A 56,699-nucleotide genomic window follows, 5' to 3' on the forward strand; every position below is an offset into this window, starting at 1 on the left:
GACGCGATCCTCGGCGAGTACTTTGCCCTTTCCGACGAGCTGGGCCAGAGCGGCCATCTCCTGGGTGGCGAGGCCCTGATGCCTGTGAGCAGCGCGACCGTCGTGCGCGTCCGCCACGGCCGCACCTCCACCACCGATGGCCCGTACGTGGAGACCAAGGAGCAGCTGGGCGGCTTCTTCCTGATCGAGGCGCGCGACCTCGACGAGGCGATACGCATCGCTGCGCGCATCCCGTCGGCCCGCTTCGGCAGCGTCGAGGTGCGGCCAGTGATGGAGTTCGAACGGTAGCCAGCTGGTGAGCGACCTCGGCGACCGCAGTGGCGATCCGGTCCGCGACCGGCTGGACGCGGTCTACCGCCTTGAATCGCGCCGCGTCCTGGCCACGCTGATCCGCCTCCTCGGCGACTTCGACCTCGCCGAGGAGGCGCTGCACGACGCCTTCCGCGCCGCGATCGAGCAATGGCCGCAGCAGGGCATACCGGAGCAGCCACGCGCCTGGCTGGTGTCGGCCGGGCGCTTCAAGGCGATCGACAGCCTGCGCAGGCGCTCGCGCTTCGACGCATCGCTGACGCAGATCGCCGAGCGACTCTACAGCGACCTCGGCGACGGTGCCGCCCTCGACGAGGACGTGGAGGACGACCGCCTGCGCCTGATCTTCACTTGCTGCCACCCGGCCCTGTCCGCCGATGCGCAGGTCGCCCTCACGCTGCGCGAAGTCTGCGACCTGACCACGGAGGAGATCGCGCGGGCGTTCCTGATCCCGGCGCCGACCGTGGCCCAGCGCATCGTCCGTGCGAAGTCGAAGATCCGCCAGGCGCGGATCCCCTACCAGGTGCCGTCCCGCGAAGAACTGCCGCAGCGCATCGACAACGTGCTGCAGGTGATCTATCTCGTTTTCAACGAGGGCTACGTGGCGACGTCGGGCGAGTCGCTGACGCGCCACGATCTTTGCTGCGAAGCGACCCGGCTTGGCCGCTTGCTGGTGGAACTGCTGCCCGACCCGGAGACACTCGGCCTGCTGGCGCTGATGCTGCTGCACGAGTCGCGGCGGCCGGCGCGCGCTACTACGGGTGGTGACCTCGTGCTGCTCGCCGAGCAGGACCGCAGCCTGTGGGACCGCCGTCTGATCGCCGAAGGACTGGCGCTGGTGCAGCGGATCCGTGCATCGCGCCGCTTCGGCCCGTACAGCCTGCAGGCCTCGATCGCCGCGGTGCATGCCGCCTCCGCCAGCGCCGCGCAAACGGACTGGGCGCAGATCGTTGCGATCTACGAACTGCTGCTGCGCGCCGACCCCTCGCCGGTGGTCGAGCTGAACCGCGCAGCGGCGGTGGCGATGCGCGACGGCCCTGCCGCGGGGCTGGCCCTCGTCGAAGCCCTGCTCGCGCGGGGCGAACTGCTTCAATACCCGCTGGCGCATTCGGCACATGCCGATTTGTGCCGGCGGTTGGGGAGAACCGAACAGGCACGCGCATCCTACCTGCGGGCACTGGAACTGACGCAGCAGGCGCCGCAACGGCGCTTCATCGAGCGCAGGCTGGGCGAGCTGGAGGGATGACGGCGGGCCTGCACATCGACACTGCCGGTCGATGGAGGACGGCGCCAATGCTAGAGTCGCCGGGGTCCGGAAGGAGAAGGATTTTTTCATGGAGACCACAGGCATGACGATGCAATTGCGCTGTCGCTGCGGAGCGGTGAGGGGCGAAATGGACACCCGCCGCGCCTACACACGGGCGACCTGTTACTGCAAGGACTGCCGTGCCTACGGACGCTTCATCGGGCAGCCTGGCGTGCTGGATGCCGGCGGTGGCACCGACATCGTCGCGATGGCACCGGTCGCCGTGCGTTTCACTTCCGGCTCCGAGCACATTGCCTGCATGTCGCTCAGTCCCAACGGACTGCTGCGCTGGTACGCGTCGTGCTGTCGCACGCCCTTGGGCAATACGCCGCGCAATCCGAAGGTGCCCTACGCGGGCCTGGTGACAGTCTGCTTCGATGCAGCGCCGGAAGCGGTGGACACGGCGTTCGGTCCGCAGGGTCGCATCGTGCTGAGCGCCAAGACGGCCACCGCGCCGGTCAGCGCCACGCCGCTTACTTTCATCACGGGCGGGTTGCGCATCTTCGCCGGCATCATCGGCGCTCGACTGCGTCGCGAGCGCGCAACGCCGTTCTTCGACGCCAGCGGTCGTCCGTTGCGCGAGCCGGAGGTGATCAGTCGTGACCAGCGCGCCGCGCTGGAGCAGCTCGATGCCCGGCAAGAGGACGGCGGAGACCGGCTGTAGGAGAGGCAAGTTCCGGCCTCATACTGCGAAGCATCCCCAGGCAACAGTCCGGAGACTCCATGCGTCGTCGCGACTTTCTCAGTGCAGCCGTTGCCGCCGCCGGCGCCGCGTCTGCCACTTTCACGGTGGTCGGCCGGGCCGCCCACGCCGCACCGGCCGGTGTGCCTGGCCTGACCTCGTTGACCGTCGGCGCCAAGCCGATTTCGGCCGACGAACGCCTGGCACGGATCGCCAAGCTGCAACGCTTGATGGTCGACCAGAAGATCGGCGCCCTGATCCTCGAGTCAGGCTCGAGCCTGGATTACTTCACCGGGATCCAGTGGCATCGCTCGGAGCGCACGACCGCCGCCGTGATCCCGGCCCGGGGCGAGATCGTCGTCGTGACGCCGGCCTTCGAAGTGCCCTCGGTCCGCGAGACCCTAGCAGTCGGCGGCGACGTGCGGCCTTGGAATGAGCACGAGAGCCCGTTCGCCCTCCTGGTGGGCGCCCTCCGCGACCGCGGTGTCACTTCAGGCCCGATAGCGTTCGAATCCACCACGCGACTCTTCATCGTCGACGGCGTGCGCGATGCAAGCGCAGGGGCCTACCAGGTGGTGTCCGGCGACGCCCTGGTGAAAGCCGTCCGGCTGATCAAGTCGCCGGCCGAACTTGCACTGATGCAAGTCGCCAACAACGTCACGCTGGCAGCACTGCGCCACGTCCATGACAACGTCCGACCCGGCATGCGCCCCGACGAGATCGCCGCCATGACCGATGCCGCCACGGCGGCACTGGGTGGCGTGCCGGGGTTCGCCCTCGTGTTGTTGAACGAGGCCAGCGCCTATCCGCACGGATCCAAGCAGCCGCAGACGCTGCGCGAGGGCTCGGTCATCCTGATGGACGTGGGTTGCACCGTGCACGGCTACCAATCGGACATCTCGCGCACCTGGGTGATGGGGAAGCCGACCGCGAAGCAGCGAAACGTCTGGGATACCGTCAAGCGCGGCCAGGAGCTGGCGTTGGCGACCGCCAAGCTGGGTACGCCGGTGGGCGCCATCGATGACGCCGTACGCGCCTACTACGAAAAGGAAGGCTGGGGTCCCGGCTACCGGCTGCCCGGTCTTTCGCACCGCACCGGCCACGGCATCGGCCTGGACGGCCACGAGCCGCCCTACCTCGTGCATGGCGACACCACGCCGCTGGCACCGGGCATGTGCTTTTCCGACGAACCGGGACTCTACATTCCAGGCGAGTTCGGAGTCCGGATGGAGGACTGCTGGTACATGACCGAGGCGGGGCCGAAACTTTTCACCGAACTGGCCAGGTCGATCGACGATCCGATCTGATCGGTTCCGCGGCAAGCAACATCCAAGTTCAAGGCGTTCGGTAGGTCGGTGATGATGGGCCTGGCAGTCACTACCATTTTGGAGGGATCATGAGACTACGCACAGCCTTAAGTCTGATGTTCTGCCTTGTCGCTGCGGGTTGCGCTACCGGATCGGCAACGATTCACTCGGCCAATGCCAGCCCGACCTCAAACCAGAGCGAGCAGAATCTGGCCGAGAAGCGCCGACTACGGCGCCTGGAGACGATGGCGGCTCCTATTCCCCAGCGAAGTGGACTCATCCGGGGGAAGTAGGTGCCGGCAGTGTCCGCAGCGAGTTGGCTGGCCTGCGTCCTGAACCACGGTCTGGATCTGGCGCCGTCATAGCAGGTGGCGCAGCGTCGGCAGGTACTTCTCGCTGGAGCCGGTGTTGACCGCGACCACCCGCTCACCGCGCCGGACGAGGCCGCGGTCGAGCAGCTGTGGCAGGGCAGCGAGGCAGGCTGCGCCCTCCGGCGAGATCCAGTCGCGCGTGCGGCGCCACCCCGCTGCGAGTTCGGTTTCGATCTCAGCTTCATCGACCGCGATCGCCGCGCCACCGCTCGCCCGGATGATGTCCAGCACGCGGAAATGACCGACGCCGCCGGGCACGTTGAGACCCACCGCGAGGGTCTGGCCCGCCTCGACGACTGTCGTGTCCCCCGCGCCGTCGTCGAACGCACGCACGAGCGGGGCGGTTCGTGCGCTTTGCACGCACAGCATGCGCGGGCGTCGCGCACCGATCATGCCGATTGCCTCGAGCTCGTCCCACGCCTTCCACATGCCCAGCACGCCGGTGCCGCCGCCGGTGGGATAGATCACCGCATCGGGCAACGACCAGCGTGTTTCGCCCGGCACCGGCTCAGCGAGTTCGAGGCCGAGCGATTTCTTCCCCTCGATCCGCCACCCAGGTTCCTGAAACGTCGCGACGGAAAACCAGCCATTTGGGATGTAGCGCTCCTTGAGGAACGCGCCGGCCTCGCGGATGGTCGGGCCGACCAGCTCAAGCATCACCCGATCGGGATAGCGCTTGGCGGCCGCGGCGACGCCGCCGAGAATTGGCATGGGCGTGTCGTCCGGCATTGCGACAACGACGCTCAGCCCCCCTTCGAGCGCGTAACGCACCAGCGAATCGCCGGCGTTGCCCTGCGTCGGCACCGCGAGCCTGGTCAGCCCCAGTCGTCGCGCCTGCGCGGCGACCATCGCCATACCGCGATCCTTGAAGCTCTGCGTCGGGTTCGCGCCGTGGCCGGGATGCGCCTTGCCTTCGTCCTTGAGCTGGAGCGCAAGGCCCGCCTTTGCCGCGACCGGATGCGTCGAGTAATCGAGCAGCGGCGTCGCGCCTTCGCCGAGCGGGACGAGATGCGCGGCGTCGACCGGATCGTCGGCATCGAGCGCCATCAACGCGCCAAAGCGCCACAGGTCTCGACGCTGCGGGCGATACCACGCCGCATCTGGTTTCTCGCCCGCCAGTCGCTCGAGGTCGAGCACCATCTCGACCGGCCGGCCGTCGACCGGATCGAGGTTCATCGGTACGTCGGCGGAATACTCGACGCCGGAGGCGATACCTCGAACGCAGCGTACGTAGGACATGGGCGGACCCGATCGGAGGTCCGTCGTTTGTCGCAGTCCCGCGCCCGGATTGCAACCGCGCGCGGCTCTCCCTGTTCGTTGACCGTGGTGGGCGTTGGCCGAGTGAGGCATTGACCGGGGGCACCCGTGGGCGCTCGGCTATACGCCGGCTTGTTGGCCGGACCCAGCTTGCATAAGCTCAAGTGCAATCAGGGGGTTACAGCCCATTCGCCGGGGTGTGGCGTCAGACGTATAACCGGACCCACGGGTCCGTCTATTAGGTAGCTGGGCGTCATGGATGGTTTCGAGAAGGTCATTGAGATGGTCGACTTCTACGATGGCCCTAGAGAAGGGGTCGCCCTCTTTGGTGGGAAGCCGCACACCTTCAAGTCACGAATGCTGGACATCCACGGCCCAGACGATGCCATGGATTTGTTTGATCTCACTCCGTTGGGATCCGATGTGCCAGTAGCGGTCGCCAGCGCAGAGTTCCGTCGTGCTGCCGATTGCCGCGCTGGGCCAGGGGAGTGGTCAAGTCTTGAGGTGCGCTGGTCGCAGGTGGGCGCAGATGGCACCTGACAATTCATTCAAGTGGAAGCCGCTTCGCGGCTCCCCTTGATTCAGGCGTTAGGCCTTATGGAAAGGCATCAGCAGTTGAAAGACCTGGAAGATCACTTGGATCAGCTCGTAGCCATGCTATCCCTTGATCCAATGTGCGGCTGGTGGAAGCATTTCGAGAGTTGCCTCTGTGCAACCAGGGAGCTTCTCAGGCTTGGCTTCTCGCAGCAGCAGCTCAACGAACTTTCGGGTTCAGTCATGTGCGTGTATGGCGGATCTGGCAGCTTCAACGACTATGCGCCCGTGACCCGAGTTGGGCCTGACGGTGCCCTGGAGCTGGTTGCTGGCATGGACGCTGTTGATAGGCTGGCAGGCAAGGTCTATCGGTCAGCACTCGCGCTGCGGGTAGTCGGCTAAGGCATAACAGTTCGTTCAAGCCGAACACAAATCGCTTCGCGCAAGCCGAAGCCGCTTCGCGGCTCGGCTTAGTTCAGGCGTTGGCGAATGGCCGCTTATGGCCGATAGCGGGCATCGGTGCTACCTAAGCGTCGGGAACTGGTGCTAACTTCCGCTTCCGATCCAAAGCGGACACGCTCCCTCACACCAGCTAAACGCGACCAGAACAAGACTGCCGCTCTTCGTCGAGGCATGGTACTTCCCGACATGGAGAAGGTGGTGGTCTTATGAATGCCAGAAGCTATACAGCCCGCGTGCACGCTGCCTTCGTCGTCTGCGTCGTCTGCGTCGTCGTGGCGGCTGCAGGGTGCCAGAAGCCGACCAGTTCCGCGGCTCCTTCTGAGCCGGCGGCGTCGGCCGCGTCTCAACCGCCGGATTCCGCGGCATCGACGACGGCCGCTGCGTCGCAGCCGACACTGGTGACCGAAGAGAACTTCGTCCGCGCAGAGAGCGACAAGTATTTCAACAGCCGGGTCGAGGGGAGTGGGATCGGCAAGCTCGGGATCCTCCGCGAGTTGATGCCGATCGACAAGCAGGCGGTTATCCGATCGAATCGTGACACGCTGTACTCGCCTGGGGTTTTCGATCTCGAAGCAGGCCCGGTAACCGTCACGCTGCCAGATCCGGGCAAGCGCTTCATGTCGGCCCTCGTGATCGATCAGGATGAGTACGCTCTGAAGACGGTGTACGCGCCGGCGACATTCACCATTTCGAAGAACGACGCCGAAACACGGTACGTGCTGATCGGCGTTCGGACGTTTGCCAATCCGAACGATCCGGCGGACATGAAGGCAGCCCACGCGTTGCAGGACCATGTCAAGGTGGAGCAGGCCGGCACGGGATCCTGGGAAGTCCCCAGGTGGGATGCGGCGAGCCAGGATAATGTCCGTGCACGGCTGATCCAGCGTGCTGCGACATTGACCGACAGCCGCGGCATGTTTGGTCCGAGGGGACAAGTGGACCCGGAGAAACACCTGATTGGTGCCGCCAGCGGCTGGGGCGGAAACAACGAGAAGGATGCGATCTACCTGATCGTGGTGCCGCCGAAGAACGACGGGAAGACAGTCCACACGATGAGGGTCGAGCCTGGTGTTCCAGTCGACGCCTTCTGGTCGGTCAGCGTGTACGGGCAGGATGGCTACTTCCACAAGAACGACCTGGACGCATACTCGGTCAACGACGTCACGGCAAAGAAAGCGGCCGACGGTTCGGTCACCATCCAGTTCGGTGGTTGTGACGGCAAGGTGCAAAACTGCCTGCCGATCATGGCTGGCTGGAACTACTGGGTGCGGCTCTACCGCCCGAAGCAGGCCATTCTCGACGGCACCTGGAAATTCCCGGAAGCCAAGCCTGCGTCCTGAGTACTGTTCCGTGCCCGACGCAAATGTCCGCTTGTGGCCGAAACGGTCATTGGGGCAGGGCGGTCGCCTCGTCCAGTGTTAACGTCCGCTTTCGACCCATAGCGATCATTCGCAAAGGGTAGTGCCGGGTGCGGCCTCTGTCCTTACCCGGGCTACACCCGCTGGCGACCAGCGCACGGGGCCCGTCCGCAGGTTACTGGTTATGACGGCATCGCTGGCGGGACGATCGTCCACGTCGCGTAATCCGCGGGTGGTGCGCTTCGCTTACCCGGACTACGTTTGTTAAGGCGCGGACCGGCAGGCCGCCTCTGGCCGAAGGCGCAAGCGATGATCGCAAAGATCATTGGCGGTTCCTTGGCTACTATCTAGGGACGGTCTCGTCGGACACTTGGGGGAGTTGATGGCTGTCAATCAGGAAGAGCGTGCTTACCGGGCTTGGAATGTACTAGCCGCGGTAGCGTCGAAGGCCAGTGGGCTGATCACCTACGGGGAGTTGGGTGCGGCAATCAATGTCCACCCACGCGCGCTTCGTTATGTGCTGGGGGTCATCCAGGCGTATTGCCTCGACCAGAAGCTTCCGCCTTTGACGATCCTGGTGGTGAATGCGCAGGATCAGACGCCAAGCTCGGGGTTCATCGCTTGGGATGTGGATGACCTGCCCGAAGGATTGCGGAAGGTCCGCAACTACGCATGGAACGAGAGCGAGAACCCGTTCCTCTATGCATCTCAAGGCGAAACCGAAGAAGCGCTCGCCGCGGAGCTGGATTCCGACCCCGGGAAGGCCGCCGACATCTACGCGCAGGTCAAGGTGCGTGGCACGGCGCAATCGATCTTCAGAAAGGCGCTGTTGCTCGCGTATCAGGGGCGGTGCGCAATCTGTGGGCTGACCTTCGAGGATGCCCTTCAGGCGGCCCACCTGATCGAATGGAACGCCTGCAGCCCTGCGCAGCGGATGGCCACGTGCAACGGCCTGCTGCTTTGCGCAACGCATCATCGCTTGTTCGATTGGGGTTACATAACCATCGCGCCAGATCACACCGTGTACTACATCGATCCGATGGGCAGGGATGGGAAGTACTCCAGCGCGGACAGCCAGGTCTCAACGGCCCTTCATGGAAAAAAAGCTTTCATGCCAAAGGACCGCCGCCACTGGCCTTCGGCGGAGTGTCTTGGATGGCACTACAAGACGCACGAGTGGAAGCTCCATGCCATGTAGCTGCATTGCAAAACAATCGTGTGTGGCTGCCGTCGGCCGGGACAGGTGTTAGTGTCCGCTTTGGGTCCCAAAGCGGACGTTAGACCCTTGTCCCGTCGGGCTTGGCATCGGCTCGTTAGCGGGCCAAAAATCTCTTGAGGCTGTAGCGGCTGCCATGATGCGAAACTGCGCTGTCCTGCTTTTCATTGTGGGATGCGTGCCGACACAGGCGTCTGCATGCGTGTGTAGCCCTGGAGAAGGAAAGCAGCAGCCCCTGGAGAAGGCGGAGATGGTCTTCGTTGGTCGCCCGGTCAAGATTGAAGTAGTGCCTCCGGCTCAGGCGTCGGGCGGCGGCGCTTGGCAGAGCATCATGGACGCAGTTTCAAGACTGTCCGGAGGCACTCCAACGAGCGCCACGCCTATCCGCCCAAGATTCCTCGATTCCGTGCGCGTCACGTTCGAAGTTTCGGACTACATCAAGGGTAAGGGTCCCAAGACCATTTCGTTGATGACTGGTTATGGGGACTCTGATTGTGGGCTGCCTGTGTCGATCTCGAAGAAGTACACGATCTACGCAAGGCGCCGCGATGGTGCGCTTCGGACATCGTATTGCTTTGGGAGTACCGAGTATGTGCGCGCCCGCGTCGCACCGGCATGCAGCGGCTGACAGTTCGCTTGCATCGGAGGACTCGTGGCTGAACTGAGTCAGGACGAACGTCCGCTCCTGGCCGGTAGCGGACATCGCTGGCGGCCAGGCCTCGCCGCAGGGTACCTTTCGCGTGCCCAGTTCGAGGACCGGCCATGCCCGAGGTATCCCGTCGTCAGTTCCTGGCTTCCACGGCCGCCGCGATGGCGGCGCCTTTCATCAGCACCAGTTCCACCCGTGCCCGGGCGCAGGAGTCGGGCAAGCTCGGCGTCGCCATCTGCGGGCTGGGCAAGCTCAGCACCGACCAGATCGCGCCTGCGCTGATGAAGACGCGGCATTGCCGCCTCGCGGGCATCGTCACCGGCACGCCGGCCAAGGCCGAGGCATGGAAGGCGAAGTACGGCATTCCTGCCGGCAACGTCTATTCGTACGACACCATGGACCGGATGGCGGACAACCCCGACATCGACCTGGTCTACGTCGTCACGCCCAACGCGCTGCATGCGCAGCACACGATCCAGGCCGCGCAGGCGGGCAAGCACGTGTTCTGCGAGAAGCCGCTGGAAATATCCGTCGAGCGCTGCCAGCAGATGATCGATGCCTGCCGCAACGCCGGCCGCCTGCTCGGCACCGCATACCGCTGCCAGTACGATCCGCACCATCTCGAGTGCATCCGGCTGGTGCGCGAGGAAGTGTTCGGCAAGCCGACGATCCTCCAGGCCGGCTTCGCCATCGACGTCGGAGTCGCCGATCAATGGCGCCTGAAGCGCGCGCTGGCCGGCGGTGGCGCGCTGATGGACGTCGGCATCTACGCATTGCAGGCCACGCGCTACCTGACGGGCGAGGAGCCCATCGCCGTGTCCGCGCAGCAGACCTCGACCGACCCGGTGAAGTTCGCCGAGGTCGACGAGAGCGTCGTCTGGACCACCCGGTTCCCCAGTGGCGTGGTCGCGTACTGCAGCACCAGCTACAAGGCCGGCCGCATCCAGAACCTGCGCGTCAACGCCGAACGTGGCTGGTTCGAGCTTGATCCGGCATTTTTCTACGGCGGCAACCATGGCCGGCGCAGTGACGGCAAGGAGATCCGATATCCCGAGATCGACCTGTTCGCCGCCGAGATGGACGACTTCGCGCGTTGCATCATCGAGCGCAAGCCCACCAGGGTTCCCGGCGAGGAAGGCCTGCGCGATGTGCGCATCATGCAGGCCATCTACGAGTCTGTGCGGACCGGGAAGACGGTGTCGTTGGCTTGAACGGTTTCGATCACGCCCAGGAGGTTCAGATGAAGCGAGTCACAGGTATCGGCGGGATCTTCTTCAATGCGAAGGACCCGGTCGCATTGCGCGCCTGGTACCAGCAGCATCTGGGGATCGATGTGCAGCCATGGGGTGGCGCGGCATTCACGTGGACCGACGCATCGGGAACTCCCACGGGCGGAACGACCATCTGGTCGATCGGCTCTTCCGATGGCGGGCACTTCGCACCGAGCCAGTCGACCTTCATGGTCAATTACCGCGTCGATGACCTTGCGGCGCTGCTCCAGGCCCTGCGCGACGAAGGATGCGACGTCCTCGAAAAGACCGACGATTCCGAATACGGCAAGTTCGGTTGGGTGATGGACCCGGAAGGCAACAAGATCGAACTCTGGCAGCCCCCCGCGGGGCAGTGAGCAGGAGATCGCGCATGGACCGGTTTGCTGGCGGTTGCCTGTGCGGTGACGTCAGGATCGTGGCAACGGGTCGCCCGTACCGGGTCGGCCTTTGTCATTGCCTCGACTGTCGCAAGCATCACGGGGCCCTGTTCCACGCGTCCGCGATATTTCCCGAGGACGCGGTGACGATCGAGGGCGAGACGCGCCAGTACGCCGGGCGTCATTTCTGTCCCCGCTGCGGTTCGACCGTCTTCGGGCGCAGCGCGGACGAGGTTGAAGTGAACCTGGGTTCGCTGGATGCCACGGACCAGCTGATGCCGACCTACGAGAGCTGGATCGTGCGTCGCGAATCCTGGTTGCCGCCGTTCCCGCTGACGAGACATTACGAGCGCGACCGTCAAGGCACGGGTCGCTTCGAGGAGTAGCGGGCTCGCACGGCGCGAGGTCCGTTACAAGGCGACAGACGATCGCCCAGTGTTCCGGCAGTGGGACTGGAGGTGCCGTCGGCACAGTCGTACCCTGCGCCTGCGGCCAACCCCCCACGGTCGCAGGACTCCGACATGCGCGCTGCCGCCTATTCCCGCACCGGCCCCGCCCGGGACGTACTTGCCATCATCGACAAGGACCGGCCCGAGCCGGGACCCGGTGAAGTCCGTGTCCGCGTCGCCTGGTCCGGAGTCAATCCGTCCGACGTGAAGGCGCGGGCAGGCACGCGATCGAGCACGCTGCCTTACCCCAGCGTCGTCCCTCACAGCGACGGCGCCGGCGTCGTCGACGCGCTGGGCGAGGGCGTACCGGCCCAGCGCCTGGGCGAGCGCGTGTGGATCTGGAACGGCGCATGGGGCCGCGCCGACGGCACGGCTGCCGAATGGATCGTGCTGCCTTCCGCGCAGGCGGTGGCGTTGCCTGACGCGGTCGCTCTGGACGTCGGCGCCAACTTCGGCATTCCGGCACTCACGGCCTGCCATGCGGTGATGGTCGATGGCGGCGTCGCCGGAAAACGCGTGCTCGTCGCTGGTGGCGCGGGGGCCGTCGGGCACTACGCCGTGCAGATGGCGCGCCTGTCGGGTGCAAGCCAGGTGATCGCCACCGTCAGTTCCGCCGAGAAGGCGGAGCGGGCGCGAGCGGCTGGCGCGGATGCGGTGATCGATTACCGCAGCGAGGACGTGGTCGCACGCGTCGGCGAGGAAACCGGCGGCCATGGCGTCGACTGCATCATCGAGGTCGATTTCGCCGCCAATGCCGAACAGGACTTCGCCATGCTCGCGCCGGAAGGGCGCATCGTCGTCTATGGCAGTGGCGCCAGCGAGATCAAGGTGCCGTTCGTGCCGGCGATCCTGAAGAACGTGCGCCTGTCGTTTTTCATCGTCTACAACCTGTCCGGCGCCGATCGTGCCGCGGCCATCGAACGCCTGCACGAGTGGGCGGCCACCGGCGCGCTGCAGCATGCCATTGCACTGCGGCTGCCGCTGGAGGAGATCGCGCAGGCGCACGAAGCGGTCGAGTCCGGACGCGTGATGGGCAACGTCCTGCTGTCCATCGGCGATGCAACGCCGTGATCTGACGCGTCACCTGCCTGACGGAGTTCACCATGAAAGACTCCCTCGTCCCTGGCATCCAGTACGTTCACACCTTCACCGTCCCGCTTTCCAAGACGGTGCCGGCGCTGTATCCCGAATCCGAAGAGTTCGTCGCCATGCCCGAAGTGTTCGCCACCGGGTTCCTGGTCGGCCTGCTCGAATGGGCCTGCATCCTCGCGCTCAAGCCGCACCTGGACTGGCCGCGGGAGCAGACCGTGGGCACGCATATCGATGTCAGTCACTCGGCAGCGACGCCGCCGGGCCTTACGGTCACGGTCACCGTCGAGCTGCTGGCCATTGAAGGCCGCAAGTTGCGATTCGCGGTGAAGGCCCATGACGGCGTGGAGCTGGTCTCCGAGGGCAAGCACGAGCGCTTCGTGATCGACCGCGAGCGCTTCGATGCGAAGCTCGCGGGCAAGCGCAGTGGATAGCTATGCCGGCGCCCGCCGCGGCGACACCCACATCGCGATGCGGGCGCGGAACACGACGTCGCCGCCATCGTCGCTGACGACGACGCTGACCGGCAGCTCGTAGCCGCTTGCCGCTTCGACCACCGGGATGTCCGGCGTGGCCACGCCGTGCATGGTGCCCGTCGCCTTCTTCAGATACTCGACGGTCATGCCCTTGGGGATCCAGCGCATGCTGGCCGGGATCGTCGCGTCGGTCATCACGCCGGCGCTGAGCTCGGCCAGGTTGCACAGCGCGATCGCATGCACGGTGCCGATGTGGTTGTGGACACGGCGGCGGTCGTGGATGCGGACTTCGCAGCGACCTGTGGCTCGAGCGTGACGAAGCGCGGTGCGATGGTGGCGAAGTAGGGCGCCTTGAAGCAGACCGCGCGCGAGAACAGCCAATGGCCGGCTGGCCAGCGGGTGATGCGGCGGTACATCGAGAGGATGGGTGCGGACATGGGATCAGCTTCCTTGTGTCAGATATGACAACGGCGGGACATGCCCGCCGTTGTCATTACCCGCAATCGCCTCAGGCGGCTGCGCGGCTGTCGTGCTGCAGGTCGCGATAGCCCGCCGAACGCAGCTCCTCGCTGTCGAAGTCATCGACGCTGATGGTGTCGATGGTCATCTCGCGCAGCTCTTCGAGCTGGCGACGCTCGTCGGCGGTGATCCAGCCTTCGCGCACGCCCTCGTCCAGCTGCGAGGCGAAATCATGGGCCTCGATGTCGCTGTTCTTGAGCGCCTTGAGGAACTTGCGCTCCACCGGCTCGGCCAGGATCGCCTTCTGCAGGTAGCTGTTGATGCGGCCGGCCGGATTGTTCTCGCCCGGCGTCATGAAGATGCCGGCGGCGAGGCGGTCACGCGCTTCGTTCGGCGACATCAGCAAGGACGCGGTCTTGTGGCCGAGGCGATCGCTCGGTGCCTGCGCGCGGCGGCCCCACGGGAACACCAGCATCCACAGCAGCCAGCCGACCGGACGGATCGGGAAGTTGCGCAGCGCCGCCGAGAAGGCGATCTCGATCTTGTGCACGCTGTTGTGCACCGACCACGCCAGCAGCGGCTGGTCGGAGACCGGACGGCCCTGGTCCTCGTAGCGCTTGAGCATCGCGCTGACGATGTAGAGGTGGCTGAGCACGTCGCCCAGGCGGCCCGACAGCGATTCCTTGAACTTGAGCTTGCCGCCGAGCAGCAGCATCGAGGTGTCGGCCATCAGCGCCAGTGCGGCCGAATAGCGGTTGAGCTTGCGGTAGTAGCGACGGGTGTAGGCATCGCCCGGGGCTGCGCCGAACCTGGCGTTGACCAGGCCGTACCACCAGCTGCGCACGGCGTTGGAGATGGCGAATCCGATGTGGCCGAACAGGTTCTTGTCGAACTCGCGCAGGCGCTCGTCCGGATCGGGCAGCGTGGCCGCCTTCATTTCCTTGAGCACCCACGGATGGCACAGGATCGCGCCCTGGCCGAAGATCATCAGCGAGCGCGTCATGATGTTGGCGCCCTCCACCGTGATCGCGATGGGCGAGGCCTGCCAGCCACGGCCGAGGTAGTTCTTCGGTCCGAGGATGATGCCCTTGCCGCCATGGATGTCCATCGCATCCTGCGCGGCCTCGCGGCCCATCTCGGTGCAGTGGTACTTGGAGATCGTCGACGGCACGGCCGGCAGTTCGCCACGCGCGACCGCCGCGGCCGATGCCTCGGCCAGCGCACTGGCGGCGTAGGCGTTGCCGGCGATGCGCGCAAGCGCTTCCTCGACACCCTCGAAGCGGCCGACCGAGAGGCCGAACTGCTTGCGGATGCGCGCGTAGGCACCGGTGACCACCGCAGCCATCTTGGCGCCGCCGCTGGCGGTGGAGGGCAGGGTGATCGAGCGGCCGATCGACAGGCACTCCACCAGCATCTGCCAGCCCTTGCCGGCGTAGGCTTCGCCGCCGATCAGCTGGCTCAGCGGGATGAACACCTCGCGGCCATGGATCGGGCCGTTCTGGAACGGCGAGTTGAGCGGGAAGTGGCGGCGACCGATCTCGACACCGGCGGTGTCGCGCGGCAGCAGCGCCAGGGTGATGCCGATGTCCTTCTGGTCGCCGATCAGGCCGTCCGGGTCGTACATGCGGAACGCCAGGCCGATGAGCGTGGCCACCGGCGCCAGGGTGATGTAGCGCTTGTCGAAGGTCAGCTTGACGCCGACCACGCGCGCGCCGTTCCACTCACCGGTGGTGACGATGCCGTAGTCGGGAATCGAGGTTGCGTCGGAACCGGCCCACGGACCGGTCAGGCCGAAGCAGGGCACTTCGCGGCCATCGGCCAGGCGCGGCAGGTAGTAGTCCTTCTGCTCCTGGGTGCCGTAGTGCAGCAGCAGCTCGGCCGGGCCGAGCGAATTGGGCACGCCGACGGTGGAGCTGACCACCGAGGAGATCGACGCCAGCTTCTGGATGACCTTGTGGTTGCCCAGCGCCGAAAAGCCCAGGCCGCCGTATTCCTTCGGCACGATCATGCCGAAGAACTTGTTCTTCTTGATGAACTCCCACACCGGCGGAGTCAGGTCGGCATGGACGTGGGTGATCTCCCAGTCGTTGATCATCCGGCACAGCTCTTCGGTCGGTCCGTCGAGGAAGGCCTGCTCGTCCGCGCTCAGGGTCGGCTTGGCCTGGTTCAACAGCACGTTCCAGTCCGGCTTGCCGGAGAACAGCTCGCCCTCGAAGCCGACCGTGCCGGCTTCCAGTGCGACGCGTTCGGTTTCCGACAGCGGCGGCAGGATCTTGGTGTAGAAGCCCAGCAGCGGCTTGGTGATGAAGGGCAGGCGGAACTGCGGCAGCAGCAGCGGCAGCGCGATCAGCGCGGTGACGAAGGCGGCAACCAGAGTGGCCGTGCCGTTGGCGCCCAGCAGCCAGCAGGCCACCAGCGCCGTCGCGGTCAGCGCCGCCCAGACCGGCAGGCGCAGCCGGTGATAGGCGGCAATGGCCCCGACCAGCAGGAAGGCAATGAAAGGAATCGCAATACTCATGACAACGCTCCAGCGGCGATGACGAAGTCTGCACAAGGCAGGCTGACCATATGAGTTGAGGCGAAGCGGCGGTGGCGGAAGGGCCGGCCTCCGATAGAGAGGGGGCCGGCCATTCAAGCAACTGCATCAAACGCTCAACATACGGCCGAGTATGGTAATGTTCGCCCGTCGCTGTCAAGGAAGTGGAAGCGGAGTCGGGATGCCGGACCAGCCCGGAGCGGGCTGGAGGACATCGGACCCGGCTCAAAAGGCAGCGTAACGCGCCTGTTCCGCCCGTCTGAGGGCCCTGCGGGCACCACGATGTTTCCTGATTCGCCCCGGCGTTCCGGTTCTGTTGCAGCTACATACTGTCCCCGCCGGTGCCGTATGGTTAAACTTGTCACCTATGAGCTCGACCGCGCACCCCAAGCAAGACCGACCCGGACAGGCCCGTAACGGCGGCTCCGGAACCGAACGCACCGGTCGCCTCAGCGCAGACGACTGGGCCCAGGCCGCGCTCGACCTGATCGCCGAACAGGGAGTCGCCGCGGTTGCGGTCGAACCGCTGGCACGCCGGCTGGGCGTGACCAAGGGCAGCTTCTACTGGCACTTCCCCTCGCGCGACGCCCTGCTGGTGGCGGCGCTGGAGCGCTGGGAGAAGGTCGAGCAGGAGACCGTCTTCGGCCAGCTCGAACCCATCTCCGACCCGCGTGAGCGCCTGCGCGCGCTGTTCACCCTGGTCGCGCACGAGTTCAAGTCGCACGTCATCTATTCCGAGCTGCTCAAGGCGCTCGACCATCCGGCCGTGCAGCCGGTGATCGGTCGCGTGTCCGAGCGCCGCCTGGACTACCTCACCGCATCGTTCCGCCAGGCCGGCCTGGCCCGGACCGATGCCCAGCATCGCGCCCGCCTGCTCTACGCCGCCTATGTCGGCTTCCTGCAGCTGAACCTGCAGCTGCACCAGGCGCGCATGCAGCACGACGAATTCGAGGCCTATGTCGAGCACATGATGGCCACGCTGATCCCTTCTTCTTGATAGACCAGCCCCCCGCTGGAGGATGTTTGCAAATGAATGCGATTTCCCATGACGTCTCGAAACCTGCCATTGCGCCGGGGAGCGAAGGCAGCAAGCTGGCGGCACTCAATGCCTGGGTCGCCCAGGTCGCCGCACTGACCCAGCCCGATGCGATTGTCTGGTGCGACGGCAGCGATGCCGAGAACGCCGCGCTGATCAAGCAGATGCAGGCCGACGGCACCCTTGGTCAAGCTCAACGAGCAGACCCATCCGGACAGCTGGCTGCACCGCTCGCATCCCGATGACGTCGCCCGCGTCGAGCACCTGACCTTCGTCTGCACCAGCGAGCAGGAAGACGCCGGCCCGAACAACCACTGGATGTCGCCGGCCGACGGCCACAAGCAGATGGATGCGCTGTTCGAAGGCTGCATGCAGGGCCGCACCATGTACGTGATCCCGTACTGCATGGGCCCGATCGACTCGCCGCTGTCGCGTTGCGGCGTGGAGATCACCGACAGCCCATACGTGGTCGCCAACATGCGCATCATGACCCGCATGGGCGCACCGGCGCTGGCGCGCATCGAGCGCGAAGGCACCTTCGTGCGCGGCCTGCATTCGATCGGCGAGCTCGATCCGGAGCGTCGCTTCATCATGCATTTCCCGGAAGAGCTGACGATCAAGTCGTTCGGTTCCGGCTACGGCGGCAACGCGCTGCTTGGCAAGAAGTGCCATGCCCTGCGCATCGCCTCGCACCAGGCCCGTTCGGAAGGCTGGCTGGCCGAGCACATGCTGATCCTCGGCCTGGAGAATCCGCAGGGCGAGACGCATTACGTCGCCGCGGCATTCCCGTCGGCCTGTGGCAAGACCAACCTGGCCATGCTGATTCCGCCGGAGGGCTACCGCGCCCAGGGCTGGAAGGTGTGGACGGTCGGCGACGACATCTGCTGGATGCGCCCCGGCGCGGACGGCCGCCTGTATGCGATCAACCCGGAGGCCGGTTTCTTCGGCGTCGCGCCGGGCACTTCGGACAAGTCCAACCCGAACGCACTGGCCTCGATCCAGCACCACACGATCTTCACCAACGTCGGTGTCACCGCCGACAACCAGCCGTGGTGGGAAGGCCTGGACAACGGCCAGGCTCCGGTCACCGACTGGCGCGGCAATCCGTATGACGCCGCCAAGGGTCCCGCCGCACATCCGAACTCGCGCTTCACCGTGTCGGCCAAGCAGTGTCCGAGCTATTCGGAGCAGGCCGAGAACCCGGCCGGCGTGCCGATCAGCGCGATTGTTTTCGGTGGTCGCCGCGCTTCGCTGGTGCCGCTGGTGTTCGAAGCACGCGACTGGGCGCACGGCGTCCTCGTCGGTGCCGCGATGGGCTCGGAAACCACCGCCGCCGCCACCGGCGCGGTCGGCGTGATGCGCCGCGACCCGATGGCGATGAAGCCGTTCTGCGGCTACAACTTCGCCGACTACTTCAGCCACTGGCTGTCGTTCGACAAGGCCGGCGCGAAGCTGCCGAAGATCTTCCACGTCAACTGGTTCCGCAAGGGCGACGACGGCAAGTTCCTGTGGCCGGGCTTCGGCGACAACCTGCGCGTGCTGGAGTGGATGATCCAGCGCGTGAAGGGCGAAGCCGGTTCGGTGGAAACGCCGATCGGCCACCTGCCGGCGGAAGGCGACCTCAACCTCGACGGCATCACGCTGGGCGAGGAGGCACGCGAGAAGCTGTTCGGCTTCGACCATGCCGGCTGGAAGGCCGAGTTCGCCAGCATCGGCGAGTACCTCGACGAGTACGGCCCGCGCATGCCGCAGGCACTGAAGGACGAGCAGCAGCGCATCGCCCAGGACCTGGCCGGCTGAGGACTCCATGACCGACAACCCCGCCGCGCTCGCGGCCAGTCGTGAACTGCTGATCGACGGCCGCCCGCTGCGGGTGTTCGACGGGCACCTGCCCAATGTCGGAGACTACGTGCGCGGCCTTGCCAAGGCCGCGTTCACGCGCACCGAAATCGCCCGGCCGGAAACGGCCGAGCACAAGCACTGGGCCACCGAGGTCAAACTCGAGGCGCTGTTGCAGCAACCGATCTTCGACATCACCCGGCGTGCCGTGCTCGGCTTCACCACGTCGACGCACGGATACCGTCCGTATCGGGCCTACACCAATGTCGCCTCCTTCGGCGACATGCTCTTCAGCCATACCGACTGCCTGCCTGACCAGCACGACCTCACCGCGCTGTGGTACCTGTGCGAGAAGTGGGACCTGGAGTGGGGCGGCGAAACGATGTTCTTCGACGCCCAGGACGAAGTCGCCGCAGCGATCCAGCCCAGGCCCGGCCGTCTGGTGATCTTCGACGGTGCGATCAAGCATGTCGGGCGCCCTCCCAACCGCGTCTGCTACGCGCCGCGGTACACGTTCGCGATCAAGCTCGAGCGTCTGGCCGCGGGCAGGTGAGCGGACATGACGGCATGGCGTCGATGAGTCCCTTCGCAGCCGACACTTCCGTCCTGCAACGCGCGGCCGAGGCGGCCTGGTTTCCGCTCGACCTCAATGTCCCGGAGCGCAGTTTCAGCTTCGCCCGGATCGACGCCGAAGCGCTCGAGCGTTCCACCTTCATGGACACGCGCCTGGACGCGGCGATCGCGCAGGTCGAAACCGTGCCGGCCGATGCCCTTGCCGCATTTCCGGTGCCGGCAACGCCGCCGGCGTGGCTGTTGCATACCTCCTTCTGCGGTTCGACCCTGCTGGCGCGCGCGCTGCACGTGCCGGCGCGCCAGGTCGCGCTCAAGGAACCGCTGGTGTTGCGCAGGCTGGGCGATGCGCGGCACGCCGGGCGCGATCTGGGCGACCTGTGCGAGCTGTCGGCCCGGCTGCTGTCGCGGCCGTGGACAGACGGTGGCGGCGTGCTGATCAAGGCGACGCATGCCGCGCTCAATGTCGCCCCCGACCTGCTGGCGGCGACGCCGGCCAGCCGCGCGGTGCTGCTGACGTCGTCGCTCGACGATTTCCTGGTGTCCAACCTGAAGAAGAACGCAGACACCCAGGCCAAGATTCCGGCCCTGGCCGAGCGTGCCTTGCAGGCGGGGACACTGCACTTGCGGCTGCCGCCGCAGGCGTTGCAGCCACCGGACCTGTTGTGCGCGGCGGCGCTGCAATGGGCGGCGCAACGCGACCTGGTCGTGTCGCTTGCGAACCGTTTCGGCGACCGCGTTCGCGTGCTCGATTTCGAAGCATTGTTGGCCGCGCCAGTGGACGTGGCAGTCGCCTGCTCGCGCTGGTTGCGCCTGCCTGCATCCGCGGACGATGTCGCGGCACGCGCGGCCGAGGCTTCGCTCCGCAATGCCAAGGCGGTGTCGGTCGCCTACGGTGCCGACCAGCGCGAGCGCGAAGCGCAGCTGGTGCTGGAGCACCATGCCGACCTGATCGCCCATGCCCGCGGCTGGGCCGCGCGCTTCCTGCAACCCGCACTGGCTGCACAATTGCCGATGACCGCAGTGGAACACTGGACATGACCGCGACCCTTGCCTCGTTGTGGCAACAAGGCGAGACCTACGCCCGTCAGGGCCAGTGGGCCGCTGCGTTGAAGGCCTACGACGGCGTGCTCGGCCACGATCCCGGCCATGTCATGGCGATGCTGCGGGCCTCGCGCGTGGCCTTGTCGCTGGGCCGCTACCGCGACTCGCGCGAGTACGCGATGCGCGCCCTCGCCAGTCGTCCCAGCGGCGACGAGCCGGTGCTGACGCTGGCGCGCGCGCTGCGCATGTTCAACGAACCGCTGGCACTGCTCGAATGCGTCGAACACTCGCGCTGGCGCGAGCGCAAGTCGGCGCAGTGGCTGACCGAGATCGCGATGCTGGTCAGCACCATCGGCGAAAACACGCTGGCGATGGAACTGCTCGACCTGGCGGTACAGCGCGATCCCAAGCATCCGCCGACGCGCTATTTCCGTGGCGTGGTGCAGATGTTCTTCGGCGAGATGGACGCCTCCCAGCAGGAGCTGGAGCTGTGCATCGGGCAGCTGCCGACCTATGCGCAGGCGCACTGGGTGTTGTCGCGCCTGCGCAAGCAGACCGCGGAAAAGAACCACGTCGATCGCATGCAGGCCTTGATCCCGCGCATCCCGGTGGGCAGCGACAGCCGTGTCTACCTGGCGTTCGCGATGCACAACGAGTTGCACGACCTGGGTCGCTACGACGAGTCCTGGCAGGCACTCGACCACGCCTGCCGGGTCAAGCGCCAGCTGACGCCGCACGATCGCGACGATGCCCGCCGCATGTACGAAGGCCTGATGAAGCTGTGCGATGCCGGCTTCGTCACGCCCGACGCGCAGGCCCAGGCGACGCCACCGCCGTATGTGCCGGTGTTCATCGTCGGCATGCACCGCTCCGGCAGCACGCTGCTGGAGCAGCTGCTCGCCGGTCACCCGGACGTGGCCGATGGTGGCGAGACCTACTCGTTCACTTCGCAGATGCGCTACTTCGGCGACCACCGCAACAAGGGCGTGCTCGATGCCGAACTGGTGCGGCGCGCCGCCGGCATCGACTACGCACAAGTCGGCCAGCGCTTCTACGAGCACACGGCCTGGCGCTCGCAGGGCAGGGCGGTGCTGACCGAGAAGCTGCCGTCGAACTTCCTCAACCTGGGCTTCATCGCCAGGGCGCTGCCGCACGCGCGCATCCTGCACATGGTGCGCGACCCGCTCGACACCTGCTTCTCCAACCTGCGCACGATGTTCTCCGACGTCAACACGTTCTCCTACGATCAGCGCGAGCTGGCGCAGTGGTACGGCCAGTACCACCGCCTGATGGCGCACTGGCACGAGGTGATGCCGGGACGCGTGCTCGATGTCCATTACGACCGGCTGGTCGCCGACCCCGAGGGCGTGATGCGCGGCGTGCTCGATTTCTGCGGACTGCCCTGGAATGCCGCCGCCACCACCCTCGACCGGGAGGGCGGCGGGGCCGTGGCCACGGCCAGCAGCCCGCAGATGCGCGGCGGCATCATCAAGAACCGCGGTGCCGCCTGGGCCCCTTACGAGGGCAAGCTGGCGGCGCTGATCGAAGGGCTGGCGCCGTACCGCGCCGCCGCCTCGCCGGACCTTCCCGCCTAAGGGCAGCCCAGGCGCGCCGCCCGGGGAAGGGCGCGCCCTGGCCGGGTCGGGTACTTAAACCGGCGGCACGCTGCGCGCATCACAAGGACCATGCTGACCGTCGTGACCGAAATTTTGACTGATGCCCCTGCCGCCAGTGACGACGGCGCCGACGAACGTGGCCTGGTGGCCGCGGCCGCGCGTGGCGAAGTGCGGGCCTTCGAGTCCCTGTATCGGCGCCATGCCGGTCGCGTCCACGGTGTCATCGCCCGCCTGGTCGGAAACCAGGGGGCGCGGGCCGAGGACCTGACGCAGGAAGCATTCGTCCGGGCGTGGCAGGCGTTGCCGGCGTTCCGATTCGAGTCGGCGTTCTCGACCTGGCTGCATCGCCTGGCCGTCAACACCGCCTTGATGGAGATGCGCAGTCGCCGCAGCCGGCCGCAGGACGATGGCGATTCCGACGAGGAGGTCTTCGACCTGCTCGGCAGCACCGACTCGGCCGGTCACACGACCGCGCTGACGATGGACCTGGAACGTGCCGTGGCAACACTCCCGCCCAGGGCCCGTGCCGTCCTCGTGCTGTACGACGTGGAAGGATGGAAGCACGAAGAGATCGCCGCCGAACTGGGCATGGCGGTCGGCAGTTCGAAAGCGCAATTGCACCGCGCGCGTGGCTTGTTGCGCGAGCGGCTAGGAGGACACGCATGAACACCAACGACAACAATCCAAACACCCGCGGCCCCGAAGACGAGCTGCCCGAGGCCCTGCGCTGGCAGTTGCGCGCGATGCGCCGCGACGCGCAGCCCGGCAACGACCTGTGGCCCGGCATCGCCGCGCGCCTGCAGGCGCAGCGACCGGTGGCCAAGGCGCGCCCGCGCTGGCTGGCACCGGTGTCGATGGCGGCGACGCTGGCACTGGCGATCGGCATGGTCGGGCTGTGGCGGAGCGAGGGCGGCGGCAATGCGCCGGTCGTCACGCCGGCCAAGGCCACGCTGGTCCAGCGCGAGGCCGAGGGCATGACCCTTCAGTACCAGGCGGCCCTGCGTGAAGTCGACTCCGGCCAGGCGCCGATGGAGCTCCAGCCGGTGTTCGAAGACCTCGACCGCAACGCCGGCCTGATCCTGCAGGCGCTGGCACGCAACCCCGATTCGCGCCTGCTGCTGGAGCAGCTGCGCCGCACCTACGCACGCCGACTGGCACTTGCACAGCGCCTGGCTTATGCCTGATTCGTATCGCAGCAAATTACCGATGAACTCGAACCTGACCTTGCCCGACTTGTCCTGCCCTGATCTCCGGAGAAACTCCATGACCCGCGCCAAACTCCAATGTCTCGCATTCGGCCTGGCCGTGCTGGCGGCGAACTCCGCCCTGGCAGCCACCCCGATCAATGAGACCCGGCCGCTGGATCCGCGAGGAACGGTGGAGGTCGAGAACGTCAAGGGTCGCGTCGATGTGCGCACCTAGGACCGGCCCGAGGTCAAGATCGAGGGCAGCCTCGGCCAGGGCGTCGAGAAGCTCGAGATCGAGGGCGACGGCGAGCACCTGACGGTGCGCGTGAAGTACCCCAATCGCAGCGGCATGGGCATGTTCGGCGGCGGCGACAAGAGCGAGCCGACCGACCTGCGCCTGACGGTGCCGGTGCGCGCCGACCTCGATATCGACGTGGTCTCGGCCGACGTCACCGTCGAAGGCATCGCTTCGCGCGAATTGTCGATCGACAGCGTCAGCGGTGAGGTCACCGTCGCCGGTGCGCCGACCGAAGCCAGCGTCGACACCGTCAGTGGCGACCTGATGCTGACCCTCAACAGCAACCGCGTGCGTGCCGAATCGGTCAGTGGCGACCTCACGCTGCGCGGTCGCATGAACGGCGAGGTCGATGTCGAAACGGTGTCCGGCCGCATCGATGTGGCGGTGTTGCAGAACCGCCTGCAGCGGCTGTCGGGTTCGTCGGTGTCGGGAGACATCCGCGTCTCGACCGGGCTGGCCAACAATGGCCGCATCACGATCGACACGGTCAGCGGCGACCTCGAGCTGGTGATGCCGCGCGATCTGTCGGCCAATGTCCGCGGCGAGAGTTTCAGTGGCGACCTGACCGCCCCGGGCGCCCAGGTCATCCGTCCCAAGCACGGCCCCGGCGCGAGCTTCGAGCACCGCTACGGCGGTGGCGACGGCGACATCAGCCTCGAAACGTTCTCGGGCGACGCCACGCTGCAGCTCGACTGATCACACGTCGGCAGTCGCAACGAAAAAGGCCCGGCATTGCCGGGCCTTTTCGTTCCGGGTCGCGATCGGTGCCGTCAGGCGTCCTTCATCCCGAACCAGCAGTTGAAGGCAACGGTGATGCGTTCGTCGTTGCCGTAGAACGGCATGACCTCGTGCTGCAACCACGACGGGAACAGCACCAGCTGGCCCGGCTGGAAGCGCACATTCCAGGTGCCATGGTGGTACGGCTCGCGCAGCCGCGCATTGCCCGGATCGAGGAACAGGTTGCTGTAGTGGTGCGGATTGTGGAACCGCAACACCCCCGATTCCGGACGATCGTCGGGCGTCTGGCCCGGATCGACGCAGTACACCCCGGACCATGACGCCATCGGGTGGGTGTGGAGGATCGTGAAACCGCCGTTGCGGGTCACATGGAACCAGGTGTGCGAGAAGATCTGCAGGCGCTGCATTTCCTGCGCGCTGTAGCCGTTGAGCTCGGCGATGGTGCGGCCGAGCGTGGTCCAGCAGAACTGGCGCAACTGCTGGACGCAGGCCTCGGGCCAAGCGAACAGGTTGAAGTCGCTCTCGAAGACGCCGGTCTGCTGCTTCAGCGACGGATTGGGATTGGCGTAGCGCGCGCCTTCGCCTTCCCGCGCCAGCAACAGCGTCTTTAGCTGGGCATTGACCGCCTCGGCATCGGGCAGCGTGTCCTGGGCGAAGGGGACGGCGAAAAGCGGATTGAGCTGATAGGGCATCGCTTGCAGTTCGCTGCGGGATGGACGCGGCAAGTGTAGCGCGGGCCCTGGTGGGGGCGGGGGTGCCCCGGCACCCGCATCCACAAGGAACTACGGCCCCTCGCGGGGCCGTAGTGGTGGTGCGACGCAACGGGGTCCCGTCAGAACTTCTGCGAATAGCGCATGTAGAAGAACTGGCCCGGGATCTCGTACTGCGGATCGAACGAGTTGGCGAACGCCGTGAAGGCAATCGGCGGGTTCTTGTCGAAGATGTTGTTGATGCCGAGGGTGACCTTGGCGTTCCACGGCGCGTTCCAGTAGACGCTCACGTCGTGGTAGGTGGTGGCGCCGATGTGGTGCTCGTTGGCAGCCACCTGGGTGATCGAATCGCCGCCGGCCTCGCCGTCCCACACGCCGTTGCCATTGCTGTCGGTGGGCACGCCGACGAAGCGGTCGGTCGTGGTGCACAGCCAGCCATAGCCGTAGTCCTCGAACGTCTGGCAGGGTTCGGTCTGGTCCGAGAAGTAACGCACGTTCCAGGTCGCGCCCCAGTCGCCATGCTCCCATCGGGTGGCAAGGTTGGACCGGATCCGCCAGTAGTTGAGCAGGTTCGGGCCGTCGTACTCGCCGACCAGGTTGCCGCCTTCGTTGAACTCCATCGCCGCACCGATCGCCGGCGTGCGCAGGATGTCCTCGCCGTAGCGGCCGTCACCGTCGGAGTCGTTGAGGAATTCCGACAGGTAGGTCGTATCCCAGGTGAAGCTGATCTTGCCCCAGGAATATTCCGGCAGCCGGTAGCTGACGGTCATGTCGTAGCCTTCGACCTTGGTGCCGCCAATGTTGGTGGTGGTGTTGAGCAGCGACAGGATTTCACCGTCGGAGCGGCGGCTGTAGAGGTCGCAGGTCGGGCCGGCACCGCCCGAATCGATGCACTGCTGGATGATCTGCGCGCCACCGATGGTGGTGATGGCGTCCTCGATCTTGATCTTCCACCAGTCAAGCGAAACGTCCAGGCCTTCGACGTAGCTCGGGCTGTAGACGAAGCCTACCGTGGTCGACTCGGCTTTCTCGGGCAGCAGGTCCGGGTTGCCGCCGACGGTGATGCGGATCTGCGTGTTGCTCTGCGCATAGCCGCCGGGCGCCACGCCTTCGGCGATGCAGCGTGCCTGCGCCGGGGCGGTCTGGTTGCCGAAGTTGGCCTGGTTGCAAGGATCGCTCAACTGCGGGAACGAGTCGGCCTGGCCGGCGAACAGTTCGGCGATGGACGGTGCGCGGAAGCCCTCCGACCAGTTGCCGCGGATCATCAGGTCTTCGATCGGCTTCCAGCGGAACCCGAACTTGCTGTTGAGCGTGTCACCGAAGTTGCTGTAGTCCGAGTAGCGCGTGGCCACGCTGAAGTCCAGCAGCTTGGCGCCGGGCACGTCCGCCAGCACCGGAATCGCCAGCTCCAGGTACGCTTCGTCGACGTCGTAACCGCCATTGGTCGCGGTGCGCGCGTTGCCGGTGGTGTTGCCGGAATTGATCAGGGCATCCGGGGAGTCGTAGCCGTCCTCGGTGCGGTGTTCAAGGCCGACGGAGAACCCGAGCGGGCCGCCGGGCAGGTCGAAGAGATCACCGCCAATGTTGGCGTAGTAGGTCTTCTGCGTGTAACTGTACTCGTCATGCGCGGTGAAGGTGGTGTAGTCGAGCATGTCCTGGGTAACCGAGCCGCGGCCGCCGAGCAGGTTCAGCGGGACGCAACCGGCAACGGTCGTGCTCAGGTCACCCGGAGTACCGACGCAGACAGGATTGCCGGTCGCGTCGAGCATCGATGGGCCAAGTGCGGCGTCGAGCGAGATGACGTTGAACAGGCCCAGGGTGGTGTTGTTGGCCTTGTTGCGCCCGTAGAAATAGCCGGCTTCCCAGTCGTAGTACTTGTCGGAGAAGGTCAGCGTGCCTTCGAAGCCGGCGTTCATCGCGAACGTGCGCACGTCCTGGCTGAACGAACGGCCGCCGGTTTCCACCACGCGCCGCTGCACCCAGTCGATGTCGGTGCCGAACGGGTTGTAGAGGTTGTCGGCGCTGATGACTACGTTGCCGGCGTTGGTGCCCTCGACCGGCACGCCGAGCGTGACCGGCATGGCCGCCAGCAGCTGTTCGGACTGACGCTCGTTGTAGGTGATGGTGGTCTTGAAGCGGACGTTGTCGGTGATTTCGACCGACGCATTGCCGAATACCGAGCGGCGCTCCTGCGGCGTGATCAGGTAGTTGTCCGGCGCGAAGTTGTAGATGTCGTTGCCGGTGAAGTTGCGCCAGGCCAGCGGATCGCCGCTGCCGGGGTTGTAGGTGAAGCTGCCGGTGGTGCCGTCGGGACGGCAGCGCGAGGGCGCGCCACTGGCGGTGAAGCAGTCGCCGAAGTTCACGCTGAAGTTGCCGTCGGGCGTGGTGGAGCTGCCGCCCAGTGCCGCGCCCGTGGTGTAGATGGGCTCCTTGGAAATGTAGCGGTCACCGGCCATGACCGGGTCTTCCTTGACGTAGCCAAAGCCCAGCATCGCCGCGAAGCGGTCGGACGTGGTGCCGATGGTGAAGTCGTACGACTGGCGCATGCCGTCGCCCTTGTCGAACATGCCAAGGTAGGCATTGGCCTCTGCGCCTTCGAAGTTCTGGCGCAGGATCACGTTGACGACGCCGGCGATGGCGTCGGAGCCGTAGATCGCCGAAGCGCCGTCCTTCAGCACTTCGATGCGCTCCACTGCCGCGGTCGGAATTGAGTTCAGGTCGACCTGGCCACCCAGGCCGGTGCCGCTGGCGCCGCCGACCCAGCGACGGCCGTTGACCAGCACCAGGGTGCGGTTGGCACCGAGGTTGCGAAGGCTTACGCCGGTGTCGCCGTTGCCACCGTTGTTGAAGGTGGTGTTGAGTGTCGAGCCGTTGGCCGTGATGTTCTGGATCACGTCGCCGACGGAGGTCAGGCCCTGTGCGGCGATGTCATCGCGACTGAGCGAGAAGATCGGCTGCGAGGTCTCGATGTCGGCGCGTTTGATGCGCGAACCGGTTACTTCGATGCGGTCGAGGGTGGTGGCTTCCTGGCCTTCGGTTTCCTGCGCTTGTACTGCACTCGTTGCTGCGAGGGTCGTGGTGCCCAAGGCGAGCGAAACGCTGATGGCGTCCCGGAGCTTTGTTGTGTGCAAGGTCATCGCTCTCTCCAAAGTCGGTCTCAGGTGGGGAACCCGCCGGGTGGAGCACAAACCAACGCCAAGTCCGGCAAGGTCGGGGCCGATGGTATGCCCGTCTCGCCAATACTTAAAGTGTTGTTAATCTTCATTATTCTGAATGCGAATTGTCCCGTTTGTGGAACAACCGCAAGGCGCTCTACGCGGCCTCAAGCCATGGAGCGCGTTAAGAATTCCGGTGTTGCGCGCGCGCCTCCTCACAAAAAACTACGGCCCCTTTCGGGGCCGTAGAGGTACATCGTCAGACAAACGTCCGATCAGAACTTCTGCGAGTAGCGCATGTAGAAGAACTGGCCCGGCAGCTCGTACTGCGGGTCAAACGTGTTGGCGAACGCGTTGAGCACGATCGGCGGGTTCTTGTCGAAGATGTTGTTGATACCCAACGTGACCTTCGCGTTCCACGGTGCGTTCCAGTAGACGCTTGCATCGTGGTACGTGGTTGCGCCGATGTGGTGCTCGGCACCGCGACGGGTCTGGATCGTATCGCCACCGGCGGTACCGTCCCACACACCGTTGCTGTTGGTGTCGCTCGGGATGCCGACGACGCGGTCGGCGTCGGTGCACAGGTAACCGAAGCCGTAGTCTTCGAACGCCGCGGCGCAGGGTTCGTCCTGTGCCGAGTAGAAGCGCACGTTCCAGGTCGCGCCCCAGTCGGCCTTGTCCCAACGAGCGGTCAGGTTGGAGCGGATGCGCCACCTGTTGTCGTTCTGGAAGTACTCGCCGACCTGGTTGCCGTTCTCGTCGGCGTTCAGCGGCTGGCCAATGGCCGGGGCCTGCTGGATGTCTTCGCCGAAGATGCCGTCACCGTCGATGTCGTCTTCCTGGTTGGCCAGGTAGGTCGTGTCCCAGGTGAAGCTGAAGTTGCCCCACTCGGTTTCCGGCAGACGGTAGCCGACGGTCAGGTCGTAGCCTTCCACCTTGGTGCCACCGATGTTGGTGGTGGTGTTGAGCAGGGTGTTGATGTCGCCAGCCGCGTTACGGGTGTACAGCGAGCAGGTCGGGCCAGCGCCGCCGGAGTCAAGGCACTGCTGGATGATGTTCTCACCGCCGATCGTGGTGATCGCGTCGGTCAGCTTGATCTTCCACCAGTCCAGCGAGATGTCGAGGCCTTCGGCGTAGCTCGGGCTGTAGACGAAGCCGAAGGTGTACGACTCGGACTTCTCAGGCAGCAGGTCCGGGTTGCCGCCGACGGTGATGCGGATCTGCGCGCTGTCCTGGCGGTAACCACCGGCCGGAACGCCTTCGGCACGGCACTGTGCCTGGGCGATCGTGGTCTGGTCGCCGAACTCGGACGAGTTGCAGGGGTCGGTCAGGGTCGGGAACGAGTCGGCCTGGCCAGCGAACAGCTCGGCGATCGACGGAGCGCGGAAGCCCTCCGACCAGTTGCCGCGGACCATCAGGTCTTCGATCGGCTTCCAGCGGAAACCGAACTTGCTGTTGAGCGTGTCACCGAAGTTGCTGTAGTCCGAGTAGCGCGTGGCCACCGAGAAGTCGAGCAGCTTGGCGAACGGCACGTCCGACAGCACCGGCACGGCCAGTTCGAGGTAGGCCTCGTCCAGGCTGTAACCACCGGCGGTGGCGGTACGGGCGTTGCCCGTGGTGTTGCCCGAGTTGATCAGCGCGTCCGGCGAGTCGTAACCCTCTTCGGTGCGGTGTTCCAGGCCGAACGAGAAGCCCAGCGGGCCGCCCGGCAGGTCGAACACTTCACCGGAGATGTTGGCGTAGTACGACTGCTGGGTGTAGCTGTACTCGTCGTGCGCGGTGAAGCTGACGAAGTCCAGCATTTCCTGGGTCGCACCACCCACGCCGCCGAGGAAGTTCAGCGGGACGCAGCCAGCGATCGGCAGGGCAGCGGTGCCGCAGCGGGCGACGCCGGTTGCATCGCGGAACGACGGGCCGAGGGCCTGGCCGAGCGCGATCAGGTTGAACAGGCCGTGCGTGGTGTTGTTGGCCTTGTTCTGGCCACGGAAGTAGCCGCCTTCCCAGTCGTAGTACTTCTCGCCGAAGTTCAGCGTGCCTTCGAAGCCGGCCGTCATCGCGAAGGTGCGGACGTCCTGGTTGAACGAACGGCCACCGGTCTCGGTGACGCGACGGTTGATGCGCGAGACGTCTGCGCCGTCGTTCGGATCGGCCGTGGCCGATCCGCCGTACGGGTTGTAGATGCTGTTGCGGCTGATGAAGACGTTCTGCGCGAGCGGGGTGGCGCCCGGGGCGAGGCCCAGGACGACCGGCATCGCCGCGAGCAGCTGCTCGGAGACGCGCTCGTTGTAGGTCATCGTGGTCTTGAAGCGGACGTCGTCGGTGATGTCGACCGAGGCGTTACCGAAGACCGAACGACGCTCCTGCGGGGTCAGCAGGTAGTTTTCCGGAGCGAAGTTGTAAGCATCGACGCCCGGGATGTACGGACGGGCCGGGGTGCCAGCGCCATCGTAGGTCCAAGTGCCAGCGCCGCCATTGAAGTTGGTCTGGCCGCCGGTGCACACGTGCGTGGACGGGTTGTAGCCGCCCGGGCACAGCGAGAAGCGACCATTCGGGCTGGTGCCGCTGCCGAAGAAGTTGCCGGTGGTGTAGGTCGGCTCCTTCGAGATGTAGCGGTCGCCGGCCATGACCGGCTCTTCCTTCACGTAACCGTAGCCGAGCATCGCCGAGAAGCGATCGCCGGAGGTGCCGATGATGAAGTCGTAGGCCTGACGCGTACCGTCGCCCTTGTCGAACTGGCCGATGTAGGCGTTGGCTTCAGCGCCTTCGAAGTTCTGGCGCAGGATGACGTTGACGACGCCGGCGATGGCGTCCGAACCGTAGATGGTCGAAGCGCCGTCCTTCAGGATCTCGATGCGCTCGACGGCAGCGGTCGGGATCGTGTTGAGGTCGACCGAACCGCCCAGGCCGGTGCCGCCCACCCAACGACGACCGTTGACCAGCACCAGGGTGCGATCCGAGCCGAGGTTGCGCAGGTTGACGCGGGTTTCGCCGTTGCCGCCGTTGTTGAACGTGCTGTTGAGCGTGGAACCGTTGGCCGTGATGTTCTGGATCACGTCGCCGACCGAGGTCAGGCCCTGCGCGGTGATGTCGTCGCGGCTCAGCGAGAAGATCGGCTGCGAGGTTTCGATATCGGCGCGCTTGATGCGCGAACCCGTCACCTCGATGCGATCAAGGGTCGTGGTTTGTTTTTCGCCTTCCTGGGCGTTCGCCGCGCCGATACCGGCGACAGCGGTGGTGCCCACGAGTGCGAAGGTAATCGCATCGCGGAGCTGGGTGGTCTTCAGGGTCATCTCTCTCTCCAAAGCAGTCGGTACTTCCCAATGGGTGGGCCTGGCCGGTGGAGTCAAGAAAGACGCCAAATTCGGCAAGACTTAACCCGATCGTAACCCCACGCTTAGAAAAGTGAAAGTAGCGTTAACGGCCGGTTATCGGGCCGTGAGGCCCTGAATAGGGGGGCGAGCCCCGAACGCTCGCCACGGGGGCGGGTCGGCCAGGAGTCGGGGACCCCGGCCGGGGCGCAGTTGCCCCGGGGGACTCCGCTGTTCATCCGCCGACCGCGCAAAAGACTGCGGCCCCGTGAGGGGCCGCAGTGGTACCGCATGTTGCGATGGATCAGATCAGAAGCGCTGCTGGTACTTCATGTAGATGAAGCGACCGATGTCGAACTGGCCCTGGTAGGACACGTTCGCGCTCGGCTGGCTGTACAGCACCGGGCCAACGTGGTCGAACACGTTGTTGGCGCCCAGGGCGACAGTCGCATTCCACGGAGCCTGCCAGCGGAACTCGAGGTCGTGGAAGGTGTTGGAGCCCAGTTCGTTGATCGCGCGGGCCTGTGCCGGGCTCGGGTTGGAGACGGCGAAGCCCGGGTTGTCGCACTCGGCCGGGAACAGCGCCAGCGACAAGCAGGTTTCCTTCTGGCCCGAGTAGTAGCGAGCGCCCCAGGTGACGCCAAACGCACCCATGTCCCAACCCAGGCTGGCGTTGGAGCGGATGCGGAAGGTGCCGGTGAAGCCAGGCGAGGTGGCGTAACCGACCAGCTGCTGCGGCGGGGTCGCCGGGTTGGTGTCGGTCTTGATCTCGTCACCGACCGTGTAGGTCGTCTGCCACGACAGGTTGAAGTTACCGAAGCTGTCGGTCGGCAGGCGGTAGCCCAGGTCCAGATCGTAGCCTTCGGCTTCACGGTAGCCGGCGTTGATGCCGGTGAAGGTGAGGCTGTTGACGAAACCACGCGTCGCGTCACGCGTGAAGTCCACGCAGCGGGTCGGATCGTTCTGGATGTAGCAGTCGTTGAGCATCTGCGTCGGCGAGTCGGCAACGATCGTGTCGTCGATGCGGATCTTCCACCAGTCCAGGCTGACGTTCAGGCCCTGCACGAATTCCGGGCTCCAGACCACGCCGAGGGTCTTCGACTCCGAGGTTTCCGGGATCAGCTGATCGTTGGAACCGGAGAAGAACGGCACCGGCGTCTGCGAGTTACCCGAACCAGCCGTGACGAAACCCTGCTGCAGCTGGCGGTAGGTGTTGGCATTGACGATGTCGCGGGCGCAGTTCGCGCGCACGGACGGATTGGTAGCCGAGGCACCGAAGCTGGTGTCGCAGGGATCGGTGAAGAACGAGAAGGTCTGCGAACCGCCGCCGAACAGGTCGTTGATCGTCGGAGCGCGGAAGCCTTCAGCGTAGGTACCGCGGAACAGCAGCGAGTCGATCGGCTTCCACTTGAAACCGAACTTGCTGTTGACCGTGTCGCCGAAGGTGTCGTAATCCGAGTAACGGCTGGCGACGCTGAAGCTCAGCTCCTTCGCCATGGTGATGTCGGCCAGCACCGGGATGTACAACTCGGCATAGACTTCATCGACCGTGTAGCTGCCCTGCGTCGGGCCACCGGCCAGCGTGGTGGAGTTGCCGGTAACCGCCTGGGCGTCGGGGATGAAGCGACCCTTTTCCTTGCGGTTTTCGTAACCCACGGCCATGCCCAGATCGCCACCCGGCAGGGTTGCAATCGAACCGCTGAGGTTGGCGGCGTACACGTTGGTTTCGGTCTCGCCGCTGGAGTTCAGGCGCTGGAACAGCCAGTCCTGCAGGGCCTGGTTGCCGGTGAGGCCACCGTCACCGGTGCGGCCGAACGGGATGAACGGGTTCCATGCGACGCAGCCCGGAATGACCACGCGCTCGACGACGGTGGTAGCCGGATTATCCGGCAGCAAGCACTCGACCTGGCCCGTGGCAGCATTGAGCTGCGAACGGCCCGTCGACTGCTTGGCGCGGTCGATGTTGAGGTTGCCGTAGTTTTCCTGGTGAACCGTGTTGTTGTTGTAGAGGTAGTTGACGTCCCAGTCGAAGATGCGCTCGCCGACGTCGAAGCTGCCTTCCAGCGCGGTGGAGAAGCGCCAGGTGTTGGACGACGGGCTGTCGACGCGCGGCACTTCCCAGGTACGACGCCAGAAGTTCACGTCCTGCGGCGTTGCGTAACCGTGCTGGTTGCCGACCGGGTTGTAGTAGCTGTCGCGCGACATCGTGAAGCCGCCCGGGATCGGGCCTGCGGCGCCGCTCTGGAACGGATAGCCGGCGACCTGGCGATCAGCGTCGCGGTCGGTGTACAGCATGTCGGCGCGGAAACGCACGAACTCGTTGATGTCGAACAGACCGTTGACGAACAGCGAGCGGCTTTCCAGCGGCGTGCGCAGGTGCGTCTGCTGGTTGGTGTTGCTCTTGTCGACGGTCGAGCCGTTCGGATCGGCGGCGGTGGCACCGGTGTTGGTGTTCAGCGCGTGGAAGTTGGCGATGTTGCGCCAGTCGGCACCCTGGTTGAGGACGCGGTTGCCGCCCTGTGCGGCCGGCAGGTTGATCACGCCCCACTGACTGACCGTGGTCCAGTTGCGGGTCGGGTGGCGATCGCTCTGCGGGTACGCGCTGTACGGACGATCCTTGGCGAAGACTTCCTCTTCCTTGCGGTATTCCACGGCGGCGGTCAGCGAACCGCGGTCACCGGTGAAGCCCATGATGAAGTCGGCACGGGTGGTCTCGCCGTCGCCTTCGCTGTACTGGCCGTAGTAGGCGTTGGCGGTGGCGCCTTCGAAGTTCGAGCGGGTGATGATGTTGACCACGCCGGCGATGGCGTCGGAGCCGTAGATCGACGAAGCGCCGTCCTTCAGCACTTCGATGCGCTCGACCGCAACGGTCGGGATCAGCGACACGTCCTGCAGACCGCTGGTGCTGATGCCCAGGCGCTTGCCGTTGACCAGGATCAGGGTGCGTGCAGCACCGAGGTTGCGCATGCTGATGAACTGGCCGCCGACGTTCTCGCCTGCGGTCAGCGGAGCTGCGCGGCTGATCGCCGGTGCGCCCACTGCCGAGATGTTCTGCAGGATGTCGGCAACCGACTGGAAGCCCTGCTTTTCGATATCGGCGCGGGTGATGGTGAGCACCGGTGCCTCGGTCTCGATGTCGACCTGGCGGATGCGCGAGCCGGTGACTTCGATGCGATCGAGGGTGGTGGTCTGCTCGGTGGTGCTTTCCTGCGCCATCGCAACGCCGGTACCAGCCGCTGCGGTGGTGCCCACTGCGAGCGCGAATACGATCGCGTCGCGGAGCGGGGTGGTCTTGGGATTCATCTCTCTCTCTCCATTCAAGCTGGTCGGTGTTCCGATAGGACTAGGCCGATGGGGTCAAGAACGACGCCAAAAGCGGCAAAGTCGACCCGGATCCTAACCGCGCCTTAAGGAAAGTAAAAGTGTCGTTAAGGATAAGTTTCGATTGCGTGAGGATACGCGCCGGTATGTTCGGCGGAGCGGCAAGGCCAGCCGGACAAATGGCGAACGACGGCGCAGGTCGCCGAGGCGACCTGATCAGAAGTGAGAGGAGATCCAGGGCCGCCAATCAGCGGCCGGACGGCAGGTCAGAGATCCTGCTCGTAGCGGACGTAAGGCACGGTGCCTTCGTCCTTTTCGTCGTTGCCGGGGGCGAACGGATTCTTGCCGCGGGTGACTACGTTCTCGGCGCCCACGGTGAGCTGGCCGCTCCACGGGGTACGCCAGGTCAGGCCGACACCGAGCCCTTCCCACTGACCCGGTTCGCCGGGGATGTCGACCACGCGGCCGACGATGTTCGCGCTGAAGTTGCCCAGGCCGGCACCGATGGTGACGCTCTTGCTGCTCCAGCGGTCGGCAAGCGCCGGCACTTCGCCGGCCGGGATCAGTCGCGCCCGCGCCCAGGTACCGCCAATGGACACGGTCGCCTCACGGCCGATGTTCTTCTGGCCGTAGACGGTAAGCGTGTTCTGGTCGACCTTGCTGGCCTTGTTGTTCGGGCTCAGCCATGCCGGCATGGCATCGCGGCCGCTGCCCAGCGCCAGGCCGACCTTGCCGCCGGGGCGGGCGAGGCTGGCACCGACCGTGGCATTGCGGCTGCCGGAAAACCCGCCGTCGTCGTCGAGGGTGGCGAGCATGCAGTGGTTGGCGAGGTTGCCGATCGCGCCGGCGAGGCCGGTCTGGCGATCACAGACCAGTCCCAGCGTGTCGCCGGCTTCCAGTCCGAATGCGGCGCCGAGCGTATTGCTGCCGACCTGCCAGCGGGCGCCTGCGATAGGGGTACTGGCCGGTTCGAGCTGCAGCAGGTATTCGAGCTTGCCGCTGGTCTGGTTCCAGACCGGGAGGTAGGTCGTATCGCTGGTCCCACGCTTGCTCGTGCCCTGTGCATGAACGCCCGCAGCCACGCCCAGGGCGAGCAGCAAGGTCATCGGCAGTCGAAGCAGGCGCGTGTACATGGTCTGGTTACGACCGGGTAAACCCGGTGGAGTTCCCCTCTCCTTAGGACCGCGACTATAGACCGTTTATGTTTATTTAACAATTTCAGATGAAACTGAGACTGCCTACTGGAGCCGTTCCGGGGCGGCCAGTTCAGCGGCTGCCACGGAGAACAAGCTAGCGATTTCCTGTTTATCGAAACGGTAACTGTGTCCGCAAAACTCGCAACGGATGTTAGCCTCGCCACCGGCCGCGTCCGCGGCGGCCTCGGCTTCCTCGGAACCCAGCGACACGAGCATCGCCTCGACCCGCTCGCGCGAACATGAACAGGCAAACCGCAACGGCTTGCGGCCCAGCAACTGCACCCCGTCCTCGTGGAACAACCGGGTCAGAAGATCGTCGGCGCTCCAGTCCAGGAGCTCGCGCGGGCTGAGGGTGTCGAAGAGGGCGCAGGCGCGTGCCCAGCCGTCGTCGTCGCCATCATCCCCCGGAAGCTTCTGCAGCATCAGTCCCGCGGCATGCCGTTCGTCGGTTGCCAGCAGCAGCCTGGTCGGCAGCTGCTCGGACTGGCGGAAGTAGCCCTCGAAGGCGCCCGCCAGGGAGTCCGACTCGAGCGCGACCAGGCCCTGGTAGCGGGTAGGGTCGCGGCCGTCGGCGGACGGGTTCTCGATGGTGATGGCCAGCACCGCATCGGGGCCCAGCTCGGTCAGGTCGCGCGAGACTTCGCCGTCGTCGGCGAGCTGGGCGATGCCGCGCAGCGTGCCGGCAGCGGTGCATTCGGCGAACAGCGTGCGAAGTGCGCCGTCGCCACGCAGTTGCACCGACAAACGACCATCGACCTTGGCGTGGCCGGTGAAGAGGGCGGCGGCGGCGGCGGCTTCGCCGAGCAGTTCGGCGGCGGCCAGTGGATACTCGGCGCGCGCGCGGATCTGGTGCCAGGTGTCCTGCAGGTGGACGCGGACACCGCGCACACCGGCGCCTTCGATCAGGAAACGGGTCAGCTGGTCTCGGTCGTCGCCGGCGGGGCTGGTTTGCGTGCTGCTGGCTGAGGTCATCATCGTGCTCGTGCGGCCGGCGCGTGGCATTGGCGGATAATGCACGCGACCGTGTGAAGGGTGACGAGAGAAGATGGGGATGGAGAACGCGCAGTGCAAGGCATGACCGGGACCGGCGAGGCCGTCGCAAATGCCGCCCAGAACGTGGCCGTTCCGGCCCGCCGCCGCCGTCGCTGGCTGCGATGGCTGCTCGCCTTGCCGCTGTTGATGCTGGTCGCCAGCGTCGCGCAGGTCGCTGCATTGCGTTTCGTCGACCCGGCCTTCAGCGCCTTCATGCTGTCGCGGCAGCTGGAGGCATGGGGCGATGGCGAGTGGTCGTTCCGCATCGCCTACGACTGGCGCGACCTGGACGAGATCTCGCCCAACCTGCCGCTGGCGCTGGTGGCCTCGGAAGACCAGAACTTCGCCGAGCACTTCGGCTTCGACATGAAGGCGATAGAGAAGGCGCGCAAGAACAATGCCCGTGGCCGCAAGGTCCGCGGTGGCAGCACCATCAGCCAGCAGACCGCCAAGAACCTGTTCCTGTGGAGCGGACGCAGTTACGTGCGCAAGGGCATCGAGGCCTGGTACACCCTGCTGATCGAGGCGCTGTGGCCCAAGCACCGCATCATCGAGGTCTACGCCAACATCGCCGAGTTCGGTGATGGCGTGTATGGGGCGCAGGCGGCGGCGCGGACCTACTTCCGCAAGGATGCCAGCCAGCTGGCGCCGTCCGAGGCGGCGCGCATGGCGGCGGTGCTGCCAAGCCCGCGACGCTACAGCGTGGTCAAGCCCGGCCCGTACGTGCAGCGCCGCTCGCAGGCGATCCAGCGGCAGATGCGCTACATCGGCGGGACCGAGTACCTCAAGCGCCTGGACTGACGCTGTCACCCGAAGCCCGGGGGTTCGCCTTACTATTCGCGGCATGAGCGAACGCCTGACCATCGTCATTGCCGCCTTCAACGAGGCCGACAACCTGCCGTTGCTGCATCCGCGCATCGCCGCGGTGCTCGATTCGCTCGCGCATGATCCTGCCGGGAATGATCTCGACGCGCAGGTGCTGTACGTCGACGATGGCAGCAGCGACGACACCTGGCGGGTCATGCAGCAGCTGGCCGCCTCCGATCGCCGCGTCGCCGTGCTGCGCCTGTCGCGCAATTTCGGCAAGGAGCTGGCGCTGACGGCCGGCCTCGACCGCGTCGAGGAGGGCGGGGCGCTGATCCTCGATGCAGATGGCCAGGACCCGCCGGAGCTGATCCCGCAGTTCGTCGCCAAATGGCGCGAGGGCTATGACGACGTCCACGGCACGCGCCTGGAGCGCGAAGGTGAAGGCTGGATCAAGCGCAGCACCGCCCACGCCTTCTATCGCGTGATCGGCCGTCTGTCGCGCACGCCCATCCCCGCCGACACCGGCGACTTCCGCCTGCTGTCGCCGCGGGCGCTGGCGGCGTTGCAGCAACTGCGCGAGCGCCACCGCTTCATGAAGGGGCTGTTCGGCTGGGTCGGCTTCAACAGTGTCGCCATCCCGTACCACCGTGCGCCGCGCGCGGCCGGGCACAGCAAGTTCAACTTCTGGCGGCTGTGGAACCTGGCGCTGGAAGGCATCACCAGCTTCTCGACCGCGCCGCTGCGACTGGCCACCTACCTGGGCCTGCTGACCGCGCTCACAGCGTTCGTCTACGGCACGGCGGTCATCCTGAAGGCGCTGTTCTGGGGCGACCCGGTGGCCGGCTGGCCGACGATGATGTCGGTGATCCTGTTCCTGGGCGGCGTCCAGCTGATCGCGCTGGGCGTGATCGGTGAATACCTGGGCCGCCTCTATGACGAATCCAAGCAGCGGCCGCTGTACCTCGTCGACACCTGGCAGCCGGCGGCAGGAGTATCCTCGGGGCAAGCCCCGCTTGCGGAAGGAGACGGCCATGCGCACCGTACGACAACTGCTAGAAGCCAAAGCGCCTGAGATCTTCGCGATCGGCCCGGACGCGCCGGTAATCGAGGCGATCCGGCTGATGGCCGAGAAGCGGATCGGTGCCGTGCTGGTGATCGAAGGCGGGCACCTGGTAGGCATCCTTTCCGAGCGCGACTACGCACGCAAGATCGTCCTGCAAGGGCGCTCTTCGGCCGACACGCCGGTGCGCACGATCATGACCAGCCAGGTGCTGACGGTCTCGCTGTCCGACACCGCCGAGCACTGCATGCAGATGGTCACCGACCGCCGCATCCGCCACCTGCCGGTGCTGCACAACGGTGAGGTGCTGGGCGTGGTCTCGATCGGCGACCTGGTCAAGGCGGTGATCGAGGACCAGCAGATCGAACTGGACCAGTTGCAGCGGTACATAGCCAGTTGAGTCCGCGCCAGCTGCGCTATTTCGCGTAGCGCCCACCGCAACCCGAGTCCTCGCCAGGACCTGTTTCCAGCGTCGCCAGCAGTGCTGCCGGCGGCGTGATCGTGGCCAGGGTCAACGCGATCGCGCCACGCAGGCCGACCTTGACCAGGTCCGGGTGCACCTTGGGTTGCCTGAAGCTGCCGTCGACCTTCAATGGCGTGCGGAACGCGAGCAGGCTGCGGTCCTTCGGCCGTGGCCGGATGGTCAGGTCGAGCTGCTCCTTGCCCAGGTCGATCGTGCCCGAGCCGAGCAGGATGGTGTCGGTGGTGTCGAAGGCGAACGAGCGCGCGCTCATCACGCCGTCGTCGACGGCGAAATCGGCGAAGCCGCAGCGCACCGGGATCAGGCGATCGCCGGAGAGCTTGAACTTGATCATCTCGGCCAGGTCGATGCCGGCCATCTCCATCAGCAGGTTGCTGATCTTGCCGCGGCCCATGCCGAGCAGCACCGTGCCGTCGCTGCTGCCGAGCATGCGCGCGACCGAATTGCCGTTGCCGGCGATGTTGATCTTGCCGCCGATCTTGCCGATCGCGTTCTGCGCCAGTTTCACTTCCGGAAGCAGCTTGGCCAGGTTGAGCCCCGCGGCATCGATGTCGGCGCGGGTGGTGATGGTGTTGGTGCGCGCGTCCATGCGGATGTTGGAACGGATGTCACCGTCGGCGACGCCGAAGTTGAGCGGCTGCATGCGCAGCAGCCCGCCTTCGAGGAGCAGGTGCGCGTCCATGTCGTCCAGCGGCAGGCGCGGTGCGTTGATGTGCGATGCGCGCAGGCGCACGTCGGCATCCATCGCGCGCAGCTTGTCGAGCTCGTAGGGCTTGTCGGGAATCAGGCGCGGGCTGGCCTCGCGAGCAGCGGCTTTCGCCTCCTGCTCGGGATTGGCCGTCTCGCCACGGCCGGCCTGCGGCGTGCCGCCGACGAAACCGGCGAGGTCATCGAAGTCCAGGCGCTGCGAACGCAGGTCGGCGCGCAGGTAGGGGCGCTTGCCACCGGTCTCGACGCTAGCGTCGCCACGCATGTCGCTGTCGCCGATGCGGCCGGTGAAGTCGCGGTAATGCCAGATATTGGCCTCGCGGCTGAACTGGCCATCGAGCGAATAGGGTGGGGTCTGCGGGATGGCCAGCCCGAGCAGCGGGTAGAGGTCGGCCATGTCGCGTCCCGACAAGGCCATGCGCAGGTTGAAGCCGCGCAGGCGCAGGGGATCGAGCAGCGTGCCGCGCGCATGGGCATGGGTGGCGCCGGCCGATGCGCGCACATCGATGCGGTAGGGCGCATCGCGATCGCGCAGCAGCAACGGCGAAGCGGCGTTGCCGCGCAGGCGGAACTCGCTGCCGCGCCATTGTCCGCCGCCGACGACGGCGACGGGCGCCATCGGGGTGTTGTCGGGCGAGGCGTAGCTGCTGACGCCGATGCGGATGTCGGTGCGCTTGGGCCGGTCGAGGAAGCGCAATTGCCCCTGCTCGATATTGACCCGACGGAACTGCATCTCGGTTTCGCCCGGTTCGCCAAATATCCAGTTGCCGGCGCCGCCCTTCGGGTCGGTTTCCAGCAGCAGGCGCGGACGATCGAGGGTGATCTGCGGCAACAGCACCTGGCCGCGCAGCAGCGGCCGCAGCGCGATGTCCAACTCGGCACGACGGGCGTCGGCCATGATCGGCTGGCGCGACCACGGCGCGTTGGCGAAGCTCACCGATTCGGCGCTGATGCGCGGCGTCCAGCCCAGGTCGACATCGAGATTGCCGCGGATATGGAATTCGCGTCCGGTGCGGGCTTGCACCTGCCGTTCGATCGGGCCGCGGAACCAGTTCCAGTCCCAGATCGCGATAAGCACCACGATGACCAGAGCGAGCACTGCAAGCGCCGTCCACAGCGGATGGCGTAGCGGCCAGGGTCGCGCGACATCGGCGCGGGCCGCGTCGTTGCGATCGGGCGTTTGGGGCACGCAGTTCGCTCCGGCATGGACTCACCCCACCTTCGATGGGGGCTGGTCAAGCGGGAGTGAATACGCTGTGAGCAGTTCAGCCAGGCATCATCTGGCCGGGCGAGACGACCTGCGCCATCACGGCGACGTAATGGCAGACGCTGCCGGCGACCACGAACAGGTGCCAGATCGCGTGCGAATAGGGCAATGAAGGCCGGTGATAAAACACGGTGCCCAATGTGTAGAACAGCCCGCCGGCGAACAGCCAGCCGATGGTCCAGCCATCGAGCGCGCCGAGCAGCGGTTCGATCGCGACGACCACCAGCCAGCCCATGGCGATGTAGATGCCGGTCGACAACAGCTTGAACCGGCCGGTGTAGAACAGCTTGAACACCACGCCGGCCAGCGCCAGCACCCAGATCGCGGCGAACAGGCTCCAGCCCCACGGACCGCGCAGGCCGATCAGCGTGAACGGCGTGTAGGTGCCGGCGATCAGCAGGTAGATCGCGCAGTGGTCGAACACCTTCAGCCGCGCCTTGGCGACCGGATGCTGGATCGCGTGATACAGCGTCGAGGCCAGATAGAGCAGCAACAGGCTGATGCCGAAGACGATCGCACCGGCGAGTTGCCAACCGTCGCCGAACAACGCGGCGAGGGTGATGAGCACTGCTCCACCGGCAAGTGCGGCAGTGGCGCCGAGCCCGTGGGTCAGCGCGCTGTAGAACTCTTCGCGCAGCGAATTGCCGCCACGCGTGGCGGGAGCGGAGCCGTCTTCGACAGAGCGTGCAGTAGGCATGGCCTCAGCATCCTAGCGCAGGTTGGAGCAAATGCTCGGGAGCCGGCGGGCGCGGCGTGACCGGGTATGCAAACGGCGGTCCCGGCCGCGGCCACGCGGGCCGTGGTTGCCACTATCATGCGGCAACGCCCGGACCTCTCCGCATGATCATTTCCCACCAGCACCGCTTCGTGTTCGCCGCGATCCCCAAGACCGGGACCCATTCGGTCCGGCAGGCCCTGCGCGAGCACATGAGCGAGGAGGACCTGGAGCAGGTCGGCCTGTTCGTGAACAAGCGGTTCCCGTTCGAGGAGCTGGCGGCGATCAAGCACGGCCACATCACCCTCGAGCAGATCAGGCCGTTCCTTGGCGAGGAAGCGTTCGCGAGCTATTTCAAGTTCGCCTTCGTGCGCAATCCCTTCGACCGTTTCGTTTCCTACTGCGCGTTCATGACCCGCGCCGATGGCGCGTTCCTGAAGAATCCGCAGCAGGTCATGCGCTACATCCTGTTCCAGGCGCGACCGGACCAGCACATCCTGTTCCAGCCGCAGCACACCTTCGTGACCGGCGCCGACGGCAAGCTGCTCGCCGACCAGATCGGTCGCGTCGAGGAGATGCAGGCTTCATACGACGCCATCTGCGAGCGCATCGGCATTCCCTCGGCGCAGCTGGGCCAAGTCAACAGCTCGCGCCGCGGCAGCTACCGGGACTACTATGACCAGGCGCTGATCGACGGCGTCGCCGAGTACTACCGGCGTGACCTGGAACTGTTCGGATACGAGTTCTGACCATGCAGCCGCATGCCGTTTCTCCGTCGGATGTCCAACCCAACCCGCGCAAGACGACGTCGGTGCGCGCGCTGGGCCAAGTGGATGTCGCGCGTCTGCGCGAAGCGGTGCTGGCCATTCCCGAAGCGGAATGGGATGCCGAGAACGCCGACAAGCCCAACCGCTTCGAAGCACTCGATCGCACCCGCCACATCGTGTTTCGCTTCGTCAGCGATTTCCAGGACTGGCGCAAGTCCTACGACCGGCCGCTGTGGGCGCAATGGCGCGAGCTGCTGGAGCCGGTGATGGCGCAGGCGGTGGCGCCGTATGGTTACGCCCGTGCCGAGTTCCCGCGGGTGATGCTGGCGCGGATGGCGCCGGGCGGGGTGATCAAGCCGCACCGTGATGCCAATCCGGCGGCGAAGTGGCCGCACAAGATCCATGTGCCGCTGCTGACCAGCGAGCAGGTGACGTTCTTCATCGATGGCGTGGGCTACCACTTCGCGGAGGGCGAGGCGGTCGAGGTCAGCAACATGGCCGTGCATGCGGTCGAGAACAATGGCGCCAGTGACCGCATCCATCTGATCTTCGAGTACTTCGACCTGGACCAGCCGGCGCCGGACTGGGTGGGGAAGCTGCCGGCGCGGAAGTGACACCGTCGTCCCGGCGTACGCCGGGACCCAGGCCCGTACCCCGTCAGCGCGTGAGCGCGACCAGCGCGATCGCCGCGATCAGCTGCACCGCGATCACCAGTGCCAACCCGTTACGAAAGCTGCGCTTGGCGGTCTTGTGGCGGAACAGCCACATCGCCAGCAGTGCGCCGGGCGTGCCGCCGCAGAGTGCCAGGCCGAGCAGGGTGCGTTCGGGGACGCGCCGGCGGTGGCCGCCGGCGATGGCCTTGTCGTAGCCGTAAACGAGCACGGTCACCGCGTTGAACGCCAGCAACCACGCTGCCCAGGCCGGCACCGCGTGACCTCAGTCGATCGCCGTGGCGTGCGCGTGCTCGCGCGTGGCCATGAACTTCACGTCAGGCGCGCGCTCCTGCGCCAGCTGCAGGTTCACCCGCGTAGGCGCGAGGTAGACCAACTGCCCGGCCGCGTCGATCGCGAGGTTCATCGCGTTCTTGTCGCGGAACTCTTCCAGCTTCTTGTCGTTGTCGCAGCGGATCCAGCGCGCCGTGGAAACGGCGACCTGCTCGAAGCTGGCATCTACGCCGTACTCGTCCTTGAGGCGGTAGGCGACCACGTCGAACTGCAGCACGCCGACCGCACCGAGGATGAGGTCGTTGCTCATCAGCGGACGGAAGAACTGGGTGGCGCCTTCTTCCGACAACTGCGCCAGGCCCTTCTGCAGCTGCTTGAGCTTGAGCGGATCGCGCAGGCGCGCGCGGCGGAACAGTTCCGGGGCGAAGTTGGGGATGCCGGTGAAGTTCAGCGCCTCGCCTTCGGTGAAGCTGTCGCCGATCGAGATCGTGCCGTGATTGTGGATGCCGATCACGTCGCCGGGGAATGCACTCTCGGCGATCTCGCGGTCGGAGGCCATGAAGGTCAGCGCGTTGGCGAGCTTGACCTCCTTGCCGGTGCGCACATGGAAGGCCTTCATGCCGGCATGGAACGCGCCCGAGCACACGCGCATGAAAGCGACGCGGTCACGGTGCTGCGGGTCCATGTTGGCCTGGATCTTGAACACGAAGCCGGTGAGCTTGGGTTCGTAGGCACCGACCTCGCGGCCGGTGGTTTCGCGCGGCTTGGGCGAGGGCGCGTGCTCGACGAAGAAATCCAGCAGCAGCTGCACGCCGAAGTTGTTGACCGCCGAACCGAAGAACACCGGGGTCTGCTCGCCCGACAGGTACTTGGCCGGGTCGAACGGATGCGACGCGCCTTCGACCAGCTCGAGTTCGTCGCGCAGCTCCTTGAGCATGTTCTCGCCGATGCGCTCGGCCAGCGCCGGGTCGTCGATCGAGGTGAAGATCGTCGAGTCCTGGCGGGTGAAGTTGCGGCCCTGCTCGTACAGGTGCACCTCGCCGGTGACCAGGTGGACCACGCCCTTCAGGCGCTGGCCCATGCCGATCGGCCAGGTGATCGGCGCGCACTGGATGCCCAGCACCGACTCGACTTCATCGAGCAGGTCGATCGGGTTCTTGCCCTCGCGGTCGAGCTTGTTGATGAAGGTCATGATCGGCGTGTCGCGCAGGCGGCACACCTCCATCAGCTTGATCGTGCGCTCTTCGACGCCCTTGGCGACGTCGATGACCATCAGCGCCGAGTCGACCGCGGTCAGCACGCGGTAGGTGTCCTCGCCGAAGTCGGCGTGGCCGGGGGTGTCGAGCAGGTTGACGATGCGGCCCTCGTAGGGGAACTGCATCACCGAGCTGGTCACCGAGATGCCGCGTTCCTTTTCCAGCGCCATCCAGTCCGAGGTCGCATGACGCGCGGCCTTGCGGCCCTTGACCGAGCCGGCCATCTGGATGGCACCGCCGAACAGCAGGAGCTTTTCGGTCAGCGTGGTCTTGCCCGCGTCGGGATGCGAAATGATCGCGAACGTGCGGCGGCGGGCGGCTTCGAGGGAAACGTCGGACATGGCTTAAGCGGGCGGGTCGGGCGACCGGTCCGCGAGTCGGGAAGCGGGTGAGGGGGCCGATTATACGGCCTGTATACGCGCCTACAGGCCGCCCCGGCCCCCGGAAATCCGCAGCGGCCCGGCCGGACCGCGCATCCTGAACGGGATCGACTCCAGGCGCATGCCCCGGTTCACCTGCACCGCGAAGTGCAGGTGCGGGCCGGTGGTGAAGCCGGTATTGCCCGACAGCCCGATCTGCTGGCCGGCGCGGACACGCTGGCCGACCCGCACCAGCACGCCGTCGTCGGCCTTGAGGTGGCCGTACAGGGTCATGCTGCCGTCGTCGTGCAGGATGCGGACGAAGTTGGCGCGACCGCCGTACTTCTCGCGGTTGAGGCCGGCCTTGTCGAAGTCCGACTCGACCTGCATCACCACGCCCTCGCGCGCGGCCAGCACCGGCGTGCCGATGTCGGCGGCGAAGTCGACCGCGTAGCGGCTTTGCCCGTCGTTGTGGCTGAAGTGCCCGCCGTAGCCCTGGTCGATGCGGAACGCCGCCTGCTGCAACGGCAGCAGGTAGTCGACATCGCGCGGGCGCGCGTCGGGATCGCCGGGCAGGCTCTCCATGTTCAGTTCGAAATCGAAGCCGCGTTCGGGGTCGGCCGATTCCAGCACCGCCACCAGCGCACTGCCGCGCGCGGCGACAGTGGCGCGTGCCGGCAGCAACGGCCGGCCGATCACGTTGTCGCTGCGGCTGAAGTCCAGTTGCACTTCGATCGGACCCGACAGCCGGTTGTCGGCAAACGCGAGGAAGCGGTCGCCGTCGTTCTCGATGCGCAGGCGCGCGATCGCGCTCGGCTCGGTGTACACCGGAATCGTGCGCACCTGCGACGGCGGTGCGTCGGGGACGTGATCGCCGTAGTGGGTGATGCCGCTGCGATCGGTCCAGCGGTACACCTTGGCCGCGCCCGCGCCGAACGCCAGCAGCAGCGCCGCGCTGCCGAGGATCACTGCTGCCAGGTGGCGCCTGGTTGCCATCGCGCTAGCGGGTGCAGTCCGCCGACAGACCCAGCACGCGCACGACCTCGGACAGGTCGAAAGCCGTCACCGACTTGTCGTCGTGAACGGCGAACAGCGCGCCATCGGGGAATGCCGCAGTGGAGGCAGCGTGCAGGGCGACGCCGTCGGTATGCGCGGTGACCTCGCCCTCGAAGCTGCCGCGCGGCGCCAGCGTCGCGCGGTCGAACAGGTGGAACACCGTCAGCGGCGCCAGCTGGTCGACCGCGATCCAGTAGCCACCACCGTTCGCGCAGGTCCACAAGGCCACGCCTTCGGCTTCGGCGGCGAAACTGTCCTGCGGCAGGCTGCGGCCGGTGTACTTGCCGCTGAAGCTGTACTCGCGCAGGGTCGATTCGTGGCGACGGTCTTCATCGGCAACCAGCAGGCGATCGTTGTCCGGATCGCCGGCGATCGACTCCACCATGCGCAGGCCGGCGGCCTGCGTGGTATCGCCGAAGGAGCCGCCGTAGCTGCTGCGCAGGCGTCCGTTCTGGTCGAACTGCACGCGGTAGCGACGCACGCGCTGGTCGAGCTCGGCCAGCGGCGGCACTTCGTCGAACTTCTTGCCGTACATGAAGCTGTCGGTGACGTAGACCTCCAGCTCACCCGGCTCGGTCTCGGTCAGCCACAGGCCGTAGGGACTGCGCAGTTCCCTGTCGCCGAAGGTTCCCAGCGGCTTGAAGTCGGGCAGGGTGAAGACCTGCACGCGGTGGTTGTCGCGCTCGACCACGAACAGATAGTCGCCATAGACGGCGACGCCGTTGGGGCGGTTGAACTCGCCCGCGGCCTGGCCTTCGCCGCCGACCTCGCGCAGGCGCTTGCCGGTGTCGGCATCGAACACCACCAGGCGGTGGGTCGACTTGGCCGAGGCGATCAGCAGGGTGCGGCCCTCTTCGCTGGTCCAGGTGGTCAGCGAATCGAGCTCGTCCTGCGGGCTTTCAGCAGAGACATAGCGCTCGGGCACCGTCAGCGTCGTCGGGGCGCCGGCAGGGGGCGTTGCCGTCTGGGCAGGCGTGGCGGCGGGCGGCGTGGTCGTGCAGGCGCACATCACGGTCGCCAGCAACACAGCAGTGGCGACGGGGGGAAGGAGGCGTGGAGTCATGGACGAAGTGTATTCGCGTGGCCTTAACAATGTGGCGCCAAGACGTGACCGAAATAATAAATCGCTATATGCGGATAGAGCGATTGACAGGCGCCGACGGGGGCTGGCAGACTGCGGCCATCCATCGAGACCGGCAGAGGGACAGGCCCTTTGAAGCCGGGGCAACCCAACCCACCATCCCCGCACGCGCAGGGACAGTGAGGTGAAGGTGCCAATTCCTGCGACAGGCGTCCGCGCCGGTCGGAAGATGGTTGTGAGTGCGCCCCGCCGATCGATGGCCGGGGCGCTTCGCGACTCGCAGGCTCGATGGCCCCGTCACTTCGGATGCCCGCCATGAGTCTCGCCAACGCCCCCACCACCACCCACGAACACGACACCGCGGCGACGCTGGATGCCATCGCCCATGCCGCTGCCTGGGTCAAGGGAGCGATTGCCCCCACCGTTGCTGCCGAGCGTGGCGAGTGCACGATCGAACTGCCGTTGCGCCATGCCGGCCGCCAGCGCCTCACCCTGCGCTACGAGATCGTCGGTGACCGCGCGCTGCCGGCGGTGTTCGTCGCCGGTGGCATCTCCGCGCACCGGCATGTCACCGCGACCGCGGCATTCGGCGAAGCCGGCTGGTGGCAGGGCCAGGTCGGCGAGGGTCGCACGATCGATCCGCGCCAGCACTGCGTGGTCGCCTTCGACTGGCTCGGCGCCGATGGCAGCCTCGATGCACCGATCGATCCGGCCGACCAGGCCGATGCGATCGCCGCGCTGCTCGACGTGCTCGACATCGATCGCCTGCAGGCCTTCGTCGGCTGCTCCTATGGCGCCATGGTCGGTCTGCAGTTCGCCGCGCGTCACGGCGAGCGCCTGCAGCAGCTCGTCGCGATCAGCGGCGTGCACCGCGCCCATCCCTACGCCAGTGCCTGGCGCGCATTGCAGCGCCGCGCCGTCGCGCTGGGCGCGCTGCAGTGCGACGAGACCCACGGCCTGGCGCTGGCTCGCCAGCTGGCGATCCTGAGCTACCGCACCCCGGAGGAATTCGCCGCCCGTTTCGACGCCGCCCAGGTCAGCGACGGCCGCGTGCGCGTGGGTGCCGAGGACTATCTCGATCATTGCGGTGCGACGTACGTCGAGCGCACCTCGCCGACCGCCTACCTGCGCCTGTCCGAGTCGATCGACCTGCAAGCGCTCGACCCCGGTGCGATCCGCCTGCCGGTGACGGTCATCGCGGTCGCCGAGGACCGGCTGGTGCCGCTGTCGGATGCCTACGATCTGGTCGAGCGCCTGCGCGGCGAGACTCGCCTGCGCGTGCTGCGTTCGCTGTACGGTCACGATGCCTTCCTGAAGGAAGAGGCCGAAGTCGCCGCGGTCCTGCGCGAGGCGCTGGAAGACTGCGTTGCCGATGCGCGCGCGGAGGTGCTGGCATGAGCACGCGCAGCCGCTGTACCGCCGCCGTCCGCGCCGGCATCGATCGCGACCCGGCATTCGGCGCGGTCACTCCTCCCATCGTGCTGTCGTCGAACTTCAGCTTCGCCGGCTTCAACCAGAAGCGTCAGTACGACTACACGCGCAGTGGCAACCCGACCCGCGACCTGCTCGCCGACGCGCTGAGCGAACTGGAAGGCGGCGCCGGTGGCGTCGTCACCGCCACCGGCATGGGCGCGATCACGCTGTTGCTGCACGCGCTGCTCAAGCCGGGTGATCGCCTGGTGGTGCCGCACGACGGCTACGGCGGCAGCTGGCGCCTGTTCAATGCACTCGCCGCCAAGGGTGCATTCGAGCTGATCACCGCCGACCTCACCGACCCGCGGTCGCTGACCGATGCGCTCGCCACCGACCCGACCGTGGTCTGGATCGAGACGCCGTCGAACCCGCTGCTGCGCATCACCGACCTGCGCTTCGTCATCGAGGCCGCGCAGGCCAAGGGCGCGCTGACCGTGGTCGACAACACCTTCCTGTCGCCGGCACTGCAGCAGCCGCTGCAGTTCGGTGCCGACTTCGTCCTGCATTCCACCACCAAGTACATCAACGGTCACAGCGACGTGGTCGGCGGTGCCGTGGTTGCGCGCGATGCCGAACACCACCAGCAGCTGGTGTGGTGGGCGAACGCGCTGGGCCTGACCGGCTCGCCGTTCGACAGCTTCCTGACCTTGCGCGGCCTGCGCACGCTGGATGCACGCCTGCGCGTTCACCAGGAGAACACCGAGGCGGTGGTGGCGCTGCTCGACGGCCATCCGGCGGTGCGCACCGTGCATTACCCGGGCCTGGAGTCGCATCCGGGCCACGCCTTGGCGGCGCGCCAGCAGCTTGGTTTCGGCGCGATGCTCAGTGTCGAACTCGAAGGTGGCGAGGAAGCCGTGCGCGCTTTCGTCGATGGACTCGAGTGCTTCACGCTGGCCGAATCACTGGGTGGCGTCGAAAGTCTGATCGCCCACCCGGCGACGATGACGCACGCGGCGATGTCGGCCGAGGCGCGCGCTGCTGCCGGTATCGGCGACGGTCTGTTGCGCCTGTCGGTCGGCATCGAGCATGCCGACGACCTGGTCGCCGACATCGAGGCGGCGCTTGCCCGCGCCGAACTCGCCGTGGCCACCGCCGAGCGCGTCAAACGATGAGTGCGGCCGCGCTGGACGTCGCACGCGCCGTCGTCGCGCAAACGCGCCATGCGCCGGCACGCGTGGCCTTGCTCGGCACCGGCACCGTAGGCAGCGCGGTGCTGGCGCGACTGGCAGCGTGGCAGGGCAACAGCCTCGGCCAGCGGCTGCAGCTGGTGCACGTGGCCAACTCGCGCAAGTCGGCCAGCGACCGTTCCGGGCTGGCGCCTGCCGAGGCCGCGCAGCGGCTGGCGCTGGCACCGCAACGCAGCTCGCTCGAGACAATCGATGCCGCGCTGAAAGGCGAGGGTGCCCGCGTCGTCATCGATGCGACGGCCAGCGAGTTGGTGGCCGAGCGTCATGCGCACTGGTTGCAGCAGGGCATCCACGTCGTCACTGCCTGCAAGATCGGGCAGGGCACGTCGCTTTCGCGCTGGCGTTCGATCCGCACCGCCGCGGCGATCGGAAGTGCCGGTTATGGCGACAGCGCCACCGTCGGTGCGGGCCTGCCGCTGCTGCGCTCGCTGCGCGAGTTGCAGGCCGGTGGCGATCGCATCCACGCCATCGCCGGCGTGCTGTCGGGATCGCTGGCCTGGCTGTTCAACCATTACGACGGCATGCGGCCGTTTTCGGCGCTAGTGCGGCAGGCACGTGATGCCGGCTACACCGAGCCGGATCCGCGCGATGACCTCTCTGGCGAAGACGTGCGTCGCAAGTTGCTGATCCTTGCGCGCAGTGCCGGCGTCGAGCTCGATGCCTGCGATGTCGAAGTCACTTCGCTGGTGCCGCCGGAACTGGCCATCCTGTCACGGGAGGCCCTGGACGCGGCGTTGCCGGCGCTCGATGCGCCGCTGCGCGATCGATACGCCAGCGCCTACAAGCGCCACGAGAAGCTGCGCTTCATTGCCCGCCTGCAGGACGGCGTTGCCCGCGTCGGCCTGGAGTCATTGCCGGCCGACCATCCGCTGGCCGGTGGCGCCGGCACCGACAACCGCGTGGCGATCTGGTCCGATCGCTACAGCAGCCAACCGCTGGTGATCCAGGGGCCGGGTGCCGGTGCCGAAGTCACTGCCGCTGGCCTGCTGGACGACGCACTGCGCCTGTCCCACCGCTGAGGCGACAACGAGGCTCAAGAACCGGGGTCAGGGCAGCTTTCCGCCGGCCCCGATCCGGCCCTGCCAACAGCTGCCGGAATGGTGATCCGAGTCCGATTTTTGGGGGCGGCTTTGTCGCATTGCGGGCCATACCCCTTCCGATAGACTTGCCGCCGGGTCTACTCCGTGGGGACGGAGCGGGCGCATATCGGAAGCCATCAAGGGGATAGGGATGAAGGCGATTCAGGCGTTGGCATTGGCGTGTGCGATTCTGGCGGTCGGGGGTTGTGGCGGCAAAGGCGGAGGCAAGGCGAAAGCAGCACCTACGCCTTCTACACCTGCACCGGCACCCGCACCGGCCGCGACCGTCTCGGTCTCCATCAGCACACCGGCCACTTCGGGAGACGTCATTCTCGGCGATGACTTCAGGGCCTCGGTCGGCGGCAACTGGGTCGGCAACAACCTCGGCGCGAACCAGGTCTACCTGCAGGTCAGCGACAGCGCCGGTACGTTCACGACGCCCGGCGCCCAGGTCGCCGACGTCAGCGGCTTCAACTACACCCTTCCGCTGTCCAGCGGCGTGACGCCTGGAAACCGCACCGGCACCCTCACCGTAAGGGCGTGCAAGGACGCGCAGTGCGCGCAGCCTTACAGCAACGCCTCGGCGACGGTCGGCTACCAGTTGCAGGTGTTTGAACCGTCGATCGGCGTGGTCATCACTTCTCCGGCGCTCGTCGAGTCCGTGGACCTTGGTGACAACTTCCGGACCGCGGTCAGCGGCACCTGGACCACGACGCACCTGGGCACGAACAAGGTCTACCTGCAGGTCAGCGACAACGCCGGCACGTTCGCAACGCCGGCGCCGCAACTGGCGATGGTGGGGGGCAACACGTTCGATTTCCCGCTGGGCCTGGTGGAGGGACTGCCGGCAGGGCCGCGCAACGGCCTGCTCACGGTCCGTGCCTGCCGCGACACGATGTGCACCCAGCCCTACAAGGACGCCATCGCGTCCATCGGCTACCAGTTGCAGTTCATGCGCATCGACGAGTGGGAGACGCACCAGCGCAATGCCGCGCACGACGGCTACGTGCCGATCACCCTGGATCCATCGAAGTTCGCCAAGGCCTGGGAATGGAAGTACGTGCCGGCCTCCGGGCAGTTCAACAACATCAATGCCGTCGCCACCAGCAACGGTTCGGTCTATGTCAGCACCGGGGCCTATTTCACCGAGGGCAGGATGTTTTCGCTGAACGAATCCACCGGGCAGCTGCGCTGGAACGTGTCGTTCGGTGTCCAGCCAGGACTGAACCCGCCCGCCTACCATGACGGACGCATCTACATCGCCACGACCGGGCACCAGGACACGTACCTGTGGTCGTTCGATGCGGCCGACGGCACGTTCAAGTTCAAGTCGACGTTCGACGGCCAATGGCCGGCGGTGCTCGCGCCGACCGCCTACGACGGACAGGTCTACGTGAACGGCGGCTACTACGGCGGATCCGTCTACGCCTACGACCGGATGGACGGCACCCGCCTGTGGATGGGCAACAGCGGCGGCGGCGACGACATGTCGACGCCGGCCATCGACGCAGACAACGCGTACTACCACTCCGGTGCGTCGCTGGTGATCTGGAACCGCATGACGGGCCAGGCCGTCGCCAACATCACCGATCCGTTCGCAACGTCCAGCGGATACTCCTATCACGGCTCGCCGATGCTGGGCGGGCGCAACAACGTGATCGCCTTCGCCGGCTCGGCATTCAGCGGAACGGGCTTCCCGAGCGGGGAGCACTACGATCAACGCGTGCTGTCCAGCTTCAACATCGGCACGAAGGCATGGGAATGGGCCACCCGGGACGCGTACCTGACCCATCCCGCCGTCGCCAAGGGTGTCATCTACGCCGCCCGCAACCGGCCCAACTATCTGGATGCGATAGACGAAGCCACCGGCCGGATCCTGTGGAGCTGGTCGCCCATGCCCGACCAGGGCGACACCGAGTTCCACCGCAACATCATCGTGACCCGCAACCTGCTGTTCGTCAGCACCAATGTGGCGGTCTATGCGATCGACCTCGCCACGCACAAACCGGTCTGGCGCTATCCGGTTCCGGGCATGCTGGCGATCTCGGCAAATCGCACGCTGTACATCTCCAGCGGCGCAACCAGCAGCAACGGCACGCTGGTCGCGATCAAGCTCAAGTAAGGCCGGCATCCGCCCCTCTCCCGCGTGCGGGGGAGGGGTTGTGGGGCCAACGCCACATCGGCGGCGAGGGCTTTTTAACCTGCGGGGCCTTATCGTATTCCGCACCCGCCACCCGGACGCCCGCCATGAACTCCCTGCTCAAGCTCTCCGCCGCCGGCTTCTTCGCCGCCGTCGCTTTTGCCGCACCGACCTACGCCGCGCTCAAGGCCGGCGCCAAGGCTCCCGATTTCACCGCGCCGGCTTACCTCGCCGGCGAGCCCTTCACCTTCAAGCTCGCCGACGCCCTCAAGAAGGGTCCGGTCGTCGTCTACTTTTTCCCGGCCGCGCACACGCCGGGCTGCAACCTCGAGGCGCACCTGTTCTCCGAGGCCGCCGGCGAATTCAAGAAGCAGGGCGCGACCCTGATCGGCATCACCGCTGGCAACACCAGCGAGCTGGCCGCCTTCTCGAAGGAAACCGAGCATTGCGGCGGCAAGTTCCCGGTCGCCGCCGACAACGGCGCCAAGATCGCCAAGCAGTACGACGCGATCCTGGCGCAGAAGCCGGAATGGTCCGATCGCACGTCCTACGTGATCTCGCAGCAGGGCACGATCGTGCATGCCTATTCGGAGCTGAAGCCGAACATGCACGTCAAGGAAACCCTCGACGCCGTCAAGGCGCTGAAGAAGTAACAACCATCGCTTTGCTGGCCCGGGGCAGCAGGTCTGCCCCGGGCATCGCGACTCAGAACTCCTTGCGCAGTTCCAGTTCCCACGAGCGCGGCTCGCCGAGATAGGCCATGTCGTTGCTGATCGCGTAGGCGATGAAGTCCCGGTCGCCCAGGTTGCGCCCACGCACGGTCAGGCTGGTGGCCGGATCCAGCTGCCAGCGCAGGTGCGCACCGAATACCCCGTATCCCGCCGCCTTGGTCGTATTCGCCGAGTCGGCGCAGCGCGACGAGAGCGCGCGCAGGTCGATGCCGGTCGTCCATTTCGGCGCGAACGCGTAGTCCAGCCACAGGTTGGCGATCCACGACGGCGTATTGGTCGGACGATTGCCGGCGCGCGACACCGATACGCCGCCGACGTTCTCGTAGAAGTCGTCGAGCGTGGCGTCGACCCAGGCCAGGTTGCCCTCGATCGACAGATCCCGCAGCGGCTTCAGACCGAAGGCCAGTTCGACACCACGCGAGGATTGCTGGCCCACCGGCAGCGTCTGCCCGGGGTTGGCAGGATCGGTGATCGCGAGGTTCTCGCGCACGATCCGGTACGCGGCCAGCGTGGCGTAATTGCGGGCATCGGTGGACTGGAACTTGGCGCCAATTTCCTCCTGCCGGCCGGTGCTCAGGTCGAAATCGCGCAGGGTCGCGAAGTTGGCCGTGGACAGGATGCCCGCGGGCGGGTCGGCGGAAGTGGCGACCTGCATATAGGTGCTGACGATCGGCGTCCATGCATAGTCCAGCGCAACGCGTCCGGTGGTCGGCGAGTAGTCGTGCTGGAAGCGCGCGGGGTTGGTCGCATTGATCGCGCGATGGTTGACGACGTCCAGGTCGATCCAGTCGTGGCGCAGGCCGGTCAGGAGCGACAGTTGCGGACCCAGGCGTGTCAGGTTCTCGACGAACAGCGCCTGCGTGTGCAGCCGGTTGGTGCGGTCCGGGCGATAGACCTGCTCGGCGCCTGGCACGTCGAAGAAACTGCCAGGCGTGACCGCATCGATCGGCACCGTGTCGACGACGCCCGACAGCGACAGCGGGAAGCGCGTCTGGCGGTTGTAGCTGGCGTCGATGCCGGCGCTCCACTGCGTCGGCAGCGTTGCCAGCGTGCCGTCGTGCGACCACTCGATGCGGTCGCCGAACAGTTGCTGGTCGTGTCGTTGCAACAGGGCGCTGGAGCGGATCACGCCCTGGCGGTCGGGCGTGAGCCGATACGACTCGACGTTGCGGTAATCGCGCAACGCGTCGTAGTGATAGAGCGTGTTGCGCAGCTGGGTGCGTTCCGACACCTGCCATTCCAGCAGTGAGCGCGCCCACAGCACCTGCTGGCCGTAGTGGCCGTCGGCGACGTTGTAGTTGCTGGTGCGGGTCGCATCGAGGACGCGCAGGCGGCCATCTTCGCGGTAGGCCGGCGTGCCCCAGTACGGTCGATCACTGTCTTCGTCCTGGTACTCCAGCGCGAGGGTGTGGCTGAGGGTGTCGCTGATCTGGTCGAGCCACGACAGCGCCAGCGTGGCCGCCTCGCGCCGGTTGCGATCGGCCCAGCCATCGCTGTGCGACCACGCCGCGTCGGCACGGATGGCGTTGTGGGCACTGTCGCCACCGATGCGCTGGTTGGATCCAGCGGCGATCACGGCGCTGCCGAAGGAACCGGCGGTGGCGAGCAGCTGCGTGCTGTCGCGGTCGAGCCGGGCGACCTTGCTGACGTAGTTGATCGAGCCGCCCACCGCGCCGGCGCCGTAGAGGAAACTCGACGGGCCGCCGATGGCCTCGACGCGCTCGTAGATCCAGCCGTCGACCGGGCGCGCGGCGATCGCGTCGTACTGCACACCGATTCCGTTGAACAGCTGGGTGATCTGCGCGCCGGAGAATCCGCGCCAGGTCACGGCGTTGCCGTTGCCTGGCGGCGAGGCCACCGCCAGCCCGGGAATGCCGAAGAGCGCTTCCTGGGTGTTGCGGACGCCGCGGTCGTCCATGGTCGAGAGGTCGATGACGGTGATCGATGCAGGGGTTTCCTGCACGGTCAGTTTCAGGCGCGTGCCGGTGGCGGCGGAGGAATCGAGCGGGTTGGCCGTGGCGGCGACCTCGATGCGATCGAGTGTCGTGACATCACGGTTGGCATCGCCCATGGCGTCATCGGCATGGGCGAAGAGGGGGAGTGCGCAGGCGAGCGCGGTCGAGATCGCCGCGCACAGGCGCGACGAGCGGAATCGGGGAGACATGGAAAACTCCAAAGCACAAGAAACACGCGGCATCGCCGCATGCAGGGATCAGGAAGGCGTCTTGTGGTTCAGAGGGCGAGCGGTGGCCCGCGCGAGCCCAATCCGCAGGGGTGCCAGCGTGCCCAGGGCAATGGTGCGCGGCGGGGTGGCGTCTGCCGTTGCCGCTCGGTCGCGGCGCAGGCGAAGACCACGCACAGCACCAGCGCGACCAGGGTGTTGAGCACCGGGCAGTAGGCGCAGTCCTGCATCGGCAGGTCGCCGCCGGG

General features: G+C 66.4%; 49 protein-coding genes, 1 pseudogene and 1 riboswitch (2 of these 51 cut by a window edge). Of the genes and pseudogenes, 33 read left to right on the forward strand and 17 right to left on the reverse strand.

Going from position 1 to position 56,699, the window contains the following annotated elements; genetic code table 11:
* The 4 genes from HIV01_RS17785 to HIV01_RS17800 all read left to right on the forward strand — a co-directional run.
* On the forward strand, positions 1 to 288 hold the 3' portion of the coding sequence (locus HIV01_RS17785) for a YciI family protein (protein ID WP_200604208.1). The gene continues 66 nt to the left of window position 1, outside the view; 288 of the gene's 354 nt are visible here — the last part of the coding sequence; its start codon lies beyond the left edge, outside the window; the stop codon is at positions 286 to 288.
* Positions 289 to 295: 7 nt separating this feature from the next.
* Positions 296 to 1,555, forward strand: coding sequence for an RNA polymerase sigma factor (locus tag HIV01_RS17790; protein ID WP_200604209.1), 1,260 nt, complete (start codon positions 296 to 298; stop codon positions 1,553 to 1,555).
* Positions 1,556 to 1,664: 109 nt separating this feature from the next.
* On the forward strand, positions 1,665 to 2,279 hold the full coding sequence (locus HIV01_RS17795) for a DUF6151 family protein (RefSeq protein WP_280633603.1): 615 nt from the start codon (positions 1,665 to 1,667) through the stop codon (positions 2,277 to 2,279).
* Between the two features lie 59 nt (positions 2,280 to 2,338).
* Positions 2,339 to 3,604 (forward strand): M24 family metallopeptidase, encoded by a 1,266-nt coding sequence (locus HIV01_RS17800; RefSeq protein ID WP_200604211.1) that lies wholly within the window; start codon positions 2,339 to 2,341, stop codon positions 3,602 to 3,604.
* Between the two features lie 359 nt (positions 3,605 to 3,963).
* Here the strand turns inward: HIV01_RS17800 and HIV01_RS17805 are convergent, their stop codons facing one another.
* On the reverse strand, positions 3,964 to 5,214 hold the full coding sequence (locus tag HIV01_RS17805) for a threonine synthase (protein WP_200604212.1): 1,251 nt from the start codon (positions 5,212 to 5,214) through the stop codon (positions 3,964 to 3,966).
* Positions 5,215 to 5,487: 273 nt separating this feature from the next.
* On the opposite strand from HIV01_RS17805, the gene HIV01_RS17810 reads away from it, so the two are divergent.
* From HIV01_RS17810 to HIV01_RS17850, 9 genes are all read left to right on the forward strand, one after another.
* Positions 5,488 to 5,772, forward strand: coding sequence for a hypothetical protein (locus HIV01_RS17810; RefSeq protein WP_200604213.1), 285 nt, complete (start codon positions 5,488 to 5,490; stop codon positions 5,770 to 5,772).
* A gap of 57 nt (positions 5,773 to 5,829) precedes the next feature.
* Complete coding sequence (locus tag HIV01_RS17815; RefSeq protein WP_207527030.1) at positions 5,830 to 6,168, forward strand: hypothetical protein; 339 nt, start codon at positions 5,830 to 5,832, stop codon at positions 6,166 to 6,168.
* 266 nt (positions 6,169 to 6,434) lie between these two features.
* Positions 6,435 to 7,568 (forward strand): DUF1214 domain-containing protein, encoded by a 1,134-nt coding sequence (locus tag HIV01_RS17820; protein WP_200604215.1) that lies wholly within the window; start codon positions 6,435 to 6,437, stop codon positions 7,566 to 7,568.
* A 400-nt stretch (positions 7,569 to 7,968) separates the two neighbouring features.
* A complete protein-coding gene (locus HIV01_RS17825; protein ID WP_200604216.1) occupies positions 7,969 to 8,784 on the forward strand; it encodes an HNH endonuclease in 816 nt (271 codons plus the stop codon).
* Between the two features lie 780 nt (positions 8,785 to 9,564).
* Positions 9,565 to 10,662 (forward strand): Gfo/Idh/MocA family protein, encoded by a 1,098-nt coding sequence (locus HIV01_RS17830; protein WP_200604217.1) that lies wholly within the window; start codon positions 9,565 to 9,567, stop codon positions 10,660 to 10,662.
* Entirely contained in the window at positions 10,659 to 11,078 is a 420-nt protein-coding gene (locus tag HIV01_RS17835) for a VOC family protein (RefSeq protein ID WP_342367054.1), read from the forward strand. The genes HIV01_RS17830 and HIV01_RS17835 overlap by 4 nt, the downstream gene beginning before the upstream one ends.
* 14 nt (positions 11,079 to 11,092) lie before the next feature.
* The gene (locus HIV01_RS17840; RefSeq protein ID WP_200604218.1) at positions 11,093 to 11,485 is read left to right on the forward strand and encodes a GFA family protein; all 393 of its coding nucleotides are present in this window, start codon (positions 11,093 to 11,095) and stop codon (positions 11,483 to 11,485) included.
* Between the two features lie 135 nt (positions 11,486 to 11,620).
* Positions 11,621 to 12,619 (forward strand): NADPH:quinone reductase, encoded by a 999-nt coding sequence (locus HIV01_RS17845; protein ID WP_200604219.1) that lies wholly within the window; start codon positions 11,621 to 11,623, stop codon positions 12,617 to 12,619.
* A gap of 32 nt (positions 12,620 to 12,651) precedes the next feature.
* Positions 12,652 to 13,071, forward strand: coding sequence for a thioesterase family protein (locus tag HIV01_RS17850; RefSeq protein WP_200604220.1), 420 nt, complete (start codon positions 12,652 to 12,654; stop codon positions 13,069 to 13,071).
* On the opposite strand, the pseudogene HIV01_RS17855 reads toward HIV01_RS17850, so the two are convergent.
* Together HIV01_RS17855 and HIV01_RS17860 are read right to left on the reverse strand one after the other, a co-directional pair.
* Positions 13,072 to 13,550, reverse strand: a pseudogene (locus tag HIV01_RS17855) (hotdog fold domain-containing protein).
* 71 nt (positions 13,551 to 13,621) lie between these two features.
* Positions 13,622 to 16,090: an acyl-CoA dehydrogenase gene (locus HIV01_RS17860; RefSeq protein WP_200604222.1), complete on the reverse strand. Its 2,469-nt coding sequence runs from the start codon at positions 16,088 to 16,090 to the stop codon at positions 13,622 to 13,624.
* A gap of 385 nt (positions 16,091 to 16,475) precedes the next feature.
* Here HIV01_RS17860 and HIV01_RS17865 point away from each other — a divergent pair, with 385 nt between their 5' ends.
* The 10 genes from HIV01_RS17865 to HIV01_RS17905 all read left to right on the forward strand — a co-directional run bounded on the left by HIV01_RS17865 (position 16,476) and on the right by HIV01_RS17905 (position 24,394).
* Entirely contained in the window at positions 16,476 to 17,105 is a 630-nt protein-coding gene (locus tag HIV01_RS17865; protein ID WP_200604223.1) for a TetR/AcrR family transcriptional regulator, read from the forward strand.
* A 32-nt stretch (positions 17,106 to 17,137) separates the two neighbouring features.
* Positions 17,138 to 17,389 (forward strand): hypothetical protein, encoded by a 252-nt coding sequence (locus HIV01_RS18430; RefSeq protein WP_280633572.1) that lies wholly within the window; start codon positions 17,138 to 17,140, stop codon positions 17,387 to 17,389.
* The gene (locus HIV01_RS17870; RefSeq protein WP_280633573.1) at positions 17,328 to 18,944 is read left to right on the forward strand and encodes a phosphoenolpyruvate carboxykinase (GTP); all 1,617 of its coding nucleotides are present in this window, start codon (positions 17,328 to 17,330) and stop codon (positions 18,942 to 18,944) included. Before HIV01_RS18430 ends, HIV01_RS17870 begins: the two co-directional genes overlap by 62 nt.
* Positions 18,945 to 18,951: 7 nt before the next feature.
* Entirely contained in the window at positions 18,952 to 19,536 is a 585-nt protein-coding gene (locus tag HIV01_RS17875; RefSeq protein ID WP_200604225.1) for a 2OG-Fe(II) oxygenase, read from the forward strand.
* A gap of 23 nt (positions 19,537 to 19,559) precedes the next feature.
* Positions 19,560 to 20,594: a hypothetical protein gene (locus HIV01_RS17880; RefSeq protein WP_200604226.1), complete on the forward strand. Its 1,035-nt coding sequence runs from the start codon at positions 19,560 to 19,562 to the stop codon at positions 20,592 to 20,594.
* Positions 20,591 to 22,192 carry a tetratricopeptide repeat-containing sulfotransferase family protein gene (locus HIV01_RS17885; RefSeq protein WP_200604227.1) on the forward strand — a complete coding sequence of 534 codons (1,602 nt, stop codon included), beginning with the start codon at positions 20,591 to 20,593 and terminating at the stop codon, positions 22,190 to 22,192. Before HIV01_RS17880 ends, HIV01_RS17885 begins: the two co-directional genes overlap by 4 nt.
* Before the next feature lie 90 nt (positions 22,193 to 22,282).
* Entirely contained in the window at positions 22,283 to 22,879 is a 597-nt protein-coding gene (locus tag HIV01_RS17890; RefSeq protein WP_158733878.1) for an RNA polymerase sigma factor, read from the forward strand.
* Positions 22,876 to 23,397 (forward strand): hypothetical protein, encoded by a 522-nt coding sequence (locus tag HIV01_RS17895; protein WP_200604228.1) that lies wholly within the window; start codon positions 22,876 to 22,878, stop codon positions 23,395 to 23,397. The genes HIV01_RS17890 and HIV01_RS17895 overlap by 4 nt, the downstream gene beginning before the upstream one ends.
* A gap of 79 nt (positions 23,398 to 23,476) precedes the next feature.
* On the forward strand, positions 23,477 to 23,635 hold the full coding sequence (locus HIV01_RS17900) for a hypothetical protein (protein ID WP_207527031.1): 159 nt from the start codon (positions 23,477 to 23,479) through the stop codon (positions 23,633 to 23,635).
* 18 nt (positions 23,636 to 23,653) lie between these two features.
* A complete protein-coding gene (locus tag HIV01_RS17905; RefSeq protein WP_207527173.1) occupies positions 23,654 to 24,394 on the forward strand; it encodes a DUF4097 family beta strand repeat-containing protein in 741 nt (246 codons plus the stop codon).
* 74 nt (positions 24,395 to 24,468) lie between these two features.
* Here HIV01_RS17905 and HIV01_RS17910 read toward each other — a convergent pair whose 3' ends face one another.
* The 6 genes from HIV01_RS17910 to hslO form a co-directional block, all read right to left on the reverse strand.
* Positions 24,469 to 25,161 (reverse strand): putative 2OG-Fe(II) oxygenase, encoded by a 693-nt coding sequence (locus HIV01_RS17910; protein WP_200604230.1) that lies wholly within the window; start codon positions 25,159 to 25,161, stop codon positions 24,469 to 24,471.
* 107 nt (positions 25,162 to 25,268) lie between these two features.
* Positions 25,269 to 28,283 (reverse strand): TonB-dependent receptor plug domain-containing protein, encoded by a 3,015-nt coding sequence (locus tag HIV01_RS17915; RefSeq protein WP_200604231.1) that lies wholly within the window; start codon positions 28,281 to 28,283, stop codon positions 25,269 to 25,271.
* Between the two features lie 293 nt (positions 28,284 to 28,576).
* Entirely contained in the window at positions 28,577 to 31,591 is a 3,015-nt protein-coding gene (locus HIV01_RS17920) for a TonB-dependent receptor domain-containing protein (protein ID WP_200604232.1), read from the reverse strand.
* A 327-nt stretch (positions 31,592 to 31,918) separates the two neighbouring features.
* A complete protein-coding gene (locus tag HIV01_RS17925) occupies positions 31,919 to 34,912 on the reverse strand; it encodes a TonB-dependent receptor domain-containing protein (protein ID WP_200604233.1) in 2,994 nt (997 codons plus the stop codon).
* A 284-nt stretch (positions 34,913 to 35,196) separates the two neighbouring features.
* A complete protein-coding gene (locus HIV01_RS17930) occupies positions 35,197 to 36,063 on the reverse strand; it encodes an XOO1806 family protein (RefSeq protein ID WP_200604234.1) in 867 nt (288 codons plus the stop codon).
* A gap of 105 nt (positions 36,064 to 36,168) precedes the next feature.
* Positions 36,169 to 37,098, reverse strand: coding sequence for an Hsp33 family molecular chaperone HslO (hslO, locus tag HIV01_RS17935; RefSeq protein ID WP_200606238.1), 930 nt, complete (start codon positions 37,096 to 37,098; stop codon positions 36,169 to 36,171).
* Positions 37,099 to 37,200: 102 nt separating this feature from the next.
* On the opposite strand from hslO, the gene mtgA reads away from it, so the two are divergent.
* From mtgA to HIV01_RS17950, 3 genes are read left to right on the forward strand one after another with little or no spacing between them, the layout of a single operon-like run.
* On the forward strand, positions 37,201 to 37,959 hold the full coding sequence (mtgA, locus tag HIV01_RS17940) for a monofunctional biosynthetic peptidoglycan transglycosylase (RefSeq protein ID WP_200604235.1): 759 nt from the start codon (positions 37,201 to 37,203) through the stop codon (positions 37,957 to 37,959).
* 43 nt (positions 37,960 to 38,002) lie between these two features.
* Positions 38,003 to 39,037, forward strand: a complete 1,035-nt coding sequence (locus HIV01_RS17945; protein WP_200604236.1) for a glycosyltransferase family 2 protein — start codon at positions 38,003 to 38,005, stop codon at positions 39,035 to 39,037.
* The gene (locus HIV01_RS17950) at positions 38,997 to 39,425 is read left to right on the forward strand and encodes a CBS domain-containing protein (RefSeq protein WP_200604237.1); all 429 of its coding nucleotides are present in this window, start codon (positions 38,997 to 38,999) and stop codon (positions 39,423 to 39,425) included. Before HIV01_RS17945 ends, HIV01_RS17950 begins: the two co-directional genes overlap by 41 nt.
* A gap of 16 nt (positions 39,426 to 39,441) precedes the next feature.
* On the opposite strand, the gene HIV01_RS17955 is transcribed toward HIV01_RS17950, so the two are convergent.
* Both HIV01_RS17955 and trhA read right to left on the reverse strand, forming a co-directional pair.
* Positions 39,442 to 41,403 (reverse strand): AsmA family protein, encoded by a 1,962-nt coding sequence (locus HIV01_RS17955; RefSeq protein ID WP_245156867.1) that lies wholly within the window; start codon positions 41,401 to 41,403, stop codon positions 39,442 to 39,444.
* Between the two features lie 76 nt (positions 41,404 to 41,479).
* Positions 41,480 to 42,178, reverse strand: a complete 699-nt coding sequence (gene trhA / locus HIV01_RS17960; RefSeq protein WP_200604238.1) for a PAQR family membrane homeostasis protein TrhA — start codon at positions 42,176 to 42,178, stop codon at positions 41,480 to 41,482.
* 143 nt (positions 42,179 to 42,321) lie between these two features.
* On the opposite strand from trhA, the gene HIV01_RS17965 reads away from it, so the two are divergent.
* Both HIV01_RS17965 and HIV01_RS17970 read left to right on the forward strand, forming a co-directional pair.
* Positions 42,322 to 42,945, forward strand: coding sequence for a sulfotransferase family 2 domain-containing protein (locus HIV01_RS17965; protein WP_200604239.1), 624 nt, complete (start codon positions 42,322 to 42,324; stop codon positions 42,943 to 42,945).
* A 2-nt stretch (positions 42,946 to 42,947) separates the two neighbouring features.
* Positions 42,948 to 43,577: an aspartyl/asparaginyl beta-hydroxylase domain-containing protein gene (locus HIV01_RS17970; protein ID WP_200604240.1), complete on the forward strand. Its 630-nt coding sequence runs from the start codon at positions 42,948 to 42,950 to the stop codon at positions 43,575 to 43,577.
* A gap of 43 nt (positions 43,578 to 43,620) precedes the next feature.
* Here HIV01_RS17970 and HIV01_RS17975 read toward each other — a convergent pair whose 3' ends face one another.
* From HIV01_RS17975 to HIV01_RS17990, 4 genes are all read right to left on the reverse strand, one after another.
* Complete coding sequence (locus HIV01_RS17975; RefSeq protein ID WP_200604241.1) at positions 43,621 to 43,890, reverse strand: DUF1294 domain-containing protein; 270 nt, start codon at positions 43,888 to 43,890, stop codon at positions 43,621 to 43,623.
* Between the two features lie 9 nt (positions 43,891 to 43,899).
* The gene (locus HIV01_RS17980; protein WP_200604242.1) at positions 43,900 to 45,504 is read right to left on the reverse strand and encodes a peptide chain release factor 3; all 1,605 of its coding nucleotides are present in this window, start codon (positions 45,502 to 45,504) and stop codon (positions 43,900 to 43,902) included.
* Positions 45,505 to 45,585: 81 nt separating this feature from the next.
* Positions 45,586 to 46,518: a peptidoglycan DD-metalloendopeptidase family protein gene (locus HIV01_RS17985; protein WP_200604243.1), complete on the reverse strand. Its 933-nt coding sequence runs from the start codon at positions 46,516 to 46,518 to the stop codon at positions 45,586 to 45,588.
* A 4-nt stretch (positions 46,519 to 46,522) separates the two neighbouring features.
* Positions 46,523 to 47,641 carry an NHL repeat-containing protein gene (locus HIV01_RS17990; RefSeq protein ID WP_200604244.1) on the reverse strand — a complete coding sequence of 373 codons (1,119 nt, stop codon included), beginning with the start codon at positions 47,639 to 47,641 and terminating at the stop codon, positions 46,523 to 46,525.
* A gap of 118 nt (positions 47,642 to 47,759) precedes the next feature.
* Positions 47,760 to 47,895: riboswitch (SAM riboswitch) on the forward strand.
* Between the two features lie 79 nt (positions 47,896 to 47,974).
* Here HIV01_RS17990 and metX point away from each other — a divergent pair.
* The 5 genes from metX to HIV01_RS18015 all read left to right on the forward strand — a co-directional run bounded on the left by metX (position 47,975) and on the right by HIV01_RS18015 (position 54,191).
* Complete coding sequence (gene metX / locus HIV01_RS17995; protein WP_200604245.1) at positions 47,975 to 49,057, forward strand: homoserine O-succinyltransferase MetX; 1,083 nt, start codon at positions 47,975 to 47,977, stop codon at positions 49,055 to 49,057.
* On the forward strand, positions 49,054 to 50,244 hold the full coding sequence (locus tag HIV01_RS18000; protein WP_200604246.1) for an O-succinylhomoserine (thiol)-lyase: 1,191 nt from the start codon (positions 49,054 to 49,056) through the stop codon (positions 50,242 to 50,244). Before metX ends, HIV01_RS18000 begins: the two co-directional genes overlap by 4 nt.
* On the forward strand, positions 50,241 to 51,338 hold the full coding sequence (locus HIV01_RS18005) for a homoserine dehydrogenase family protein (RefSeq protein WP_200604247.1): 1,098 nt from the start codon (positions 50,241 to 50,243) through the stop codon (positions 51,336 to 51,338). The genes HIV01_RS18000 and HIV01_RS18005 overlap by 4 nt, the downstream gene beginning before the upstream one ends.
* A 211-nt stretch (positions 51,339 to 51,549) precedes the next feature.
* Entirely contained in the window at positions 51,550 to 53,520 is a 1,971-nt protein-coding gene (locus HIV01_RS18010) for an outer membrane protein assembly factor BamB family protein (RefSeq protein ID WP_200604248.1), read from the forward strand.
* A gap of 125 nt (positions 53,521 to 53,645) precedes the next feature.
* Positions 53,646 to 54,191 (forward strand): peroxiredoxin, encoded by a 546-nt coding sequence (locus tag HIV01_RS18015; protein WP_200604249.1) that lies wholly within the window; start codon positions 53,646 to 53,648, stop codon positions 54,189 to 54,191.
* A gap of 52 nt (positions 54,192 to 54,243) precedes the next feature.
* Here HIV01_RS18015 and HIV01_RS18020 read toward each other — a convergent pair whose 3' ends face one another.
* Both HIV01_RS18020 and HIV01_RS18025 read right to left on the reverse strand, forming a co-directional pair.
* Positions 54,244 to 56,433 (reverse strand): TonB-dependent receptor, encoded by a 2,190-nt coding sequence (locus HIV01_RS18020; RefSeq protein WP_245156868.1) that lies wholly within the window; start codon positions 56,431 to 56,433, stop codon positions 54,244 to 54,246.
* A gap of 68 nt (positions 56,434 to 56,501) precedes the next feature.
* A protein-coding gene (locus HIV01_RS18025; RefSeq protein ID WP_200604250.1) for a DUF2946 family protein crosses the window boundary here: on the reverse strand, positions 56,502 to 56,699 show its 3' end. Its footprint extends 213 nt past the window's final position; 198 of the gene's 411 nt are visible here — the last part of the coding sequence; the start codon falls outside the window, past its right edge; the stop codon is at positions 56,502 to 56,504.

It is taken from the genome of Lysobacter arenosi (assembly GCF_016613475.2).
In the GTDB taxonomy this organism is placed as follows: domain Bacteria; phylum Pseudomonadota; class Gammaproteobacteria; order Xanthomonadales; family Xanthomonadaceae; genus Lysobacter_J; species Lysobacter_J arenosi.

What these genes read in the sequence shown, in the direction of transcription:
- HIV01_RS17925 (WP_200604233.1), bottom strand. Translation starts at nt 34,912, where the DNA reads ATGAATCCCAAGACCACCCCGCTCCGCGACGCGATCGTATTCGCGCTC.
- HIV01_RS17810 (WP_200604213.1), top strand. Translation starts at nt 5,488, where the DNA reads ATGGATGGTTTCGAGAAGGTCATTGAGATGGTCGACTTCTACGATGGC.
- HIV01_RS17840 (WP_200604218.1), top strand. Translation starts at nt 11,093, where the DNA reads ATGGACCGGTTTGCTGGCGGTTGCCTGTGCGGTGACGTCAGGATCGTG.
- HIV01_RS17950 (WP_200604237.1), top strand. Translation starts at nt 38,997, where the DNA reads ATGCGCACCGTACGACAACTGCTAGAAGCCAAAGCGCCTGAGATCTTC.
- HIV01_RS18015 (WP_200604249.1), top strand. Translation starts at nt 53,646, where the DNA reads ATGAACTCCCTGCTCAAGCTCTCCGCCGCCGGCTTCTTCGCCGCCGTC.
- HIV01_RS18000 (WP_200604246.1), top strand. Translation starts at nt 49,054, where the DNA reads ATGAGCACGCGCAGCCGCTGTACCGCCGCCGTCCGCGCCGGCATCGAT.
- HIV01_RS17805 (WP_200604212.1), bottom strand. Translation starts at nt 5,214, where the DNA reads ATGTCCTACGTACGCTGCGTTCGAGGTATCGCCTCCGGCGTCGAGTAT.
- HIV01_RS17930 (WP_200604234.1), bottom strand. Translation starts at nt 36,063, where the DNA reads ATGTACACGCGCCTGCTTCGACTGCCGATGACCTTGCTGCTCGCCCTG.
- HIV01_RS18430 (WP_280633572.1), top strand. Translation starts at nt 17,138, where the DNA reads ATGAATGCGATTTCCCATGACGTCTCGAAACCTGCCATTGCGCCGGGG.
- HIV01_RS17900 (WP_207527031.1), top strand. Translation starts at nt 23,477, where the DNA reads ATGACCCGCGCCAAACTCCAATGTCTCGCATTCGGCCTGGCCGTGCTG.
- HIV01_RS17985 (WP_200604243.1), bottom strand. Translation starts at nt 46,518, where the DNA reads ATGGCAACCAGGCGCCACCTGGCAGCAGTGATCCTCGGCAGCGCGGCG.
- HIV01_RS18010 (WP_200604248.1), top strand. Translation starts at nt 51,550, where the DNA reads ATGAAGGCGATTCAGGCGTTGGCATTGGCGTGTGCGATTCTGGCGGTC.
- HIV01_RS17990 (WP_200604244.1), bottom strand. Translation starts at nt 47,641, where the DNA reads ATGACTCCACGCCTCCTTCCCCCCGTCGCCACTGCTGTGTTGCTGGCG.
- HIV01_RS18005 (WP_200604247.1), top strand. Translation starts at nt 50,241, where the DNA reads ATGAGTGCGGCCGCGCTGGACGTCGCACGCGCCGTCGTCGCGCAAACG.
- HIV01_RS17945 (WP_200604236.1), top strand. Translation starts at nt 38,003, where the DNA reads ATGAGCGAACGCCTGACCATCGTCATTGCCGCCTTCAACGAGGCCGAC.
- HIV01_RS17850 (WP_200604220.1), top strand. Translation starts at nt 12,652, where the DNA reads ATGAAAGACTCCCTCGTCCCTGGCATCCAGTACGTTCACACCTTCACC.
- HIV01_RS17825 (WP_200604216.1), top strand. Translation starts at nt 7,969, where the DNA reads ATGGCTGTCAATCAGGAAGAGCGTGCTTACCGGGCTTGGAATGTACTA.
- HIV01_RS17880 (WP_200604226.1), top strand. Translation starts at nt 19,560, where the DNA reads ATGAGTCCCTTCGCAGCCGACACTTCCGTCCTGCAACGCGCGGCCGAG.
- HIV01_RS17830 (WP_200604217.1), top strand. Translation starts at nt 9,565, where the DNA reads ATGCCCGAGGTATCCCGTCGTCAGTTCCTGGCTTCCACGGCCGCCGCG.
- HIV01_RS17965 (WP_200604239.1), top strand. Translation starts at nt 42,322, where the DNA reads ATGATCATTTCCCACCAGCACCGCTTCGTGTTCGCCGCGATCCCCAAG.
- HIV01_RS17980 (WP_200604242.1), bottom strand. Translation starts at nt 45,504, where the DNA reads ATGTCCGACGTTTCCCTCGAAGCCGCCCGCCGCCGCACGTTCGCGATC.
- trhA (WP_200604238.1), bottom strand. Translation starts at nt 42,178, where the DNA reads ATGCCTACTGCACGCTCTGTCGAAGACGGCTCCGCTCCCGCCACGCGT.
- HIV01_RS17820 (WP_200604215.1), top strand. Translation starts at nt 6,435, where the DNA reads ATGAATGCCAGAAGCTATACAGCCCGCGTGCACGCTGCCTTCGTCGTC.
- mtgA (WP_200604235.1), top strand. Translation starts at nt 37,201, where the DNA reads ATGACCGGGACCGGCGAGGCCGTCGCAAATGCCGCCCAGAACGTGGCC.
- HIV01_RS17800 (WP_200604211.1), top strand. Translation starts at nt 2,339, where the DNA reads ATGCGTCGTCGCGACTTTCTCAGTGCAGCCGTTGCCGCCGCCGGCGCC.
- HIV01_RS17815 (WP_207527030.1), top strand. Translation starts at nt 5,830, where the DNA reads ATGGAAAGGCATCAGCAGTTGAAAGACCTGGAAGATCACTTGGATCAG.
- hslO (WP_200606238.1), bottom strand. Translation starts at nt 37,098, where the DNA reads ATGACCTCAGCCAGCAGCACGCAAACCAGCCCCGCCGGCGACGACCGA.
- HIV01_RS17885 (WP_200604227.1), top strand. Translation starts at nt 20,591, where the DNA reads ATGACCGCGACCCTTGCCTCGTTGTGGCAACAAGGCGAGACCTACGCC.
- HIV01_RS17890 (WP_158733878.1), top strand. Translation starts at nt 22,283, where the DNA reads ATGCTGACCGTCGTGACCGAAATTTTGACTGATGCCCCTGCCGCCAGT.
- HIV01_RS17970 (WP_200604240.1), top strand. Translation starts at nt 42,948, where the DNA reads ATGCAGCCGCATGCCGTTTCTCCGTCGGATGTCCAACCCAACCCGCGC.
- metX (WP_200604245.1), top strand. Translation starts at nt 47,975, where the DNA reads ATGAGTCTCGCCAACGCCCCCACCACCACCCACGAACACGACACCGCG.
- HIV01_RS17920 (WP_200604232.1), bottom strand. Translation starts at nt 31,591, where the DNA reads ATGACCCTGAAGACCACCCAGCTCCGCGATGCGATTACCTTCGCACTC.
- HIV01_RS17915 (WP_200604231.1), bottom strand. Translation starts at nt 28,283, where the DNA reads ATGACCTTGCACACAACAAAGCTCCGGGACGCCATCAGCGTTTCGCTC.
- HIV01_RS17875 (WP_200604225.1), top strand. Translation starts at nt 18,952, where the DNA reads ATGACCGACAACCCCGCCGCGCTCGCGGCCAGTCGTGAACTGCTGATC.
- HIV01_RS17865 (WP_200604223.1), top strand. Translation starts at nt 16,476, where the DNA reads ATGAGCTCGACCGCGCACCCCAAGCAAGACCGACCCGGACAGGCCCGT.
- HIV01_RS17845 (WP_200604219.1), top strand. Translation starts at nt 11,621, where the DNA reads ATGCGCGCTGCCGCCTATTCCCGCACCGGCCCCGCCCGGGACGTACTT.
- HIV01_RS17895 (WP_200604228.1), top strand. Translation starts at nt 22,876, where the DNA reads ATGAACACCAACGACAACAATCCAAACACCCGCGGCCCCGAAGACGAG.
- HIV01_RS17860 (WP_200604222.1), bottom strand. Translation starts at nt 16,090, where the DNA reads ATGAGTATTGCGATTCCTTTCATTGCCTTCCTGCTGGTCGGGGCCATT.
- HIV01_RS17795 (WP_280633603.1), top strand. Translation starts at nt 1,665, where the DNA reads ATGCAATTGCGCTGTCGCTGCGGAGCGGTGAGGGGCGAAATGGACACC.
- HIV01_RS18020 (WP_245156868.1), bottom strand. Translation starts at nt 56,433, where the DNA reads ATGTCTCCCCGATTCCGCTCGTCGCGCCTGTGCGCGGCGATCTCGACC.